The 50,028-nt window shown below is 48.2% G+C and carries 33 protein-coding genes; 11 read left to right on the forward strand and 22 right to left on the reverse strand.

Annotation, left to right across the window (positions count from 1 at the left end; genetic code table 11):
- The 3 genes from B4B27_RS04310 to B4B27_RS04320 form a co-directional block, all read right to left on the reverse strand.
- A partial coding sequence (locus tag B4B27_RS04310) for a metal-dependent transcriptional regulator (protein ID WP_290724026.1) occupies positions 1–257 on the reverse strand: 257 nt, incomplete at its 3' end.
- Positions 258–419: 162 nt separating this feature from the next.
- Positions 420–1,691 carry a hypothetical protein gene (locus B4B27_RS04315; RefSeq protein ID WP_290724028.1) on the reverse strand — a complete coding sequence of 424 codons (1,272 nt, stop codon included), beginning with the start codon at positions 1,689–1,691 and terminating at the stop codon, positions 420–422.
- 16 nt (positions 1,692–1,707) lie between these two features.
- Positions 1,708–3,951, reverse strand: a complete 2,244-nt coding sequence (locus B4B27_RS04320) for a TonB-dependent receptor plug domain-containing protein (RefSeq protein WP_290724030.1) — start codon at positions 3,949–3,951, stop codon at positions 1,708–1,710.
- A 126-nt stretch (positions 3,952–4,077) separates the two neighbouring features.
- On the opposite strand from B4B27_RS04320, the gene B4B27_RS04325 reads away from it, so the two are divergent.
- The 3 genes from B4B27_RS04325 (at position 4,078) to B4B27_RS04335 (ending at position 8,728) form a co-directional block, all read left to right on the forward strand.
- Entirely contained in the window at positions 4,078–5,844 is a 1,767-nt protein-coding gene (locus B4B27_RS04325; RefSeq protein ID WP_290724032.1) for an ABC transporter ATP-binding protein, read from the forward strand.
- Complete coding sequence (locus tag B4B27_RS04330; protein ID WP_290724034.1) at positions 5,845–7,593, forward strand: ABC transporter ATP-binding protein; 1,749 nt, start codon at positions 5,845–5,847, stop codon at positions 7,591–7,593. It begins immediately after the preceding gene.
- Between the two features lie 103 nt (positions 7,594–7,696).
- Complete coding sequence (locus B4B27_RS04335) at positions 7,697–8,728, forward strand: DMT family transporter (protein ID WP_290724036.1); 1,032 nt, start codon at positions 7,697–7,699, stop codon at positions 8,726–8,728.
- Between the two features lie 8 nt (positions 8,729–8,736).
- Here B4B27_RS04335 and B4B27_RS04340 read toward each other — a convergent pair whose 3' ends face one another.
- Genes B4B27_RS04340 through B4B27_RS04350 form a run of 3 tightly spaced genes read right to left on the reverse strand, consistent with a single transcriptional unit; the run spans position 8,737 to position 12,738 of the window.
- On the reverse strand, positions 8,737–10,143 hold the full coding sequence (locus B4B27_RS04340; protein ID WP_290724039.1) for an LlaJI family restriction endonuclease: 1,407 nt from the start codon (positions 10,141–10,143) through the stop codon (positions 8,737–8,739).
- 6 nt (positions 10,144–10,149) lie between these two features.
- Positions 10,150–11,616, reverse strand: coding sequence for an AAA family ATPase (locus tag B4B27_RS04345; protein ID WP_290724042.1), 1,467 nt, complete (start codon positions 11,614–11,616; stop codon positions 10,150–10,152).
- A gap of 12 nt (positions 11,617–11,628) precedes the next feature.
- Entirely contained in the window at positions 11,629–12,738 is a 1,110-nt protein-coding gene (locus B4B27_RS04350; RefSeq protein ID WP_349678225.1) for a DNA cytosine methyltransferase, read from the reverse strand.
- Positions 12,739–13,541: 803 nt separating this feature from the next.
- On the opposite strand from B4B27_RS04350, the gene B4B27_RS04355 reads away from it, so the two are divergent.
- Positions 13,542–14,498 carry an ORF6N domain-containing protein gene (locus B4B27_RS04355; RefSeq protein ID WP_290724046.1) on the forward strand — a complete coding sequence of 319 codons (957 nt, stop codon included), beginning with the start codon at positions 13,542–13,544 and terminating at the stop codon, positions 14,496–14,498.
- Positions 14,499–14,587: 89 nt separating this feature from the next.
- On the forward strand, positions 14,588–15,016 hold the full coding sequence (locus B4B27_RS14630; protein ID WP_414654298.1) for an ORF6N domain-containing protein: 429 nt from the start codon (positions 14,588–14,590) through the stop codon (positions 15,014–15,016).
- Here the strand turns inward: B4B27_RS14630 and B4B27_RS04360 are convergent.
- From B4B27_RS04360 to B4B27_RS04435, 16 genes are all read right to left on the reverse strand, one after another.
- Positions 14,926–15,585 carry a class I SAM-dependent methyltransferase gene (locus tag B4B27_RS04360; protein ID WP_290724049.1) on the reverse strand — a complete coding sequence of 220 codons (660 nt, stop codon included), beginning with the start codon at positions 15,583–15,585 and terminating at the stop codon, positions 14,926–14,928. The two genes, B4B27_RS14630 and B4B27_RS04360, sit on opposite strands and share 91 nt — an antisense overlap.
- Before the next feature lie 8 nt (positions 15,586–15,593).
- Positions 15,594–16,787: an alpha/beta hydrolase gene (locus B4B27_RS04365; protein WP_290724051.1), complete on the reverse strand. Its 1,194-nt coding sequence runs from the start codon at positions 16,785–16,787 to the stop codon at positions 15,594–15,596.
- 60 nt (positions 16,788–16,847) lie between these two features.
- The gene (locus B4B27_RS04370; protein ID WP_290724054.1) at positions 16,848–18,320 is read right to left on the reverse strand and encodes an ABC transporter ATP-binding protein; all 1,473 of its coding nucleotides are present in this window, start codon (positions 18,318–18,320) and stop codon (positions 16,848–16,850) included.
- Positions 18,321–18,362: 42 nt separating this feature from the next.
- Positions 18,363–19,049 carry an energy-coupling factor transporter transmembrane component T gene (locus B4B27_RS04375; protein WP_290724057.1) on the reverse strand — a complete coding sequence of 229 codons (687 nt, stop codon included), beginning with the start codon at positions 19,047–19,049 and terminating at the stop codon, positions 18,363–18,365.
- Entirely contained in the window at positions 19,046–19,660 is a 615-nt protein-coding gene (locus B4B27_RS04380) for an MptD family putative ECF transporter S component (protein WP_073113606.1), read from the reverse strand. The genes B4B27_RS04375 and B4B27_RS04380 overlap by 4 nt, the downstream gene beginning before the upstream one ends.
- 130 nt (positions 19,661–19,790) lie before the next feature.
- Positions 19,791–21,200 carry a hypothetical protein gene (locus tag B4B27_RS04385; RefSeq protein ID WP_290724062.1) on the reverse strand — a complete coding sequence of 470 codons (1,410 nt, stop codon included), beginning with the start codon at positions 21,198–21,200 and terminating at the stop codon, positions 19,791–19,793.
- A gap of 128 nt (positions 21,201–21,328) precedes the next feature.
- Complete coding sequence (gene feoB / locus B4B27_RS04390; RefSeq protein ID WP_290724063.1) at positions 21,329–24,295, reverse strand: ferrous iron transport protein B; 2,967 nt, start codon at positions 24,293–24,295, stop codon at positions 21,329–21,331.
- Positions 24,295–24,579: a FeoA family protein gene (locus tag B4B27_RS04395; protein WP_088637399.1), complete on the reverse strand. Its 285-nt coding sequence runs from the start codon at positions 24,577–24,579 to the stop codon at positions 24,295–24,297. The genes feoB and B4B27_RS04395 overlap by 1 nt, the downstream gene beginning before the upstream one ends.
- 1 nt (position 24,580) lies before the next feature.
- Positions 24,581–25,021 carry a metal-dependent transcriptional regulator gene (locus tag B4B27_RS04400; RefSeq protein WP_173306332.1) on the reverse strand — a complete coding sequence of 147 codons (441 nt, stop codon included), beginning with the start codon at positions 25,019–25,021 and terminating at the stop codon, positions 24,581–24,583.
- A 387-nt stretch (positions 25,022–25,408) separates the two neighbouring features.
- Positions 25,409–32,848: a beta strand repeat-containing protein gene (locus B4B27_RS04405; protein ID WP_290724067.1), complete on the reverse strand. Its 7,440-nt coding sequence runs from the start codon at positions 32,846–32,848 to the stop codon at positions 25,409–25,411.
- 2 nt (positions 32,849–32,850) lie between these two features.
- On the reverse strand, positions 32,851–34,146 hold the full coding sequence (locus tag B4B27_RS04410; RefSeq protein WP_290724069.1) for a hypothetical protein: 1,296 nt from the start codon (positions 34,144–34,146) through the stop codon (positions 32,851–32,853).
- A 496-nt stretch (positions 34,147–34,642) separates the two neighbouring features.
- Positions 34,643–35,716 (reverse strand): Fic family protein, encoded by a 1,074-nt coding sequence (locus B4B27_RS04415; protein ID WP_290724071.1) that lies wholly within the window; start codon positions 35,714–35,716, stop codon positions 34,643–34,645.
- Between the two features lie 130 nt (positions 35,717–35,846).
- Positions 35,847–37,928: a heavy metal translocating P-type ATPase gene (locus B4B27_RS04420; protein WP_290724073.1), complete on the reverse strand. Its 2,082-nt coding sequence runs from the start codon at positions 37,926–37,928 to the stop codon at positions 35,847–35,849.
- Positions 37,929–37,931: 3 nt separating this feature from the next.
- Complete coding sequence (locus tag B4B27_RS04425; RefSeq protein WP_173343342.1) at positions 37,932–38,156, reverse strand: DUF1490 domain-containing protein; 225 nt, start codon at positions 38,154–38,156, stop codon at positions 37,932–37,934.
- Between the two features lie 267 nt (positions 38,157–38,423).
- Entirely contained in the window at positions 38,424–40,682 is a 2,259-nt protein-coding gene (locus tag B4B27_RS04430) for a TonB-dependent receptor (RefSeq protein ID WP_290724076.1), read from the reverse strand.
- A gap of 164 nt (positions 40,683–40,846) precedes the next feature.
- Positions 40,847–42,172 carry a hypothetical protein gene (locus B4B27_RS04435; RefSeq protein WP_290724078.1) on the reverse strand — a complete coding sequence of 442 codons (1,326 nt, stop codon included), beginning with the start codon at positions 42,170–42,172 and terminating at the stop codon, positions 40,847–40,849.
- 302 nt (positions 42,173–42,474) lie between these two features.
- On the opposite strand from B4B27_RS04435, the gene B4B27_RS04440 reads away from it, so the two are divergent.
- The 6 genes from B4B27_RS04440 to B4B27_RS04465 form a co-directional block, all read left to right on the forward strand.
- Entirely contained in the window at positions 42,475–43,311 is an 837-nt protein-coding gene (locus B4B27_RS04440) for a helix-turn-helix domain-containing protein (RefSeq protein WP_088637391.1), read from the forward strand.
- Positions 43,312–43,387: 76 nt separating this feature from the next.
- The gene (locus B4B27_RS04445; protein WP_290724081.1) at positions 43,388–45,172 is read left to right on the forward strand and encodes an ABC transporter ATP-binding protein; all 1,785 of its coding nucleotides are present in this window, start codon (positions 43,388–43,390) and stop codon (positions 45,170–45,172) included.
- Positions 45,165–46,898 carry an ABC transporter ATP-binding protein gene (locus tag B4B27_RS04450; RefSeq protein WP_290724083.1) on the forward strand — a complete coding sequence of 578 codons (1,734 nt, stop codon included), beginning with the start codon at positions 45,165–45,167 and terminating at the stop codon, positions 46,896–46,898. The genes B4B27_RS04445 and B4B27_RS04450 overlap by 8 nt, the downstream gene beginning before the upstream one ends.
- 50 nt (positions 46,899–46,948) lie before the next feature.
- Positions 46,949–47,521 (forward strand): DUF3793 family protein, encoded by a 573-nt coding sequence (locus B4B27_RS04455; RefSeq protein WP_290724085.1) that lies wholly within the window; start codon positions 46,949–46,951, stop codon positions 47,519–47,521.
- Between the two features lie 27 nt (positions 47,522–47,548).
- Positions 47,549–47,977, forward strand: coding sequence for a flavodoxin (locus tag B4B27_RS04460; RefSeq protein ID WP_290724087.1), 429 nt, complete (start codon positions 47,549–47,551; stop codon positions 47,975–47,977).
- 83 nt (positions 47,978–48,060) lie between these two features.
- Positions 48,061–50,028, forward strand: a 1,968-nt coding sequence (locus B4B27_RS04465; protein ID WP_290724089.1) for an efflux RND transporter permease subunit, incomplete at its 3' end; no start/stop codon positions are given.

Consider the following 50,028-nt stretch of genomic DNA (forward strand, 5'->3'; position numbering starts at 1 on the left):
CTCTTCAGCAGAATGTGACGGTTCAGAATCTGGGACGCCACCAGCGCACCTTCCGAGGTGAGTTCGATGCCGCTGTAAGGCTCCTGCGTCACAAGGCCCAGCTTCTTGAGTTCGATTACCGCCTTGGCAACCGACGGCATCTTGACCTTGAGCGCCGCCGCAATGTCGCGGACACGGGCAATCCCGTTCGCAAGGCGCAGCATGTGCACCATTTCCAAGTAGTCTTCAAGGCTCTGGCTTAACTTTACTTGTTCCATAGGACAGCTCCGATTAGACGAAAAACACACCTTATATATTAGTCAACGCTAAATTTAGAAAGCCTCGGCTAATTAGTAAAGGCTAATCTACGAAAAACAGCGCCCAAAAGCCACCCCGCGGTTAAGCAGGGTGGCCATGCTGTAGGGTGATTGGATTAAATATTACTTCTTAACCACTTCAGGTTTACCGCAGAGGTCACATGTATATTCTATAAGAGGAACGATGTAATAGGCGTTTCCGGTGGTCACATCCATTTCCTTGGAGACCTTGCCGCTCTCGATGTCATAGCGGTAGATGGCTCCGCCCTTCTTGTCAGCGTGGCCCACGAGAACGCTCTTGCCATCGGCATCGAGGTGGATCGAGGGGGCAAACCAGGAGATGGTCGGAGAGAGATCCTTGACTTTCTCGACGGTCTTGTTATAGATGTCGACAACCACGTATTGCCATTCGTAATCGTACCAGTTATTCGGATCGGCGAAATTTCCGAAGAATCCGAAGAACTTGCCGTCACCGATATAGGTGCCACCGACCATCAGGCTGTTATTGTTGCTCTTCTTGCCGTCATAGGCGGCGTCGTGCATACGGAATACCCAGTCCTTGTCGAATTCTTCCTTGCCCTTCTTGATGCGCACCCAGCCTTCCTGATAGCCTTCGATAAAGCTGTAGGACGCATTGGAGTAGAAGTAAATGTCGCCCTTTTCATCCACAAAGGAAGCAGTATTGTTCATGTCGTCCATGCCGCCGACTGCCGCGACCTTATCGCTGTAAATAACCTTGTCGACCTTGTCAGTCTTCACGTCGATAATGGCCACACTGGCACGGGGGCCGGCAATTGCTTGGTCAAAATCGACGAACTGGTTCAGGGACACAAACATCTTGTCATCGCGAATCACGGCAGAGCCAGGAACCGAGCTCATGGCGCCGCTTTCCTCGTCGATGTAGCCAGAAAGGTCGATGGTCGCCATCTTCTTGAGCGTCTTCGGGTCAAGAGCCGTAATGGCATCTCCTAGGGCTTCTTCGACATACATCTTGTCCCCATCGACGAACTTCATCATGATAGCGTTCGTTCCCGTGAACTTGACCGTTGCGGCAGCCTTCTCGGACATCTTGTCATCCTTGACTTCGTAGCGGGAAAGCGTGCTGTTTCCGCCATCGTCTGCAACGAGCGTATAGACGGAACCATCGAAGTAAGCGACCGCACCCGTATTCGCAGCTTCGTTAAAGTCCTCGACCATTTTAGACTGGTTGCCAGAAAGCGTTCCCAGGCCAAAAAACTGCGAAGTTTCCATCATGAAGGAAAGCAGATAGAGGTCGCCACTTTCCTTGGACGGTTCATCGCTAGAAGCATTAGAACTGGAATCGTCACCGCAAGCTGCGAGCATCATCGTGGATGCGAGCGCGGCAAAGGTTAATTTATTCTTAAAGAGGTTCATTTGGTTTCCTTTTTTGTTATAGTGTAAACTTGATTTTGGTCGCAAAGGCGCGACCGGGCTTGGATTCACCGTACTTGTCATACACCCGGACATCCATGAAGTTGCGCACCTCGAAATTCCAGGAGAGCGTGTTGGCGAGAATGGAGTATTCCACACCTAAATCTTGTGAGAAGGAGCTTGGAATGGTGCGGTCCTGTTTTTTGGAGACCTTCCACGAGTAGTAATATTCATCAGTGTAGTTTGCAAGCCAGTAAATCTTGAAGAAATCGTCGCGGAAGAGCAAGTCGCCAATATGGAATTCTGCACCGAAATTCATGTAAAACGTGGGAATATTCGGTACGGTCAGGCCCTTCGCGATTCCGAATGCCATGTCCGCCTCGCGGCTTTCGGCATCCTGCCTTGTCAAGTTGTAAGTGAGCAAGATGTATTCGTTAACATCGACTGCGGCATCGATTTCAAAGCCCGTCGTCTTGGTACCGACACTGTTGTAATACGGACGTGGAATCGAGACATAGTTGTTCCAATAAATGCGGTCATCCATGAGCATGTAGAACCAGTTGAATTCCAGGTGCAGTTTCAACAGCAACGGGATCTGTCGCAAGTCGAGTTCGGCACCTGCCGTAAAGTTGTCCGATTTTTCGGGTTTCAGGTTCGGGGCACACACCACATACAGACCGTCACCAAAGATTTCTTCGCGGGTCGGGAACCGCAGGCTGTGCTGGTAGCCGCCCTTGACAGCAAGCTGGTCAATGAAAGACAACTGATCTATCAGTTTTACCCGCAGATTTTCACTGTAGCCAAAATCCTTGTTATCGGCATAGTCATCGGTCAGCTGCTGGATTCTGTTTTCGCCATCATCTTCGGCTTCGATGACATAATAATACCCCTTGAGGCCCACCACATTCTGGATGCGTTCGTTCCAGAAGTTGTTTTCGAGCGAGAGGCCCGACACAACCGAATGGCTATGGCCCGGGAAACCAGCATTGTTAAGTTTATGTCCGTTAACTGCGCGTTTATCGGTCGGATCTTGCGATTCATAGCGGTACAGGCCGCTCCAGGTGAGGATATGGTTCTTTGTAAAGGCGTAATCGAAGTTCCAGGGAGCGACAGCAGTCTGGTTTTCGCGTTCTATGTGCGATGCTCCGCCGAGAGAAATTTCGCCAAAGGCAGCCTTGCTTTCGCGGGCATTATCTTTACCCCACCCGTAATAATACGTGTGGCTCGTATCGACAACAACCTCCTTGCCGTAAGCATAGCTGAACGAAAGGCCCATCGAAAGCCCCTTCACAAACAGATTCGCTTTTTCAAGAGAAAGGTTCACGCCATACGATTGCGCGTAGGCGTTCGCCTCTTCGATGCGGTGGGAATTCGACTGAATTTCTTTATCCATCGCGTTGTAAATCACGCCCAAAGTCGCCTTGTCAAAGAAGTATTTCTCGAAGGAGACAAAAGGCAACACGTTGTAACTGTAATAACGGTCGTGATCTCGCGTTACAACCGTGTCCATGTAGGGCGTGGTGAATTCGTAATCGTTGTCGGAGTAGTTGTAATAGGCCGAAATTCCGGTGGAGATAGCGCGATTTTTGGCTGAATCGGTAACCCACACATATTTTGCGTCAAGAGAGGCCTTGTGGGTATTGAAACTTCCGAAACTGTAAGAGCCCGTAATGGAACTCTTGGGCAAGTCATGCGTCACAATGTTAATCACGCCGCCCATGCCATCGGTCGCGAAACGTTCAGGCACGTAGCTCTTGTAGATTTCGATACGGTCAATTTTATCGATGGGAATATCGTTGACGGAGAAATTCCCGTTGCCGTTATCGACAGGAACGCCATCGACAAGCACCTTCACGTTCTTGCCTTCCATGCCGCGGATGTTGATTTTGCTTTCGCTGCCCATGCCGCCCGACTGACGGATTTTCACGCCCGAAGAACGGTTCGTAGCGTCTGCGATGGTGGCGCTGGAGCCCTGAAGTTCCGAGGCATCCATCACCTTGACCGATTCGGCCTTGGTTTTCCTGTCAACCGGTGCGGCGTCATTGATTCCTTCGCCTTCAACACCCATTTCGTCAAGAACCGTTATATTCGAGTTCTTTTCCGGCGCACTTGAAGGAGCACTTTCGTTTGCAAGGGTTTCTTCGGCAAAAACATCGTCAAAATTCGTAATTTCTTCATTTTCCTGGGCACGAGCCGCTACAGAGGCAATCGCAACCATCACCAGAACTAAAGTCGTCAGTTTGTATGTAAAAATACGTTTCATCGGCCCCAAATTGAGAAATTGGGCAAAAAAACATCTACTCCAAAAGGTTTGGCGAAAATCCGTTTGGAGTAGAACAGAAAACGTTTTTTTCCAAAATTTGATTCAGCCCTTTTGGGAGGAAACTCTATGAAAAAGAAATCTCTGCTCTCTTGGATTTTTCTGTTTGCCAGAAACAAGAAAAAATACTACATCGCAAGCATTTTCTTTGCGCTCTTGCGCGTCGCTTGCGGAATCGCTCCATACATCATTATCGCAAACATCGTGCGCGAACTGCTTTCGGGCGTGCGCGACTGGGATGTTTACCTTAAGGAATGCCTGATTATTGCGGCATTCTGGTTCGGGAATGTCCTGTTCCACAGCATTTCGACGACGCTTTCGCACGTAGCGACGTTTAACGTTCTCGGCAACATCCGCAAGGACCTTTGCGACAAGCTTTCGCGCGTGCCGCTCGGTTCTGTTCTCGACATGCCCTCGGGCGCGCTCAAGAACATCCTGGTAGAACGCATCGACAGCATGGAAACGACGCTTGCGCACGTGGTTCCTGAATTCACCTCGAACCTGATTCTCCCTGTGCTCATGTTCGTCTACCTTTTCCATATCGATTGGCGCATGGGACTAGCCTCGCTTGGAACGCTCCCGATCGGTATGGTCGCCATGGCCGTCATGTTTGCCGGAGCACAAAAGTGGTTCGACAATTCTATCCAGAAAACGAAGGCGTTGAACGACACCGCGGTTGAATACATCAACGGCATCGAAGTCATCAAGGCGTTTGGCAAGTCAAAGTCTTCTTACGACAAGTTTGTAGTAGCCGCAAAAGAAGGGAGCGACTGTTTTGTCGAATGGATGCGCCGTTGCATTTGGCCGCATTCCCTTGCCATTACGGTCGCTCCTGCCACGCTATTGACGGTGTTGCCGTTTGGCGGTTACTTCTATTACAACGGCTCCATTACGGCCGTCGATTTTATCACCGTCATCATCATCTCGGTAAGTATCATGATGCCGCTCCTTACCATCATGAGTTACAGCGACGACATCAGCAAGGCGGGCGTCATTTTCGGCGAAGTCGGCTCGGTGCTCGAAATGAACGAACTGCAACGCCCCATTGTCGACTTGCACAAGCCGGACGACAATTCAATCACGTTGAAAAATGTCCGGTTCAGCTACCACAAGGGTATCGAAGGCGAAGAAAAGAAGGAAATTCTTCACGGCATCGACATGACACTCCCCGAAGGGAGCTTTACCGCATTCGTGGGCCCGAGCGGTTCGGGTAAATCGACGATTGCTCGCCTTATCGCCTCGCTTTGGGACGTTGACAGCGGCGATATCGAAATCGGCGGCGTGAACATCAGGGATCTTTCGCTCGAAGAATACAACCGCCGCGTCGCCTACGTTTCGCAGGATAATTTCCTCTTTGATATGTCTGTTCGCGAAAACATTCGGCTCGGGCGGCCTTCGGCATCGGATGCCGAAGTCGAAGAGGTGGCGCGCCAAAGCGGCTGCTACGAATTTATCATGAGTCTCGAAAACGGGTTTGACACGATTGTCGGTGGCTCGGGCGCCCACCTCTCCGGTGGCGAGCGCCAGCGCATCGCCATCGCCCGCGCGATGATGAAAAACGCCCCCATCGTCATTCTGGACGAGGCGACCGCCTACACCGACCCCGAAAACGAAGCTATCATCCAGAAATCCGTGGCAAAACTCGTGCAAGGCAAAACACTCATCGTCATCGCCCACCGCCTTTCGACCGTCAAGGATGCCGACAAGCTCTACGTCATCAAGGACGGCAACATCGACAGCTGCGGCACGCACCAGGAACTGCTCGAAAAGGGCGGTCTGTACAAGTCCATGTGGCAGGCCCACATCAGTGCCAAGGATTCCGAGGAGGATGCATAAATGTTCGATACTCTCATTAAATTCTTCAATTTCTGCAATGCAGAAAACCGCCACAAGTTCTACGGCTCTATCGTTGTGGGGATTTTCAATTCCTTCTTCATGGCACTCCGCATCGGTGCCATGGCCGTCATGTTGCAGGGCGTCATTCGCCACGTACAAGGCGAAGCGCCGTTTACCATGGATACTGTTTGGCTCTCGCTTGGAATCATGGTGGCAAGCCTTATCGGCGCAACCGTCACCAAGCGCGTCATGAGCATGTGGCAGACCGAGGGCGGTTACCGCACTTGCGCCTCTAAGCGCATCGAAATCGCCGAACACCTGCGTTACCTGCCCATGGGCTACTTCAACAAGAACAGCCTTGGTTACATCACCTCCGTCACCACCAACACCATGGAACAGCTTGGCGACGTGGCCACACGCGTTGTCATGATGGTTACGCAGGGCATTCTCGACACCATTCTCATCATCGTGATGATTGCCTTTTTCGATTGGCGAATTGCGATTGTCGCGACCATCGGTTTTGCGATTTTCCAATTCATCAACACGCTCATGCGCATGAACGTCCGCGCCGTTTCTCACGAAAAAGTGGAATCCGACAGCAAGGTGGTCGAAAAGGTTCTCGAATACATCCAGGGAATCGCCGAAGTAAAGGCCTACAACATGACCGGCAAGCGTTCCAAGGAACTGAACGAAATCATTGATAGGAACACCAGCGCCAATATCGGCATGGAACTCAAATGCGTCCCGCTTTCGAACTTGCAGACTTTTGTCGCCAAGCTCACGGGCGTTGCCATCATGATGTTCTCGATTCATTTCTACTTGAACGGCAGCATGGAACTTGCCAACTGCGCCGTCATGCTGGTGTGCTCCTTTATGCTCTTTGCGGCCCTGGAACTGGGCGGCAGTTACGCAGCGCTCCTCCGTGCCGTCGACATCTCGGTCAACCGCGCAAACGATATCTTGAACAAGCCCACCATGGACATCGATGGCGAAGATATTGCCCCCGCCAATCACGATATCAAGGCCGAAAGCATCGATTTCGCTTACGATAAGCGCAAAATCATTGACAACGTGACGCTTTCCATTCCCGAAAAGACGACTACGGCCATCGTGGGCCCGAGCGGTTCGGGCAAGACGACGCTTTGTCATTTGCTTTCTCGCTTCTGGGACGTAAACGCAGGCTCGGTGACATTGGGCGGCCGCCGCGTGCAAGATTACAGCATGGATAGCCTCATGAAGAATTTCAGTTTCGTATTCCAGAACGTGTACCTGTTCCGCGATACGATTGAAAACAACATCAAGTTCGGGAATCCGAGCGCCACGCACGAGCAAGTCGTAGAAGCCGCCAAGAAAGCCTGCTGCCACGACTTCATCGAAAAACTCCCCGACGGTTACAATACGGTCATCGGCGAAGGCGGCGCAAGCCTCAGCGGCGGTGAACGCCAGCGCATCTCGATTGCACGCGCCATCATGAAGGATTCTCCGGTCATCATTTTGGACGAAGCGACCGCGAATGTGGACCCGGAAAATGAACGCGACTTGATGCTTGCCATTCAGGAACTGACCCGCGAAAAGACGGTCATCATGATCGCACACCGTCTAAAGACCGTGCGCCACGCCGACCAGATTATCGTCTTGGACAAGGGCAGCATCGCAGAACAGGGCAAGCACGAAGAACTCGTGAAGAACGGCGGAATCTATGCCCGGTTCATCGATTCCCGCCGCGAAGCCGTCAGCTGGAAGCTGTAATGAATATTGCCGCTCCCGGCGTGATGATGGGGGCCGGCGGCGAGTTCCTTTCGCAGGCGACTCGTTTGGACGCGCTCCCATCATAAAATTCTGCATTTAAATCATGGACAAGAATGTCATTGCGATTGGTTATGCTATAGCGGCGGCCGCATTTTATGCACTGAATGTTCCCTGCTCCAAAATGCTGCTGGCCCACATTTCGCCTGTATTCATGGCGGGGCTGCTCTATATTGGCGCGGGGTTCGGCATTGGCATCCTCTACCTGTTCCATGTTAGGCGCGAGCCTCAATCGGAACGGCTCTGCAAAAAAGATTTCCCCTACACGCTGGGCATGGTCCTGCTCGACATCGCCGCCCCCATTTTGCTCATGTTTGGCGTCAAGTACGGAACGTCCAGTAACGCATCGCTGCTTGGGAACTTCGAAATCGTCGCGACAACGCTGATTGCGCTGTTCATCTTTAGAGAAAAGGTGTCTACGCGTTTGTGGATTGCCATTTTATTTATAACGTTATCCAGTTTCATTCTCTCGTTCGAAAACACCGACAGCTTCAATTTTTCCGTCGGTTCCATTTTCGTTCTCGGAGCGACCATCTGCTGGGGGCTAGAAAACAACTGCACCCGCAAAATTTCGGACAAAAGCACATACCAGATTGTAACCATAAAAGGCCTCTGTTCCGGAATCGGTTCCATCGTCGTTTCGCTTACCACAAGCGAAATGAACTTTGCCGTAAAATACATCCCGCTCGCCCTGCTGCTCGGCTTTGTGGCTTACGGCCTGAGCATTTTCACCTACATCCGCGCGCAAAAATACCTGGGAGCTGCAAAGACCAGCGCCTTTTACGCCTTTGCGCCCTTTATCGGCGTCCTGTTTTCTGTCGTGCTCCTGAACGAAAAAATCACGCTGCAATACGTCGTGGCGTTCCTGGTCATGATTGCCGGTACCATTTTTGTGGTCTGCGATACGCTTGTCCGCTCACATTCGCACATGCATCAGCATATTTTCACGCACACGCATGGCGGCATAACCCATACGCACGTTGTTACGCATTCCCATTTGCACAACCATGTCTTTTCCGATGCAAAGCACAGCCACAGCCACAACATCAAGGACCTAGAGAAAATCTCGACACACTGATGAGGAATTTAACCGCCGATTACCCCTGCGAGTTCACTTTGTGCAGCGGGGTTGTTTGCGTAATTCCGCATGACGGATTTCATATCGAGGAGAATGCAGTGGATTTTGTGATAAGGTCGGTTTTCGTCCTTCACGTTTTTCCAGTCACCATAGATATAGCCGACGCGGCACATGCTAAACAAACCATTTTCAGAGAACACCGCGTTGGGAAATTTTTCCTTCACATTTTCCGCACAACACGGCATAATGAATGCGTTGTAGATAGGTTTTGGCAGAGCGTCATTCTGAGAATGCGTAGCATTCGAAGAATCCAGGCCCAATATTTCTTTCCAATGTGTTTCCACATATTCTGCATAAGCCATCTGCTTACAAACCGATTCGGCTCCCGGCAATTGCGAATTGAAACCAGTCAAGCCGTATTTGTAGTACTTTGAATCAAGGATATACACACTCTCCCCCATAACCATTATCGTATCTGGTCGGAGTGTGGAACGTTTCGGGTCATTCAGGACAATTTCTTCTTCAGATTCATCAAGTTTTTCATCGCGGCATCCGTCATTCCACCGTAAATGCGGATTGAATTTATCCTTGGCAACTCCCTGCGGCAACTTCCCGAAAATCTTATCCACCAACGCTTCCCAAACGGGGGCGAACTTGTTTACCCCGAAATAAAAATCGTCTGCCGTTTTTCCGTCTTCGGTTCTATGCCCGGCAAGATACTCCACAATTCGGGCCAAGTCGGCGAGCAAGCGTAAATCGCGGTCGTTAAACGTTTTCGCAAGTTTAGAATGAATTGCGTTACAGAACAAATCGTAATCAAAATCCAACAGCGGTTCTTCGGACGGATCTATGCCGAATAAAAATCCGAGTTTCACAAGAGCGTCATGAACGCAGAACTTGTGGACCTGCGTAATGAGCGTATCTTCGTTATAACTGACTTTACGGGCGATAAAATCCAGATACACAAGATTCTGTGCATCTTCGGTAATGACAGGTTGCACGGCCTTGATTGTCCGTCCCCAATTGATTTTCCCGTTTGCGCCCTTTTTGTACAGAATTTCCTTTTCGTCAAGGTAGCCGAAATCAAGAAAATTCCGGATAACATTCAAGTACGAAACCATCGGAAATTCAGATTCGCCATGTTCCTCCGCGAATGTGAAAATGGACGAATCCTGATGAATCTGTTCCTGCAGCGAAGGGTCAGAAAGTACCGTAAAAAGATTGACGACACATTCCCGCAATTCTTCTTCGGGGAGTTCGCGCAAGGCCGAGTCGTCTTTGAAATATCCCAAAGGAAAGATGATGCTTGTTTCTAGCGCTCCATCTTCCTTTGATTTTTCACAACGAATGCCGACGAACTCGGTCTCCGAATTCGCCTTGGATTCGCAGGAACATATTTCGTTCAGTTTTTGCATCAAGGATTACAGCGTTGGCGATGCTACAAATGCGACAAGATTCGCCTTGTCCTTGAAAACGTCAAAGCGTTCTTTCCCTTCAGACGGTTTTTCAAAGGAGTTAATCAACTTTTCCAAGGTATCGATACCATCTTCAAAAATCTGCGGACGCTTGAACTTGAAAACGTCATCCCACAGGAACTTCAGGACCTTTTCTGCAAAGACCTTGTCGTCAATAATACCGCCCACGTTGCTCACGAACCAGACTCCAAGCCGCTTGTCTTCGGTGCTGGAAAGTCCTTTCAGGGTTGCCGTAATTTTGGCATTGATCCATCCCCAGAATTGTCCCCATTTAATACCGGTATCGTCAATTTCTGCGTTGTACTGAGCATTGACGGCGGGCTGAGTGAGGTCGAATTCGTTGCGAACCAATTCCATGTCAAAACGGCGCTGGAAAGCGTTATCCAAGGTGAACACATTCTGGTCGCTGGTGTTCATTGTCGCCAAGATGGAAAGGTTAGGCGGCAAGCGGATAGCCGTATTCGAATCAAAGCGAATATTCCCGATCTGAATGCTATTTTCAGTTCCCCGAATATAGGCGTTGACATCATCGTTCTGGACAAAATACTGGCTCCAGCCTTCTGTAAACGTGTTTACCGCCGCATTTGCAGGGTCATTGCCGAGAGAGTCCGTTTCCCCCGCCTTAAGCCTATCTAACAACTGGAAGGTGTCGCCGAAAATGGCGGCCGCATTACCGCGGTTGATTTCTTCGATAACTAGGTAAAAATGTTCTTTAGGATTAAGGTACGCCCGCTTGATAATTTGCGTAAACGGCCCGGGCGTAAATTCGTAGGTGACGTGACCGTTGACTTTCGGTAAAATCTGACCGATGAATTCGGCGTTGGTGTATTCCGGGTGGAATACGACACGAACCTTGTTTTTCTCAGGAACGTCCTTCAGTTGCTCTCTGATTTTATTGCTCTTACCGCAGCCAGGAACACCGTAGTAGATGATTTGGGAGGGAGTGACGGGTGCTAAGGAATGTTTTTCAGGAAGACTCTTATTAGCACTATTGAAAACATCGTCATTCTTTGAGTAATCGAGAAGATAATGTAAAGAATCAATCTTATAAAAAGAGATGGTTGTTCGATATGCTTCTACTTTATCTAGCGTTATTTCTTCTGCGTCGGCAATATCAAGTCGTTTCCTTAAATATTTGCCCAAAATCGCATTGTCTTCAGGTGTTTGTAGCGCAGTTCCAATAGGCTTTTGTGCTCTAACAAAGATTATGGTTTCTTTATCGTCTGTTTCTACGATAAAGTATTTTCCTTTTGCTGGGAAGAAGTCTGTATTATAGATTTCTGGGGTTAATTGCAAATACGCTTCATTTTTATCCCTTTCTGTACCGTCTTTGCGATTGCCCCAATTTAATCCATGAAGATTGGGATTTCCATTCTTATCATAATCAACAAGATTTAGCAATATTTTTTTCATACTCTACCACCCCTATTCATCGATATTTAATCCTACGCTTTCATATTCTATTCCAGCAAAAGTTCTTAAGATAGCCTCAAATATGATTCTTGCGCCATCGCACGGAACAGCCATACCTATTTGTTTACGAACAGATTCTTTAGAGCCGACAAATACGAAGTCATCTGGAAACGTTTGCAATCTCGCTCTTTCGCGATTTGTCAAAGCACGATTCTCTTTCCAATGATAGATGTGAGTTCCGCCTCCACCAGAGCCAGTAACGGTATATGCAGGTTTTAATGGATCAAGTCGCTTGTATATTTGACTAATTTTGGCGCCACGCACATTTATTTTCAGTTCATCAGGAATCTTGGCTGTAAAGGCGTTTTCTCCTGGCTTTATGTATTTTAATCTTTCGACTACTTTTTGCGATTGTATCGTAGGTTCATTATTAGCCGATGTTTTTTTAATAGGTGGATTTTCTATCGCTTCCTTACAAGTTTTTGTTTTATAACCATTTGGTGAGGGGACTTTAAATTCATAAGGCAAATCTTCTCGAATACCGACAATGATTATCCTGTGCCTTGCTTGAGGAATTCCATAATCTTCAAATTTGTATAAATTGGGATATATACGATACCCAGCACTCCGCATAGCATTAAAAATCTTTTTTATCGCCATTCCTTCATTTGCGCTTCTTAAACCGCCAACATTTTCTGCGAGAAAAAATTTCGGCTTAAATCTTTTTAAGATTTGAATCCCGTAGGTGTATAAAGGTCCAAAATTTCCTTTCACGCCTCGTTGTTCTCCTACAACACTGAAATCGTTGCAAGGAAAACCAAATGCGAGACCATCAATATCTCCAAATTTTTTGAAGTTCTTAATATCGTAATCGCGTATATCGTGGCATATTACCGATTCAGGTCTATCTGCACAGATGTTATGCCTATAAGTTTCACAAGTGTCTTTGTCGTAGTCGGTCGCCCAAAGGTGAATAATTTTATAAGATTTGTCTTCTATACTCGCTAAGGTTGCCCCCTTAGCAATTCCTCCAGGACCACAGAAAAGCTCTGCTAGACGAAAGACGTGATTTTCTTGAGATGTAGAATTGCTGTTTTTATCTTTTTTTTGTGCCTTCGCCATCATTTCGCTCCGTGTTGAAAGTGAACGAGTTCACTCTCGCGGGAGCGGTTCTGGCCGATTCGCTTGGCCGGGGTGCGGACAAAAAGAAACGGCGGGGAGCCGACTCACTCCTCGCCTAAAAGCGCGACATTTTCAAAAGAATACAATACACCCGCAAAAACCCGAGCGGATACAGTACGCCCAGGGTACACTACGCCCATGCAATCCATGGGCGATGGCGAGTCATTGTCTTATTCTTCCGTTTTTGAATTGTCGAGATTCCAGGTGGGGAACAAGAGCAAAACTCAGCGAGTTCGCTCCCATTCTACATCAATCCAATCTTTTTAGAAAACAAAAAAGGCGTGGAGTTGAATGCACTTACCCACCTGAGGCTCTCGACAGCCTGTACGGAATAAATACAAACAACTCACGCCCCAAAAGGCCGCTTGCATACAGGCAAACTGCTATTAAACAATAGACCATGTAGCAAAACGATGCGGCGGGCATACGCCGGTCGCAGACGTGAGCGTTCGTCTTATTCTTCCGTTTTTGAATTGTCGAGATTCAGGTGGCGAATAAGAGAAAACCCTATTTGCAAGGAAATATAGATTATTCCGCTGTCAAAAGGTGACGCCATGCCCGGAAGGCGAGAAAAAAGCGTAAAAATGCAGATTTCAACCGCCTGCGGGGGTCGATTTTCGTCAAAATTCCCAAAATTTCCGAAAAAATCGCCGATTGTCATAATATGACATTTAAGGAATGTATATTTGCTTCGAGATCACTTTGCCCTGCCTTTTTTGCTTGTAGGCGGATTGGAGTAGAAGATGAATGAAAAAGAGATTGCTGTTCCGAACCTGCTGGAGGAATCGGGCGTAGAAAAGATGATTCTGGTCATTCGTGGCAGGCAGGTGTTGCTTGATCGCGATTTGGCGGCACTTTACGGGGTGGAAACTAGGGCCATAAATCAGGCCGTCAAACGAAATATGGAAAGGTTCCCGGAAAGGAACTGTTTTCAATTGACAGAACTGGAATTTTCAAATTGGAAATCACAAATTGTGATGTCCAATTCTGAGAAAATGGGCTTGCGTAAGATGCCGTTTGCCTTTACCGAGCAAGGAGTGGCAATGCTTTCAGCTGTTTTGCGTACCAAAACGGCAATTAAGGTGTCTCTCGCTATAATGGATGCTTTCGTGCAATTGCGGCACCTTATGATGGGTAACGGCGGTCTTATCAACCGTCTTTCAAATGTAGAAGCAAAGGATTTGGAACAGGACAGCCGCTTGACCGGTCATGACGAACATCTGCTTGATCATGACCGAAAATTTGACGAACTTTTCGAGGCGATGGACCGTGGCGAGCTCAAAACCAAGGGCTTATTTTACAACAACCAGGAGTTCGATGCCTATGTATTTGTCTGCGACTTGATTCGCCAGGCAAAGAAAAGAATCGTACTTGTCGACAGGTACGTGACCGAGAAGACTCTGGCCATGATGCTCAAGCGGGAAAAAGGCGTTTCCGTGACAATCTACACCTATGACAAAAGCAAAGTCCTTGAAATGGACCTAGCCACTTACAACGAACAATATCCTGACAGCCCGATGCAAGTCTTGCCAAGTTACGGAATGCACGACCGATTCCTATTCATAGACGATACGGCTTACCACTTTGGGGCTTCGCTCAAGGATTTGGGCAAGAACACGTTCTTCTTTACGCAGGAAGATTTCACGCTGCAAGAAGTGTTGAAGGAATCGCAGAAAATTCAGGCAGAAAAAGAAAGCTAGGCATTACAAGGTGACAACGTACCCCGCCTTTTTTGCTTGTAGGCGGATTGGAGTAGAAGATGAATAATGAAAACACGTTTTCGATTTTAATGCGCAATGTGGCAGACCGAATTGCATCCGTTCGAAATCATAAAATCATTTTGGATGCCGATGTCGCTTTGTTATATGGTGTAGAGACAAAGCGAATCAATGAGGCGGTCAGGAACAATCCTGACAAGTTTCCCTCGACATATATGTTCCAGTTGTCAAAGGACGAAGTTGAAATTTTGCGGACGAAAATTTCGTCCACAAATTATTCGGCCAAAAGCAGATCTTTACCCTACGCTTTCACAGAAAAAGGCCTCTATATGCTTGCGACAATCTTAAAAAGCAAGACGGCGATTAACACAACTTTTGAAATCCTTGCGGAACGGGTAAAAAATGTCCATCATGCGACAGTGTCGCACAAATTCGAAACGCCGCCGGAATTATTGGAATGTATCAAGGGGACCTGGATGCCAAGGATGCACTCTACATAAATCAAATCAATCCGGCCTTCAATAACGCGGGCCATTTTGATTTTCCAGCCGTTCGATTCCAAGAAGGCCTTGTATTCTTTTTCGGTCCATTCGTGTGCGAAGCGGATGCCGACAAGGCTCAGGAATTTTTGCCACAGGTTCTTCTTGCCGCCTTCGCGGAAAAAGAAATTCGGGGCAATCAGCATGCCGTCATCCTTCAAGACGCGGCGGATTTCTTCAAGTGCCTTTTCCGGATTCGGTATAATGTGGAGTGCGTTTGCAATCACGACAATGTCGAAGGAATTGTCCGCAAAGCGTAAAGAAGTCGCGTCTGCAACTTCGAAACTCAGGTTGTCTGGATTCTTCGCTTTGAGTGCGGTTTCAATCATTTTTGGCGCAAAATCCGTTGCCACCACGGACTTTGCGGCAGGCGCAATATGCCGCGCAATCATCCCGGGGCCCGTCGCCAGTTCAAGAACATCTTTGCCCTTGGCGACTTCGGCAATCCGCGCATACAGAAAATCATAGATATTCTTCTGCGTGCGCATCGAAAATTCATAAACCGGTGCAAAAACGTTCCAAATGTTCATACTTACCTCTACCGAGGCAAAATATAGTTATAAGCAACTACGGCATTTTTGCGCGCTACGGCGTCATCGAGGAATTCGAACATCGTGCGGTAAGCGAAATCGCGAACTTCCTTACGGGAAAGGAATACGTCGTGCATTCCGTCTTCAACAGTCACTGTCGTAACATCAGGCCCTAGCTTGGGGGCCCATTTTTCCAGGAGATCCACATCGAGTAAGCAGTCGCAGCGCATGTAGTCTTCGTCCCATTTAACGTTGTTGACCGTGCATCCGCTACGCATCATAAGTATGGGAGACTTGATTTGCATCCCGTTATGGATCCACTTGATTCCCCTTGTGGTCGCGCGAAGGAAACCGAAGTATTGCTGCGGCCATTCGGCGCTCTTTAATTCCGTGTTGAATTCCCATTCGCCTCTTTCAGTCTTCAAAAGAGACGTGTTGTACTTGGGAGATTCTTGTTTTGGAGCCGGCACGTCGGGCATGAGGAGCGCGACGTCCGAAAGAACGGGGAATGCCACATTACGGACAAACCAGCTGTTTTTGTAGTCGAGGAAGGGACTGTTCAAGACAAACGCCGCAAAATCTTCGCTATTGCGTTCGTTCAAGTAATTCGGCGTAATCAAGCCACCGTTGGAATGCGCGATAATGACAAACGGCAGATTGCTCGAAATGGAATTCCCTGCAATCTTTTTACTGAGCGCCACAGCGGCATCCAGTTCGGCATAGTATTCCTTGACGCTCCGCATGTCGGAACGCGGCTCCCCTGCGCGGTACGAACGGCCATTGTAATGCAGGTCTATCGCAAAGAATGCAAACCCGGCAGAATCAGACTTTTCGGCCAATTCTTCTTGGAAAAAGTAATCGTTGTATCCGTGTACATACAAAATAATTCCACGCGGGCTAGAAATCGGCGACACAGCGCGCGGCGAACTCCCGAAGGGATATTCAATTAACGTCGAATGGAAAACCTTGTCGTACGGATTCACCTCAATCGGATAAATCGTGTAAGGAGCGCCAAGTTCCGGATCTACCACTTTTTGAGGCAGGGCATTGTTGACAATAGTCTGCAATGTGGCTGTTGTGAGAGGTTTGCTGTAAGCTTCATCCCGCTTCTTTTCTTTGCTGGCGGCAAGGCAGGCGTTAGCGGATGTGGCAGAAAGAAGTGCGACCAAGGTCGCGGCAATGAGTGTTTTTGTCCTATTCATGCCAATACGATAAAAAATCGTACAAACTAACTCTACTCCAATTAGGCCAAACAAAATCCGCTATGCATTCAGCATAGCATCAATTAGCTTTTTCTGATTGCCTTGCAGCAGGTACTGTTCTGCGATTTTTCCGTGTTCCATGCGAATGACGGACTGGCAACAGTTTAGAATGAATTCAGGATCGTGCGTAATCACGAGCAACGTTTTTCCGCTTGCAGCAAGTTTCTGGAGGGTTGCCGAAACGGCAAGCATCTGTTTGTAATCCAGGCCGCTGGTGGGTTCGTCGAACACGACTATTTCGCGACCGCTAGAAACTCCACTACCGATTGCCACGCGTTGCTTTTGACCGCCCGAAAGCGCCATCGGATGTTCGTACGCATACTGTTCCAGGTTCAATCCAGCTAGAATTTCAAGAGCAACTTTTTCATTTGGCGAGTCCATACCCAGCAGGACTTCTTCAAGAACACTTTCGGTAAAAAGCTGGTGATTCACATCCTGCATAATTAAGTAAGCACCGTACTTGCGAACTTTGCGTTTTTGTCGCCAGGTTCCGCGGAGCCCACACAACACCTGGGCAAGCGTCGATTTCCCCGCTCCGTTATGCCCGATAACGGCAGTGATTTGATTGCGAGGGAGTGAAAGCACCGGGATGTCTAAAACCGGAAATTTGCGGTTGTAGGCAAAGTGGAGATTTTTGAAGACCAATGACTCTTTAAGAGTTCGCTTCGCAGGCTCCTTCGAACCTTCCGGCCCTTCGGCAAGCTCAGGGGCCTTATTCTTAAGTTGTTTCAAGTTCACGCAGCGTAATCCGAGGCTTGCCGCATATTCCGGGCCTTTCGCTTCAAGTTCTGCCGGAGTCCATTCGTGTGCAATGCGGCCGTCTTTTACATAGCAAATCCGGTCTGCAATGTCGCGCAGGTAATGGATGCGGTGTTCCACGATAAGAACGGTCTTGCCGCGAGATTTCCAGAACTTGATGATTCCGGCGAGGTCTGCGACTGTTTTCAAGTCAAGATTAGCCGAGGGCTCGTCGAGAACGAAAATTTCCGGATCGGTCGCAGAGACCGAAGCGCAGGCGATTTTCTGTTTTTCACCGCCAGAAAGATGAAAGATGTTTCGACCCGCCAAATGTTCTATGTGGAATTCCTTCACGACGCGATTCACGCGTTCCCGGATTTCTTCCGGATCCATTCCCAAGTTTTCGCAGCCAAAGGCGATTTCACTGTCGGTATCAATGTTGAAAAATTGCGAACGCGGATTCTGGAAAACGGAACCCACGTGCCTTGAAATTTCTGCAAGCGTCATGTCGGCGGTATTCTTGTCGCCAAGCAATACGTCGCCCGCCATCGTTCCCGATTGATAAAGCGGAATAAGCCCGTTGATTAGCTTAGAAATAGTCGTCTTTCCGCAACCCGACTCCCCCACAAGCACAACGCATTCGCCAGACTTGATTTCAAAATTCAAGTTCTTGATGACGGCATCATCAAGGGATTCTGTGTAGGAGAAGGAAACGTTTTTTAATGTGATAGTCATTTCTAACAAGCAAGGAGATTCCCGCCTTCACGGGAATGACAATTAAGGGACTGACCAAGAACAGAATAAAACTACAACGGCCAAACAATAAACAAACACGACAACATCTTGAACGTGGAACCCGATTTTGACAATGCAACTGCGTCTCGTTTCTGGAGAAAGTCCGCGCGTCGTCGCCGCCACCGAAAGTTCATCCCCGATTTTCGTGAGCGACACCAGCAACGGAATAAGTCTGTATTCCAAAATGGCAAGCGGGTTCTTTAATGTCCGCAGGCTGAACAGGCGAATACCCCGCATGCGCATTGCATTCCCGATATCGCGGGCTTCATCGAATACGGTCGGAAAAAAGCGAATCATCACCGCTAAGGGAATCGTCACTTTGTTAGGAATATGCATCTTCGACATTCCCGCCATGAACTCGTTCACCTTGGTGGTCGTCATGACATAGTAAAAAATAACGCTTATCGGCATCACATGCGAAACAAGCATCATCGTCGAGACAAACAGCGTGCCCGCCAGCCCGACATCCATCGTTTTTAAATAATCAAAACTGAATGCAGATATTGCGTACAAGAAAGAAAAGAGCAGGGAAAACCGCCATCTTTTTTCAAGCACCAATAAAACTGCCGGCAAAACAACAATCATGGCGCCGTAAATCACTGGTGCGGAAAGAATGATACTGTTCCCCGCAATCGTTAAGAACAGTTTTGTCCGAGGGTCCAATTTCACCGGGCAAGACCGATCCGTTCAAAATGCTTTTTCATGATGCGGCGGGCCACGAGTCCACCGATAACGGCACCCAAGATGCCGAAGGTGTAAATTCCGACCAGGGGCCAGATACTGTTAGAAAGTTCCGCTAGCTTCGCAACGTAACCTTCGTCGCACATGCCACGGGTATATTCCAGATATTTCTCGGTATAAAGCCAAAGCGGAAGCATCATCGAAGAACTCATTAGGCTCAAGACAATGTTTGCCATGTACAAGCCGGCAAAATTTTTCCCTATGATTTTCAGAATTGTTCCCGACAGTAGCCCAACTGCAAGGCTTATCGCAAACATGATAACGCTCTGGCCCATCACCAGCATTGCTCCCCCGAAAATGCCGCAAAAAAGCATACAGCACAGGATCGGCCTTTCTATTTTCGAATAGAACAGGAACATGGGAACACTCGTCACAAGCGCAATGCTCGCGGTCGAAAAAACAATAAGGGCGGGAATGTAGCCGATGCTCGACGACATAAAACCAAGCACGATATAAAGCGCCGCAAAAATGCCCACGTTCACCAGGTCGCGGACCAACGTATTCGATGTTTTTTTTCCGGTCGATCTTACATTACTCATAAAAGTCTCCAATAGCAAACAAATGCACACCAAATAGAGTTTTTTGATGCGCTTTTTTCTACTCCATTTAGACAGAAAAAGGACCGCGGCTTTTTGCCACAGTCCCTTTATTGGGCATTCTATGAAGTAATTAGAAGCTGAATACGGTTTCGAGACCGAAGCGCAGTGCGGTATCGTCCTCGTTATCCTGCACGGGAATGTCCACCATGCCGAAGGCCATGATTTCGAGGTTTTCCACCGGCGTAATGTAGACGCGGGCACCGACATCGAATGTAGCGGCGGAATCATCGTCATCATCCATGGTATTGGTGTGGTATTCTACAGGAATGCCGAGCTTGATGAATTCAGCAAGCTTGAAGGCGGGTTCGGCATACACGAAGAAGTATTCCGGAATTTCGCCGTTATCAAGGTCGCTCGCATCTTCGACGGCATCGCCCCTATCGACGATGGCATAGAAGGCGGTCGTCTTGATATCGAACATGCCCACTTCAAAAGTCGGCTCGACCAAGAAGGCGTGAGCGGTAGAAGTCCAGTCCTGACCATCAACCACATCGCCGTCGTCACCCAGGTAATCGGCATGGAAGCCGTACACGGCCCTAAAGCCAAAGCCACCGATATTCAGACCCGCCTCGACACCGGCATGGAATTCGTTGTGCTGAGCCGTCTGGAAGCTCTTGTAGTCAACGAACGGACGCAGGTGCTGACCGGCGATATCGAAATCGTAGGCAGCGTGAATGTCGTAGACCTTTGCGCCTTCGTCATCGGCAAAATCATTATCGCCACGACCAAAACCGAAACCGAGCACAAGGCCTGCCAAGTCAATTTCAAGACCGCGGATATCGTGTTCCTTCATGCCCGCAGCATTGTCGGCCGGATCATCGTAGCCGTAGTAGGCATTGAACGCGCCTTCCGAGAAGGTTAGGTCACCCAGCTTGACGGCGAAGAAATCGGCCGGCTGGTACTGAACGTAGGCACCGTTATAGACAGCAGCGGGGCTATCCGTCTCGCCATCGGCTTCGAGGCCCACGAACGCAGACCACTTTTCGTTGAACTTCACTTCCACATTCAGGTCGAACGTAGATGCGTATTCATGGTTCAGGTCGTCATCGTTCAAAACGTCGCCCGTGTAGGCATCGAATTCGACTTCGCCGGAGAACTTGACTTCCATGTTGGCGGCAGAAGTTTCTTCGCTCATGCTCGCCTTGAGCATGTCGAGAGCGTTACCTGCGGCATTGGCCACTTCGGCAGGATTCGTGTTTTCGGTTGCTGAGCTTGCCGAAGCATCGGCAGGAGCCTTTTCTTCAGCGGGAGCCGGTTCTTCGGCCTTTGCCTGTTCTGCGGCGGGAGCTGGAGCAGCCTGTTCTGCAGGTGCTGCGGCAGGGGCTTCCTGTGCAGGGGCCGGGGCAGCTTGGGCAGGAGCTTCAGCAACGGGGGCTGTAGCAGGGGCTTCGGCGGCAGGGGCGGCTTCCTGAGCGAATGCAGGCATCGCAAACACGGAGGCGGCTGCAAGGCCGAACAAGAGATTAGAACGAGATTTCATTGTAAGGTATTCTCCTATGAGATTGTTTTTTTGTTATAAATTTTATTTATTAGTCTAGTCTAACTTAAACTTCTTAATGAAGGGCTGGCAGGTTTTGGGCCCACCAGCCCTATTCTTGATTCCAAACGTTAGTCTTCGAAGCGCTTTTCCTTATTCGCCTTCATGCCGAAGAGCTTGAGGAAGATTCCAGTACCCACGAGCACCACGATGGCAGCGACAATCCATGTCATGTTTCCGCCAACAGGAACCTGGTAGAGGAGCACGGCAATCGCCCAGGCAATGAGCGTCTGCACGGTCGCCATGAGGACGGCGAGACCGAGGCCGATTTCACGGGTAACCACGCCCATGGCGGCAAGGCACGGCACGTAAAGCAAGATGAAGATGAGGAACGCAAACACCTGCCAGCTAAAGCCATCCACCGGGTTACCGTTCTTGTCCGGATTGTGGAAGTAAGAGCGGAGGTTGGCGTAGATGTCGGCGGTTTCAGAAAGGTCGCCTTCTTCGAGAGCGCCCATTTCGTCTTCGGAGAGTTCGAGACCTGCGGCAGCGAGCTTAGCAAACACGGCTTCGCGGGTCTTTTCGTCTTCCTCTTCTTCGCCGAAGGTTTCGATGGCTGCATATTCTTCGCAGGTCAGCACCTTGGCGTCGGTAATCTTGTCAAGAGTTTCCTTCTTGAGTTCGGCGGCTTCCTGGCCTTCCAATTCGCCGGAGGTTCCCAGCGGGTCGGTAAGCGAACCGAAGACTTCGGCGAGGTTAGTAGGAATTGAGCCGAGGGCTTCGAGCACGGCGCCCTTGATGTCGGGTGCGCCACCTTCTTCCTCTTCTTCGACGGGACATTCATCGATGCCGGCGATAAGCGGCTTTTCTTCGGCAGGAGCGGCTTCGGCAACAACTTCTGCGGATTCAGCAAGTGCTGCGGCACTATCGGCAACCACAGCGCTATCAGTTGCAGCGGAGTCAGCAACAGCGGCGACTGTCGAATCAGCCTTCACGCTATCTGTAGCAGCAGAGTCAGCAACGGCAACTTTTTCCGGTGCGGGTTCTTCAGCCTTTTCCTTTGCGACGGTCACTTCGGCAGGCTCAGTGACCTTATCGGTTGCGGAGCTTGTCGAACCATCTGCAGGAGCCTCGGCATTCTCCCCCACCATGGAATAGAGGGAGTTCATGGTACCGATAACAGCTTCCTTGGCCAACAGGCCAGTGAACAGCGACACGGATGCAGGCCAGTTTTCTTTTTCGACACCGAAGGGTTCGAATACCGGCGTAATGGCCTTACCGATTATAGAAAGCAAGCTGTTTTCGGAGTCGCCGTTACCGGCAGTGAACTCGTTGGACTTCACCACCTTGGATTCGTCAACAACGAAACCTTCGGGGAGAGCGACGTTTTCAGTCTCGCCTTCTTCATTTTCCTTGACCATCTGGTAGCCGTCTTCGGCCTGGACAATTTCGGTCGTCTTGCCGTCAACATCGACATACATCTTCTCGACAATACCGAAACTGTTGAGGAAGCCAAGCACGGCAACCGCAAGCGTAATCACCTTACCGGCGCGCCAGATGTAATCGCGTAGGCGCTGCCAGCAGTGAATCATCAAGGACTTGAACTTGGGCAAGTGATACGGCGGAAGTTCCATCACAAAGTTAGAAGCCTGGCCCTGGAAAAGCGACCTCTTCAGGAACAAACCGTAAGCGATGGCGAACAGCACACCGGCGAGGTAAAGCAGGAACACCACCGTGCCCGCCATCTTGCCGAAGAATGCCGCCGCAAACAGTGCATACACCGGGAGGCGTGCGCCGCAGCTCATGAACGGCACCAAGAAGATGGTGAGGAAGCGTTCACGCTTGGATTCCAGCACGCGGGTGCCCATAATGGCCGGCACGCCGCAACCGAAGCCCACCATCATCGGCACGAAGGCACGACCGGGGAGCCCGAGGAATCTCATGAAACGGTCTGCAACGAAAGCCGCGCGGGCCATGTAACCCGAGTCTTCGAGGAACGAAAGGCACAGGAACATGAAGAAGATGACCGGGATGAAGGTCGAAACCGTCTGGATACCGGCACCGATACCGTCGGCGAGAACTGCCGTGACAAAGGAGGGGCAGCCGAGTACATCGCCCAGCAGGTAGCCGAGGCCATCCACGAAAATCGCACCGAACAGCACGTCAAAGAAATCAATGAACGCAGAACCGATAGTCACCGCAATCCAGAACACCAGATACATGATGACCAAGAAAATCGGGAGTGCCGCCCAGCGGTTCAAAAGCACCGCGTCAAGCTTGTCCGAGAAAGTTTTCTTGGCACGCACAGAAACAGTTGCCTTCCCCGCTACCTCGTGCGAAATGGAGTAGCGGTTTTCAGCCATCGCAAATTCCGGCTCTTCGCCCAGGATCTTCACGACTTCGGCCTTGTCGAGCTTCACGCCCGCTTCGGCAAACTTATCCGCATAGCTCTTCTCGTTGCCCAAATACATAAGCGAAACCCAGCGAGCATCCGCATCCAAGAGCTTTGCAACTGGTGCCACCTTCGGTTCCAACACCTTTACGGCTTCTTCGACCTTGTCGCCATAAACCATCCGCTTCGGGAGCGGCATCGGGCTCGCAAGCACATGGCCCATTTGGCTAATGAAATTGGTGACGCTCTTTTCGCTCACGGCAGAAAGCGGAATGCACGGCACGCCGTAAAAATCAGAAAGTTCGTCGAGATCCAGCTGGATTCCGCGATTTTCGGCAATGTCCATCATGTTGACGGCAATCACCATCGGAATCTTCATGTCGGCAAGCTGGCTCGTAAGGAACAGGTTGCGTTCCAGGTTCGTCGCATCGACAATGTTGATAATCAGGCTCGCTTCGCGGCTGAGCAAGTAGTCGACAGCAGCGCGTTCGTCTTCGGCATTTGCGAACAAAGCGTAAGTACCCGGAAGGTCCACCAGGCGAATCTGGCGGTCGCCCAGTTCAAAGTAACCTTCCTTCTTTTCGACCGTCACGCCAGGCCAGTTACCCACATGCTGGCGTGCACCCGTAAGGGCGTTAAAGAGAGCCGTCTTACCGCAGTTCGGGTTACCGGCAATTGCAATCGTCAAAAGTTTTCTGGCAGCCATTATACCCTCCTCAGCTTGAGAACGTTGGCTTCTTCTTTGCGGAGCGAGAGTCTGTACGAAAGCACAGCAACTTCGATCGGGTCGCCGAGCGGGGCCGCCTGCAAGACTTCAATCTGCACGCCACGCACAAGGCCCATCGAAAGCAACTTGGACTTATAAGCAGAATCGCCCTCGTTATAACCGACAATCTCTACCTTGTCGCCCTTCTTGAGTTCCGAGAACTTGGGCTCGGTACTCCATTTTTTCGTATGCGACTTGCCGCCGCAACCACAATTACAGCTCATGTTACTTTTCACCTGTTTTTTTGCCGTTTTTCGCGGCGGGTTTTAATTTTTTAGCCGACGAAATCGCGTCCGTCGGCTTCACAAAATCTTCAATCTTACCGAGAGTTTCTGCCGAAAGGATATGTTCCATGCTGCAAGCATCCTTGTCGGCAATCGCTTCGGACACGCCCAACTTAATCAGGAAACCCTTCAGAAGAATATGACGGTTTAAAATCATGGCGGCAACGCGTTCGCCCTCTTCGGTGAGTTCCACGCCGCTGTAGGGTTCCTGCCTCACAAGGCCCATCTTCTTGAGTTCCACCATGGCCTTTGCGACCGACGGCATTTTCACGCCGAGAGCCGCCGCAATATCCTTGACGCGGGCAAGCCCGTTCGCCAGGCGCAGCATGTGCACCATTTCCAAGTAGTCTTCTAAGCTTTGAGTCAGTTTTGTATGGTCCATATCAACTAGCCTTATTTAGACGAGGCTAATATAGTTTAATAAAACTAATTAGGCAAGGCTAAAAATATTACAATAGCCATACTTTTTTAGACATATCTAACTTTGAAACAGAAAATTTACATTATTTTGGCTTTTTTGCCCTTGTTTTTGCAGTTAGATATATCTAACTTTTAGTTAGACAAGTCTAATTCTAATTGTTGCCATAGCTTTTAGACCCGGGCTTGTCTGGTTGAAGCAAAAATCCAATTCCCTCCTTGTGTCTCTTTGGGAACGATTGCGCCCCCGCTCAAGTAGCTCTGAGCAGGGGCGTTTTTGTTTAAAACCTAAGGGTTTCCCGTATTTTCGGCAGAATATGAACTTTTTATTCAGTAGTCATGCGCAGCACCACTACCTTACATTAACACGCCGTAACTGATATCCAATCTTCACCAAGTAATTACCCGCAATCGGCATTGTAATATTGAAGTCAGACGAATCAACACGTCCTTTTCGAAGTACCCGACCCTGCATATCAAAAATCACGTAGATTTCACCGATTGACGCCTCCGAAATATGAATATTTCGATTCACAGCATCCACAGACAAACCTTGATTGGCAAAGCTTGCGTCAACAATTCCAGTTATCAGGGTGCTATCAAAGACTGCTGTATATTTCACATCTTTTTCGATTGGACCAGGATTAGGCGACCATCCGATAAATTCATAAGAATAAGATTTAGTCGAAGGCTTTGTTGGATTTTCACCCAAATATTTGGGAGTATCTCCGTAAGCAACACTAGCCGTTTCCAAAACAGACCCGTCAGACACAAAAGAAACACTATATTTTCTAAGTGAGCTATCAAACACAGCCGTGTAAGTAGCATTATCTGTCACTGAGCTAATTGACGGAGTCCATCCCTTAAACGTGTAAGTATACTGAGCAGTTGACGGTTTAGATGGTTCTACATCATTATACGTAGGAATTTCTCCATATGCAACTGTTTCCGATAGAAGTTCATCATTGCCATCAACAAAGAGAATCTGATAACCTCGAATAGTGCTGTCATATTCAGCGATGTAAACGGCGTTTTCCATTACATCAGCAATAATCGGATTCCACCCCTTGAATGAGTAAGTGTATTTTACCGTTTCTTGCCTTGTCGGATTAGCTGGCTTAGCAATATTTATCGAAGATGTTCCATAATCATACTGAACAGCAGCCTTCAAAACAGAACCATCATAATCTTTAAAAACCACTTCGTACTTATTTATGACACTATCAAATACTGCCGCGTAGGTTGTTGGACCAACAACAGATGAAACTACAGGACTCCATCCATTGAATGTATATGTCCACTGAGCATTCACCTGTTTTTTCGGAGTCATTCCTTTGTAGGAGGGAACTTCTCCATACAAAACCATTTCCGATTGAAGTTCATCATTTCCATTGACAAAGACAATCTGATATTCTTGAATGGTGCTGTCATATTCGGCAACGTAAACAGCATTCTCAGTCACATCTGCAATAGTCGGGCTCCAACCCTTGAATGTGTAAGTGTATTTTGCAGTTTCCTGTCTTACCGAATTTGACGGTTTAACAATATTTATCGATGGGGTTCCATAATCATACTGAACGGCAGTTTTTAAAATAGAACCATCATAATCCTTGAAGGTTATCTCATACTTGTTTAAAGTCCTATTAATTACAGCATAGTATGTTTCTGCTCCCGTAACGGCTACAATTGGCTTGTCCCAACCATCAAAGCTATATGTATATTGAGCGGTATTCTTAGGCAAAGTCACCATTGGCTCCGTAGGCGTTTTCCCATATTCAACTTCATCGCTTTGCAGTTCATTTTCACCATGCATAAACGTAATCAGATATTTATTCACTACGCTATCAAATACTGCGGTATAGGTTTTCGCACCGCTCACATTTGCAATTGTCGGACTCCAGCCCTTGAACATATAGGTGTATTGGTCCGTCGCCGCCTTGGTCGGCGTTTCGCCTGTATATTCAGGCAACGAGCCATATACCAATTCTTCAGATTGCAATACGCTATCACCATTTACAAATTTCACAACAAATGTTTTTATCTCGTAAACCGCATCAAGGACTGTATTCTCATTCACAATAATTTGATCTCCTGAATCACCGACTTTTGAAGTCCCATTATAAAATCCTGCAAAATCGTAGCCAACACTATCAGAAGCAGCCGGTAATACGTAACCTCTTCCCTTTATTACAACAGCACTATCAAGAGTCATATCACCTAAATGAACAGCTACATAAGCAACATCCCAAACCTTTATAGGAATTATCATTTCAACGAAATAATAATTGTCTACATCCGTCGGGATAAACTTCACAGCATAGCCTTCATTTTCAATCGTCGGTTTAACTTCGGGAGTCTTCCACACAAACGCCCCCCCTACATTTGAAATTCCACCTGAAAGATTAGACAACGCAAGAGTTTCACCAATTAAGACATCACTCGCCTTTGGATTCTGGCTAATTACAGGCGTTGCCTTTTCAATTGTAAAGGTTGCAGTTGCAGACCCAACATAGTTGCCTTTCATAGTCACCGTAACAGAAGCAGTCCCTGCATTCAAATTATTTGTATATTCAACCATATAATTTGTGGCTTCAAGTATAGATTCCCCATTATAAACAGTTATGTTTGGAGTCAACGCCTCACCGGTATAAGTCATGTTTTCAATGGACGCAATTGTTAGACTTATAGAGATAGGAATTATTTCAAATTCAATATTTTTACAGCTGTTATATAGGTTTATACCGCAAACGCTTATTTTTGCAGTCCCTGCATTGATATTTCTTTCATATCTAACAGTGTAATCAACGTTTTCAACCAGAGTTTTTCCCAAAAAGGAAACCTTTGTCACTCGAGGTGTTTTCGGCATCCCATCATAAACAACATCTTCGAGAGATTCGGTTGAAACAACCGACATTGCAAGGGAATTCGCAATCACCCATAAATACGGATATGAACCATCTTCTATTTGCCATGTGTTTGTAAAATCCCAATCTTCAAAAGTAGGCTGATATTGCATTTCAGCAGTTGTCTTTCCAGGAGTTCCCGAAACATTTGCAACATTTTCTCCACCATCAACACCTAAATTGCATTTTGTTTTATCATAATACGATTTTGAAATAGACAAAGAACCATTTACATATCCAATGATACAACCCGTATAAACAGGATTTACTTCAAAACTCGGGATACCACTAGCGTAAACTTCGTCCATCGAACCAGTACCATAACCCACTAGACCACCAGTGTGGTATTTCCCTTTTACATTGCCGCCTGCGTATGATTGAGAAATATTTGATCCATCAAAACGACCAATTAATCCACCTATTTTGGTATCTCCTGAAACATTTCCCAAAGCCAATGATTTGCTCACAGATCCTTTAAATTGATAACCAACAAGTCCTCCCAAATTATCGCAGCTCAAAGGAGAATCAGCATCACCTATAACATTACCAGTTGCATAAGAATTAGAAACATTACCTCTCACACTTCCAATAAGCCCGCCGATATTATTGTTCCCTTTAACATGCGCTATGGAATAAGAGCTATCAACGCTGCCATTATTATAAACATAACCAACAAGACCGCCTATTTCGCTATTACCTATAACGGAATCTCCTATAAAATAAGACGCAACAATATTCTCTCTATTTTGCCCAACCAAGCCACCGACCATATCTACACCCTTTACATAAAAGGCCGTTGAATAGGAATTTGTGATAGAACGTCCAGAATATCCGGCCAGGCCTCCTACATAATTCGTCCCAATCACATTGCCTTCTGTATGATAGACTGAATCTATACCTTCCTCATTATATTTTGCATATCCAATAATTCCACCTACGTAACTAGAATCACCAACTACTGAACCCTTGACATAACTTTTTGTTATGGCACCACCGGAACCAACTAAGCCGCCGACATAAGTCGTTCCAATCACATCCCCTTCAGAATATGAACTTTTAACAGAAGATGACGCATAACCAACTAGTCCACCAACATAACCTGCACCGATTACATTACCTCCTATATGGTAACTAGAGTCTATTCCTCCATAAATATACCCCACAACGCCGCCTACGTAACTAGAATCACTTTTCACAGTTCCTTTGGAGTAGCTTTTCTGAATGTCATTACCGCTAACGTAACCAACCAATCCGCCGACGTACGTTTTTGTCCCCCCCACATTCCCTTCAGAGTAAGAGTTGGTTATTTTCGAAGATCTTCCAGCTAAGCCTCCGACATAACCGGCTCCACTTATATCACCGCCTATATGGTATGAAGAATCAACATTACCGGCACCTGTAACTCCACCTACATAGCTAGAATCACTTCTTACAGATCCCTTGGCGTGACTTTTTGATACTCCACCTGAACCAGTCAAACCTCCGACATACGATTTTGTTCCAATCACATCCCCTTCGGAATATGAATTTGCGACCTTCGAGTCTCCTGTTAAGCCTCCTACGTAACCAGCTCCACATACACTTCCACCTATATGGTATGAAGAATCTATACTGCCGTTACCAGCAACTCCCCCCACATGGCTGGAATCACTTCTGACAGCCCCTTTGACATAACTTTTTGATACATTACCAGAACCAACTAAGCCACCAACATACGATTTTGTTCCAAACACATCTCCTTCAGAATATGAGTTGGTAATTGTTGAAGATTTGCCAGCCAATCCACCGACATAGCCCGCTCCGTTTACATCACCAAAAGCATGATGGCAGGAATCAATAGACTCATAAACATCCCCCGCAATTCCACCAACATAGTCTTGTGTTCCGATGACATTTCCATCAGAATGATAACTAGAAACGATCTCTCCGCTAAACCTTTTGTTGCTTGCCGATCCGGCGACTTCATAGTTTGATTTACCGACAAGTCCACCGACATATTTTTTCCCTTCTATTGTTCCCTGCGAATAGGAATTTCGAATGTATCGATTTACATCAATAGATGGTGCATATCCTATATAAATAGAGTCTAACCCAACAAGCCCACCAACATAATCTTCGCCTTTCACATTTCCAGAAACATAAGAATTACTCAAAGCGCTTATATTTTCAGGAGAATTGCTGTTAAAGCGCCAAAAATAATACAAAGACAAGCCAACTAACCCACCTACATAATTTCCATCTCCTACCACATCACCACCAACATGGTAACATGAATCTATAAACCCATTAAAATAGCCAGCAACACCTCCTACATAATTTGACATCCCAGTAACATCTCCATCAGAATGACCACTTGAAATAATTTGTCCAATAAAGGTGTCGTTTGTATTAGAGGAACTCATGTTATAATTTAATTTACCTATAACACCCCCAACATACATGTTCCCTTCCACGCGTCCTTGCGAATGTGAATTATGAATATATCTAGTCATAAGATTTCGAACGGAATCTTGTCCAATAAGTCCGCCAATATAATCGAAGCCTTTTACGTTGCCAAAAGCACGCGAATTTTCCAAAATCGGCATTGATGCGTAAAATTTACCAAATGCAAAGCCAATCAAGCCACCTACATTGTTCCCTATTCCTATTACATCACCCTCGGAATAAGAATTAGCGACAAAAGAAGTAGTATATCCGACTAATCCACCCACATAACTAGTTCCATTTATATCACCGCCTATATGATACGAAGAATCAACCAGAGTTGTCATATAACCGCCGACACCGCCCACATAACTGGAATCGCTTTTTACATTTCCTTTTGTATAGCTTTTAAATATTCCAACCTTTTCCCCACTCTCACTCCCACTCTCACTATAACCAACCAAGCCTCCAACATACACACTTTTTCCCGTCACATTTCCTTCAGAATGAGAAGCAATAATAGCAACGCGAGTGTAACCAACCAAACCACCTACATAACTCAAGCCACTCACATCACCACCTATATGATAACTAGAATCTATTCCTCCTACTGTATAGTCCACATATCCAGCAACCCCACCCACATAATTAGAATCACCGCTTATTGATCCTTTTGCATAACAATTTGAAATTGCTTTTGAATTTGTCCGATTATATGAATAACCGACCAAGCCCCCAATATATGATACTGTTCCAACCACATCTCCTTCGGAAAAAGAATTTGTAACAGGTGAAAGAGTACGCCCTATCAATCCACCTACATAAGAGCCTCCCCTTACATCGCCTTCTGTATGATAAGAAGAATCTATTATCCCACTTCTTGAACGACCAGCAATGCCCCCCACATAGTCAGAAGTTCCCAGAACAGAACCATTGACATAACTTTTAGATATTTTATGAGCCGCATTACAATCATTGGAACTGCAAAAATCACCAACTAAGCCACCGACATAACTAACCCCGCTTACATTTCCTCTGGACGAACTATTTGTAATAGAGAAGTCCGTAAATCCTGCTATTCCTCCCACATAATTTGAAGATCCAATCACGCTACCATCGGAATGGTAACTTGAAACAATTTTTCCACTAAAATTGTGATTATATGTTGAGTCTTTGGCTCCGTGACAAGATTTGCCGATTAAGCCTCCAACATACATTTTTCCTTCTACATGCCCCTGCGAATGTGAATCTCGAACAATCTGTTCAATATGGTTCCTATTATTCTTTGCCCTGTAAATAGAATCTTGTCCGACTAATCCTCCAACATAGGAATTACCCTTTATGTTACCAATAGCATACGAATTGTCTAAAATCGTTATTGAGGTATCAATAGAAGCGCTATAATTGTAATACGCGCCCCCAATTAGACCTCCTACATAATCATTTAATCCAGTCACATCGCCTTTAGAATAGGAATTCAAAATAGATGATGTTGTATAACCAACCACCCCACCAATATAATTGAATCCGCTTACTTCTCCGCCAACATAATAAGAAGAATCAATAGTTCCTGTCATATAACCAGCTACACCACCAACATAACCAGAATCGCTTTTTACAGATCCTTTGGCATGACTATTATATACACTCTTGCCATAGCCGACCAATCCTCCTACATATGTTTTTTTACCAATTATATTTCCTTCTGAATAGGAATTTTCTATAGATGATGTTGAGTAACCAACCAATCCTCCAATACGACTTGTTCCACTTATTTTTCCACCAATATGATGCGAACGATCAACTAATCCCGATGCATATCCAACTACGCCACCAACATTGAGCCCTCCATAAACGGCGGCATTGACATGGCAAGACAAAATTGTTCCACTCGAATTACCGACAAGGCCTCCAACATCGCCCAATCCATTCACATTGACTTCCGTTCGGACATTTGTCACTGAACCACCATTAGCAGAGCCTGCAAGAGCACCAACATCGTATCTTCCCCAAATATCGCCTACAAGAATGTCAAGATTACTAATTCTCGCATTGCTAACCGAACCGAAGAGTCCAACATAATCTGAACTACTACTATTTACATACAAACCATAGATTTTGTGATTTTCTTCTCCAGCTGAGCCATCAAAGTTCCCCTTGAATCCCTTAATAGGGGTCCAATTGCGGTGGAATTTATTTTTCCATGAACCATCACCTGCTCCCGAAGTATCATTCAAAAAAATGTCTGCACCCAATGTTATTTTTATTGCTTCAAAATTATGTATTCCATCATTCACCATTTTAGCAAGGCCAGCCAACTGTTCCGGCGTAGTTATTTCATACGATCCCACACCACCCGTAAACCAAGTTGTATCAGCAGATCCATCCCAAATGTGGGGTGCAGCCAAGGTCGATGAGAAACAGCATAAAGTACCAAGCATGAAACTTCTAAGAAAAATCTTCATAATTATTCCTCCATCAGGTCTTCAAGAAGAATAAAGGTTATCGCATCATCTTCTACCGAATTTGGAAGTTTACCAGAATCCAAGCATAGTGTCGAGAAGGGAATTTTTTCTTTTGATTTTATCAAATTAATGTCATCATCACCAATTCTCTTTATTTCATAATAATCAGAGTCTAAACCGTCTAAAGGAATCGATGCATTCGTGTTATAACCAACTATCCAAACGTGATTAACCTTGGCAACTCGAGATTTCAGCTCTCGTTGTCTTCTGCGTTCCTCGGAATGATAAAAGAATTTTGGATTTCGATTCCATGTGACGGGATTCTTTTGATATTCGCTAAACGCATCCGCTATATATAATGAAGCATTGTCTTCATTCATTTCGTCTGTCATATCCCAGTTGATTACCGCTACGGCAATCTTATCTTTTTCAACATTTTCTTTTAATAGCAACGGATATTCAATGCTCTTCGGACCTTCTTTACATTTAGCAAATGAGGATTTTCTAATTTCTATTCCCTTAAAAATTTTATTCTCCATAAAATTTTTTTCTATTTCTCGAAACTTCTTTACATCTTTTTTTTCTAATAGATTCAATTGTATCGCAGTTTCTATCTTGGGTAAAACGGGATCCAACAATATCTTTTTGATTATTTGGCTCTCGTTCAAATCAATTCTTAGGATTTTCTTCTTTTTAAATTCATCAAAAACCTTATTTTTATCGTTCTTTTCCCATGTAATAAAAATTCGCAGTTCATCTTCATATTTGTAAGCAGCTCTCTTAAGACTCATTAACCGAATATAAGATTCTCGCAAGTCTGATTTCATAATACTAGAATCTTGATAAGCGTGATTAATTGTTTGAATGCTTACATAATTAGCTAAACTTACATAAATTTCTACACCATTGTTTTCTTCTGCAAACTCGTTCAAAACATTCCAAAGTTCACACAAGTCAAATGTTAACCGAATTACAGGCTCACCATCTTTTCGTTTGGATTCCCAAAAAGCTGCGGAATTATCATTCAATGATGTCTTAAAACATAAACAAGCGATATTAGGAAGAACGTTTTTTCCATTAACCCGAACATTTAAATATTTCTTCTCATAGGGATCAGTCCATTTTTCAGGAGATATGAATGTAATTTTATTATCTTTGAACATCTGTTTGACGCGACAAAAAGGCACGAAACGGTAAGCCAAAGGTCTAGGCCACTCTAGAGCAACCCTTCCTACAAAGTGGATGTGTTCCCACTTTTGACTCTTCACTGTAGACTTCGCCTTTTTCTTTCCAGCCATCGTAGCCTCCGCTTCAACTTCCGGAGTTCGCTCGGTTCTGCAAGGATTGCCTATTTCTGTGCAAAAACAAAAAAGGCGCAGGTCGATGCATCTATCCAATCGGGGCTCTCGACAGCCTTGAACGATAAACGCAAACGACCCACGCCCCAAACGGGCTGTTGTCATTGGCTTATGCGGCCATAAATCAGCCAAACAGCTGATACGACAAACCGAGGCACACCGCAAAATGGCATACCTGCGTGAGCGTTCGCCTTGTCCTCGTTCAAAGAAATGGTCGAGATTTCGATTGGAGAACAAGAGCAAAACTCTTTTTCCAATCTAAAAATAACTTAAAAAAGGGCGGCCGGAACGAAAATTTTACAAAGAACCAGGCTCACAAGCCCCAAATTTGCGTAAAATCACCATTTTCCAGGTGTTAGGCCTTATTCCAATCTAGACTATGGAGGGGGAAGCAGATTTTTCATAGAAAAAGGTGGTATAATACCACCTTTACGCACTAAACAGACGGCGTGATAAACACGTGCCAGGAGCCGTCCTCTTTCCCTCGCTCGACATAGTGTTTGTCAAGAAGATGCTGGACAAGTTTATCGACAGCTGATTTCTGTATGCCGAGTTTTCTCTGGATTTCAGCAATCGTCAGCACCGGTTCGCTCTGCATCATATCAAGTATTTTACCGTAGTTCGGTGTGCGAAACTCAATGCATTCTCCATCATACCACCAGATGTTTTCGCCACGCCTTGTGAGAAACTGAACATCGGCATCAATTTCTTGCGTAACCATGTTACGGAAATACTTGAGGAACGGGGCTATCGCTCGCAACGAAGCCCTCGCACCAGAACTAGGCGCAGATCCCACCTTCAAATCGGCGGCATGCAAAGCCTCCAGATATTCGTCCTTCTTTCGACTACGGACTACAACCATGGGAATATCGTGTTTCGCCAAAATGTAATTGACGAGCAACCGAGCAATTCTGCCATTGCCGTCCTCGAACGGATGAATCCTGATATAGCGGTAATGGAACAAAGCAGCCAACTCGACTGGTGACAACTTGCCCTCATTTTCGGCATCGTTGTACCAGTCGACAAGATCCGTCATCAACGCAGGCGTTTCTTCTGGGGATGCATAAACGAATCGGTCGCCATATCGTGTAATGACACTGTTCGGGCGAGTCTTGTACTGCCCTGCATGAACCACATACCCAACTTGCATTCCTCCAGGTAGTTCACGATGAACGGAATAATCTTCACGCAGCAATGTGCGGTGTAAGCCCCTTATGAAATGTTGGGTGAGTGGGGTTTCCTTGATACATGACTCTGCCATCATCATCTTGAGCGAGACCTCGCTCGCGACCATCTCCTGCACACTCCGCACATTCGCCTCACCAATGACCTTCCCAAAAAGCAGAAGAATCTCCGTCTGCCCGTAAGTGAGTGTGTTGCCCTCGATGTGGTTGCTGTTGTAGTTGAAATCGACCGAAAAACGGCGAGCGAGGCGGGCCTTGTCATCTTCCGAAATCGGCTGAAGGGCTCGCCAGGCATCAAGGGATTTTTCTAGGGTCAGGTATTTCATACCCTAAATATAATCAAAATTCTATTAAAAAGGTAGTCGATATACTACCTTTTTAGTAAAATTTTGTCAAATTTTAGTCAAAATATTGATGAAAAGGTGGTTGATATACCACCTTTTTGTCATTTTTTCGCTAATTCTGCTTCAGTGGCGTCATGCTCTTGGCGCAAATCGCCATGGTCGAGAGGTTGTGCAGCAGGGCCGAGGTCGAGGGGGCAAGTATTCCGAAGAATCCTGCGGCCAGGAGCGACGTGTTGAAGGCGACGATAAAGCGGTAATTCGCCTGGATGCGTTCCATGAGCTGCGTACTCAACGTACGGAGTTCGGCGAGGTCGCGCAGGTCTTCGCTGCGGAGGGTTACATCGGCGGTTTCGCGGGCAATGTCGCTGGCATCGCTCATGGCGACCGACACGTTCGCGGCGGCCAATGCGGGCGCATCGTTGATTCCATCACCCACCATAATCACACGGCGGCCTTCGGCCTTCATTTTTTCCACATAGCGGTGCTTGTCTTCGGGCAGCACCTGCGCAAAGAAAGTATCGATGCCCAAAAGTTGCGCCGTACGTTCGGCGGCCTTCTGGCTGTCGCCGGTAATCATCGCCACATGCTTGATTCCGCGTTCACGGAGCATGCGAATGGCCTCGGCCGCTTCGTCACGCGGAGGATCGCTAATGCAAAGCACGCCCGCAAGGTTCCCGCCAATGGCAAGGTAAATCACGGATGCGGCTCCGGCGAGTTCGTCGATTTTTTTCTGTTCCGCCTCGCCCACCGAAATTTTTTCGTCTTCGACGACGAAATGCTTGCTACCGATAACAGCGCGTTCACCGTCGAGAGTCGTCGCGATTCCATGCGCCACAATGTACTTCACGTCAGCATGTTCTTCTTCGTGGTCGATTCCCCGTTCGGCGGCACCGCGCACAATGGCGCGCGCCATGCTATGTGGGAAATGCTCCTCGATGCAGGCCGCAATGCGGAGGATTTCTTCTTCGCTGCGGTTACCGAACGGAATCACGCGTTCGAGTTTCGGTTCCGCCTTGGTGAGCGTTCCCGTCTTGTCGAAAACGATGGTGTCGGCAAGCGCGAATTCTTCCAGGTACTTGCCGCCCTTCACGGTCATGTTGCGGTCGGCCGCTTCGCGCAGCGCCGAAATCACCGAAATCGGAGTGGAAAGCTTGATGGCACAGGAATAGTCCACCATCAGAATCGAGACCGCCTTGGTAATGTTACGCGTAAACAGGAGCGTGAGCCCGAATCCGATAAAGCTGAACGGTACAATTCCGTCGGCAAGGCGTTCGGCGCGGCTCTGGATAGAGGCCTTCAGGTCTTCGGAGCGGTCAATGAGTTCAATGATTTTCTGAATCTTGGTGTTGCCGCTTACAGCCCGCACCGACACCACAATGGAACCTTCGTCTACGACGGTGCCCGCAAAAACGGACTTCCCGACCGTCTTATGCACCGCCTGCGATTCGCCCGTCATGGTCGCTTCGTTCACGAACGCATCGCCTTCGGCAACGGTTCCGTCCACCGGAATCATGCTGCCGGAACGCACGCGCACGAGGTCGCCCACCTGAACATCCTGCATACGCACCTGGACATCGACGCCGTCCTTGACAACCCACACGCGGTCGACCTTCACAGCAAGGCTTGCGGTAAGGGCGGTGCGGGTCCGCGCCTTGGTGTAATCTTCCAGAAGGCTGCTCACGTTCAGCAGGAACATGATGGTCCCAGCCGATTCGTAATTGCGCTGCAAGATGCTCGCCCCGATGGCCGCACCATCCAGCACTTCGACAGAAAGTTTCCCTTCACCTAGGCAATTCAGGCCCTTCGCCACAAACTTGAGACCCCTGTAAATCAGGTGTGCCGTGCGGATGGGGGCAGGAATAAACAACTTGGCCAGGTAACGTCGCGCAATCATGAACGCGAGTCGGTTCTTGAATTGCGTGTCGAGTTCCTGCAGTTGATATTCAGTATCGGGTTCGCTCTCAGGGAGGTTCGCGATGTCCAGATTCCGGACGAAATCAATCACCTGTTCACGATAGCCGTCTTCGTATTCCAGCAGAATACCGCCGTTTTCCGAATGGACTACCGCTTTCTGGACATAAGGTTCACTCACGCTTGCCATGTGGATGCGCGGTTCATGCATTTTTTCAAACGCGTAGGCCCCCGCCCGAAAGCGGATACGCCCCGGCTGATCGTAAACGATTCGGAAGTTCATGGATTACTTCGCTTCTGCTTCTTTCTTCGCGTCGTTGCAGATGTCGGCAGCTTCGTCCTTCATATCCTGGAAGGCGGCCTTGGCGTCGGCAGTAATCTTCATGCCTTCGGCAAGTCCCTTGACGGCATATTCGCGGGTCTTGGGAGCCTTGAGAATCTTCTTGATGATAGTCGGGCCAACGACACCGGCCACCACGCACCAGAATTTTTCATTTTTCCATACGGACATAGCTTACTCCTTTTGTTCCGCCCTAATGTCATCCCCGACTTGGTCGGAGATCTTCATTAAAGCTTTGTTGTTCTTTGCATAATAATCTACCTAAAATTCACTTAAAATGCAAACTACATACAAACTAACAAACAGACTTCAAGCCCAAGTCCTGTAAGGCTTCCGTGTGACTAACATTGTTGCAAATTTGCAAACTAGTTTACGCTACACAACTTAGTTTCCGTATAAAAAACTTAGTTAGCGTAAACTATCCGAAGTTAGATATATCTACCTGAAACTGTACCGGATCTTGGTTGCAAAAGTGCGTCCCAGTTTAGATTCTCCGTACTTGTCGTAAACGGTTTCGTCCAAAAAGTTGTCGACCTCGAAACTCCAGGCGAGCTTGTTATCCCACACGGAATATTCCACGCCCAAATCCTGCGTGAACGAGGCGTCTATTTTCCGGCTCTGGCGGGAACTGATTTTCCAACCGTAATAATATTCATCGGTGTAGTTAGCAGCCCACCAGAACTTGACAAAATCGTTCTTATTGAATATATCGCCCATGTGGAATTCAGCGAGGTAGTTCATGAAGAATCGCGGAATGTTCGGGATAATCGCATCTTCAAGAATACCCTGCTTCGCATTGTAATCTATATTGCGCAAATCCTGGAAAGTCCAGTTCGTCCCAAGCAACACCCATTCATTCACATCAAGTTTCACATCGCCCTCGTAGCCCCAGCCGCGAATCGGGTCCATGTTGAAATACGGCACCGACATCTGCGCCGAGCCCATGTAGTGAATGCGGTTCTTGTAGTAGGAATAGAACACGTCTCCGTCAAACCGGAATCGCGCCACCAGCGGGATTTCTTGCAAATCAAGAGACAAGCCGACATTAAAATTATCCGCTTCTTCGGGCTTGAGGCTTGTGGCGGCACTCACACGCACACCATCGCCAAACAGTTCGTCGGGCGTGGGCAAACGAACCGCATGCTGGTAAGAGCCCTTGATAGCGAGCGGTTTTACAATCCTGAACATCAAGCTTTCATCGTAGCTAAAGTCCGTATAATCATTCTTTTCCAATACCGCTTGCTGTATCATACTGGTGGAAGTATTTGAAATTTCAGCCTTCAGGTAATGGAATTTGAAACCCAACAGGTTCTGGAGTCTCGAATCAAAGAAATTGTCTTCAAGCGAAAGACCCGTCGTCACCGAAATTGTCTTGCCAGGATAGCCTGCCGTATTGAATCCGACCATTTCGGAACCCACGTCATCTTCGGGATCTTCCTTGTGGTACCGGAAAAGCGTATTCCAGTAAACAAACTGATTCTTAATGAACTGGTAATCCAAATTCAGCAAATCGTTGAAATCATACGCCTGAATAGTCCTCAGTTTCGGGAGCCCCATCATCGATAACTCACCCACATTCTTTTTTGCTGTATCGCAACTGTACCAATTGCGGCAATGCACGCGGCTCGTATCAATAACCTTATTTTCATTATAACCAAATGAAAAATGATTACCAAAATTCAGATCTTTTACAAACAAATTCTTCTTATCCAGTCCGAATGTAGCGCCAAAACTATAGCCTTCGGCAGTCGCTTCCACAATGCGGTTCGCATCGCCCTGAATTTCCTTGTCAAACGCGCCATAGCTTGCACCAAGCGAAATCTGATCAAACCAAGCGTTCATCAAGTTCGCAAAAGCCTGCACGTTGTAAGATGTATAACGGTCATGGTCGCGAACAACGCTCGTATCCTTGCCCGCAGAACTCTTCATGTAGGGAGACGTGAATTCGTAATCGTTATCGGAATGGTTAAAGTAGCCCGACACGCCTACTTCCAAGCCAGCCCCACCCACAATGCTGTCAATCACGTGGCTTGCCGTTACAGAAGCCTTGTGCGTATTGAAACTCGAAAGGCTATAGGACGCATCTACCGAATTGGCGGGGCGCTTTTTAGTAATGATATTGATAGCACCGCCTGCTCCATCTGTCGCAAAACGCGCGGGGACATAGCCCTTGTAAACTTCAATGTCCGCAATCTGGTCGATAGGAATATCGTCAAGGCCCAAGTTTCCCTGCGTCTCGACGGGGACACCGTTCACTAACACCTTGATGTTCTTGCCTTCCATGCCGCGAATGTTGATTTTGCCTTCGCTGCCCATGCCGCCGGACTTGCGCACTTTCACGCCCGAAGCGGAATTGACCGCTTTTGAAACGGTCTTGCTTGTATTTTGCATCTCGGCCGCGTCAATTGTCGCGACAGATTCTGCCTTTTTCGCCTGCTTCGCCTGTTCCGCTTCTATTTCAGATTCCACCGAAAGTTCGTCCAACTGCGTGACGCCCGAGGCATTTGCCGCAGATACTTCTGATTGCGCCGTCGCGCTGTTTGCGTCATCAGTTGTCGCATTACTTTCCAGAGCGGATTCTTCCAGAAAATCGTCTATCGAGGTAATTTCATCATCCTGCGCACGGGCTGCCATCGCGCCGAACGCAACCATAATAATCGCAAGCGTTGTCGCCTTGTAAAAAAACATCTTTTTCATCGCAGCGCAATTAAGCAATTTTCAGGCTAATTTTCTACTCCAAACGGGCCTTTGAAAATCCGAATGGATTTATCCAGTACCAATAACAAAATCCGCCCCCACCATTAGGCAGGAACGGACCATCGTGTTTATGAGGACTATATAGGTTAAGGGTTTATAAGAGCCTATTTAAGCGGCACAATCCACATCGGGATAGGCTCGACCGTAGCGATCTTTTCAGCCTTTTCGGACTTAGGATTGTAACGGAAATAGGCATTGCCGTCTTCTTCGGTCGAAACCGCGAAAATGACATTGCCATCTTCTTCGATGTAGGTGCCGTAGCTAGCCCAGCTAGAAGAATAACCAATCGGGAGCGCCTTCATGGTCTTCTTGGCAAGGTCAATTTCAACCGGCTTGCAGGTGTTATTGTGGTAGCTGTCCATGTCGGTCCAGACCTGTTGCAGGTCCACCATCACGTTCAAGAAAGAATAGACGATTTCGCCCTTGGGCACGCTGATTACGCCAAGGTACTTGTAATTTCCCTTCTCGGTAACGTCCTTGATAGCGAGTTCATCCGAAACGTTCCAAACGTAATCCTTGTCGAACTTGGTTTCGCCCACCTTGATGCGCAAGAAACCATCCTTCTGGCCCGGAGCGTAGCCCCAAGAGGCGTTGCTGTAGCAGTAGATGTAATCATCGACAACAATGAACGCATGGTTCTGGGAGTCATCAAGCGAACCCACGGCTGCAACGCGGTCATCTTCGGCCACGGCAATCACGGAATCCTTTTCGACATCGATGATGGCCACCTGGGCCGTATTGCCGGTAGCATAGTCGCTCACGTTCTGCAACAGGCCGACATAGAGACGACCGTCCACGATCACGCCTGTACCCGGGCTTACCACGAGCGCATCGTCGCCCTTGTATTCGGAAAGGTCAATCGCACCCGTGCGCTTCATGGTCTTCGGGTTGATGATGAGCAACGAGTCGAGCATGCCTCCCAGGTAAGCCTTTTCTTCGTTCACGAAGTAGATATGGTTTGCCCAGACACCGGCAAGCGAAAGTTCCGCGGTCTTGCCACCAATCTTGTTGTTCTTGTCAAGGCTGTAGCGGGCGATGGTGCCCACGTCAAGGTCAGCAATGAACAGGGAATTGTCGTAATAGACAACACCTGCACGGGTACCGACTTCAATGTAGTCCTTGCCCAGATCGCCGGTGTGGTCCAGGGACATCGTACCGATGAACATCGTCTCGCCCGAGGCGATCGAAGTCGCAAATTCGCGCTTGTATTCGCTCTTGTCTTCCTTCTTGGAACTGCTGGACTTGTCCTTGCTATCGCTAGATTTAGCCTTACTGCTGCTAGATTTGTCCTTGCTATTGCCAGACTTTTCGGACGAAGAAGAGGAAAGTTCCTTTTCATCATCACCGTTAGCAGAAGAAGAGTTGTCGTCGCCGCAAGCGACAAGCATGCTGAACGATACAGCAAGAGCCGCCAGAAAACGTGTTTTCATATATACTCCTTGATTGAGATGCGGGAAAACCGCGGTTGTTAATTTTGCGGAGCATTTTAGAAATGTCGTCCGGGGAGTTCTGCTCCAAACGGAGGCGGAAAAATCCGAAAAGACCGGGATTCTTTTCTCGAAATACAGACTCCATTTAGTCCATTTTCACTCCATTCAGACATTTTTGCAATAAAAATTTTCTATTGACGTCACAAAATTAGCCTTGACAAAGTTTCGTCCACTTGTTAGATTTGTCTTACTTTTTAAGATTAGACTAACAAACTCAGTCTGAATCGATTTATGAGGAAAGAATGCTAAACATCAAAGGAATTGAATGGTTGCACAAAGTCGGGTGCTACCATACAACACTTGAAAGGGACCCGTTTCTCATTCTTGAATTTTGCCGGAAGGGGCGCATCAGTTGGGCGGGCGGAGCGCTCCCCTGCAATCAGCTGAATGCAGGAGAAATGCTGGTTTACGACGCCTGGACTTCGGGTGCGCTGACGCGTTCTGCCGATTACTGCGGTGACCGTATTTTATTCTACGATGAATCGGAAAAGTACATCCAGGATCATTTTGCGGGCTTTTCGCTTGACCTCAGGACTCTCGCGCAAAAAATGTGCCGTCCGGGACGCCCGTTTATCGTGCACACCAAGGAAGAGGTGGCACGCGCCTTCGAAAAAATCGAAAACAAGCCCGAAAAAACACAGGCGGAATACGGCAGGCTCGCCATTTTGGAGCTTTTGCTCACCCTAAAGAATCTGGATACGCAGCGCGAGTTCGCCTGCCGCGAATGCAACCTCTCTTCGCTCCAGATTGAAAAAATCTACTGCATTCGTTCGTTTATCTGCGAAAACATCGACAATCACTGGACTATCGACGAACTTTCAGACAAATTCGATATGCCGGTGACCGCGATGAAGCTTTGCTTCAAGAACGTGTTCGGATTGCCGGTATTTACCTACGCCCGCCGCGAGCGCATGAAAATCGCCGCCAAGGAACTCCGCGAAAGTGACCGCGGGATTCTCGAGATTGCAGGCGAAGTCGGTTACAATAACGGGAGCAAGTTTGCCCACGCCTTCCAAGATGTGATGGGCATGACCCCCAAGGAATACAGGAAAAAGTACAGGATGACAAACGTCGCTTGATTAGACGAAAGAACGGCTCTTCGAGCCTACAGACGAAAGACGAAAGATTACAAATGACGCTTCGCGTAAAATAATTATGAAAAAGACATTCTCTAAACTCTACGCATACATGGGCTCGCGCAAACCGCTGTTTCCGCTAGCATTGATTCTCTCGGCATTGAGCGCCATCGCAGGGCTCGTGCCGTTTTTACTGATGTGGCTCATTGTCCGCGAGGTTATCTCTGGCGGTGACATGACGAACATCAAAATTTTCGACTACTCCATCGGAGCGGTTCTCGCCTCGGTCACAAGCGTATTGCTCTACTTTGCGGCCCTCGCCTGCTCGCACATGGTAGCATTCAGGCTCGAAGGCGACCTGCGTCGATTCGCCATGAAAAAACTGATGAGCGCGCCGCTTGGATTTTTCGACAAGAACCCGACGGGCAAACTCCGCAAGATTATCGACGACAACGCCGCAATTACGCACACCTTCGTCGCACACGAGATGCCCGATATTTCGGGCACCATCCTGATTCCCATCGTGGCGCTTGTGATGATGTTCGTTTTCGACTGGCGACTCGGCCTTGCCTCTTTGGTACCTATTGCATACGCTTTGTTCATTTTGGGCACCCTTGGCCGCAGGGGAACCAAATTCATGGAACGCTACATGCAGGCACTCGAAGAGATGAACTCCGAAGCGGTGGAATATGTGCGTGGGATTCCCGTAGTCAAGGTTTTCCAGCAGACGATTTTTTCGTTCAAGAGTTTCTACAACAGCATCGTGACTTACCACAAGATGGTCACAGCCTATTCCGACAACTGGAAGGTCCCTTACTGCATCTACACGATTCTCGTGAACGGATTCGTGCTGTTCCTGGTGCCGACAGCAGCGCTCATTATCGGTAACGACGGCGATGTAAAACTCACCATCGTGAACATGATGATTTACGTGTTGGTGACGCCACTGTTCTCGCAGTGCGTGATGCGCAGCATGTACCTGAGCAATGCCACGAACCAGGCGGGAATCGCGGTTGACCGTATCAACGATATCGCCCGCACCAAGGATTTGCAGGTTTGCGAAAATCCGGTGCCGATGCAAAAGTTCGATGTGGAATTCCAGAATGTGAATTTTACCTATCCTGATACCGACAAGCAGGTACTGAGCGATATTTCCCTCTCGGTGCCGGCGGGCCATACGGTAGCTCTTGTCGGGCCTTCGGGCGGCGGCAAGAGTACGATTGCAAAACTCCTGCCGAGATTCTTCGATGTCGATAGCGGCGAGATTACTATTGGCGGTGTTCCCGTAAAGCAGATTGACCCGAAGGAACTGATGAAGAACGTTTCGTTCGTGTTCCAGAATACGCGCCTTTTCAAGATGAGCATTTTGGACAACGTTCGCTACGGCATGCCCGACGCGACTCTCGAGCAAGTAAACAAGGCTCTCGATCTTGCGCAGTGCCGCGAAATCATCGACAAGTTGCCCGGCGGTATCGACACCGTTATCGGGAGCAAGGGAACTTATCTTTCGGGTGGCGAGCAGCAGCGAGTGGTACTTGCGCGCGCTATCTTGAAAAACGCCCCCATCGTGGTGCTAGACGAGGCGACCGCCTTTGCAGACCCCGAAAATGAACGCCTGATTCAAGAAGCCTTGCACAAGCTTGCCGCCGGCAAGACCGTGCTGATGATCGCCCACAGGCTCACCAGCGTAGTGAACGCCGACCAGATTATCGTTGTGGAAGATGGCGAAATCGCTGAACGCGGAACGCACAGCGAATTACTTGAAAAGAACGGCATTTATGCCAAGATGTGGGCCGAATACCAGCAGTCCGTCACGTGGACCCTCGACAATTCCAAGGATAATGAAGGAGGCGAAAATGTATAAGTGGGTTCAGAATACTTTTGCTCTTTCGGAAGAAGGCTCGCACACGTTTGTCCGTGGCGTCATCTGGACATTTCTGCACTTTATTTCGCTCATGTTCCCGATGATGATGCTCTTTTACTTTTTGATGGAGCAGATGGGCGTCGGTGAGTTTGCAGGCAAAACTCCGCACGGGACCTTGTTCTATGTGGGAATTGCGGTAGTCCTGTTTGTCGTGATGCTTGTCATTTACAGGTTCTCGTACAGCGCCACCTACGATAGCGTGTACGACGAAAGCATGCGCCGTCGCGTCTCGATTGCCGAAAAGCTCCGCAAGTTGCCGCTCTCGTTCTTTGGCAAGAAGAACCTTTCGGACTTGACTTCGACCATCATGGACGATTGCAACGCACTCGAAATGATTTTCTCGCATGCGGTGCCGGAACTTTTCGCCGCTATCGGAAGCGTCACCATAATTGGCATTATGCTGTTCTGCTACAACTGGAAAATGTCTATTGCACTTTTCTGGGTGGTACCCGCAGCGGCATTGCTCATTGCGCTTTCCAAGAAAATTCAGGACCGCTGGTTCGAAAATTCATATAACGCCCGCCGCGTGATTATGGAAGATATCCAGGAAGGTCTCGAAAACGTGCAGGAAATCCGCTCGTATTCGGGCGAAGCCGCCTACCTTAATCACTTCGATAAGGATTGCATCAAGTACGAAAAATCGCAGATGGATTCCGACGTGAAGGTGGGATCGTTCCTGAATTCGGCACAAGGCATTCTCAAGATGGGCCTTGCTACGGTACTGATTACGGGCGCACGCCTCTGGACCAAGGGCGAAATCGATGTGTTTACCTACTTGGTGTTCATCGTGTGCGCGGCGACTGTTTACAACCCGGTTTTCCTGGTGTTCAACAACCTCGCCGAACTGTTCTTTGTGAATGTGCGCTTGCGCCGTTTCCGCGAAATGGACCAGATGAAACCTCAGGATGGCGTAACTGTATTCACTCCGCAGAATTACGATATCGAATTCAAGGATGTCGACTTCAATTACAACGAGAAAAAGCAAGTCTTGAAGAAGGTCTCGTTCACGGCAAAGCAGGGCGAAATCACCGCACTTGTGGGCCCGAGCGGCAGCGGAAAGACGACTGCGGCAAAACTTGCGGCACGCTTCTGGGATATTCAAGGCGGCAAGGTGACGCTCGGCGGGCAGGACATCAGCAAGATTGACCCTGAAACGCTCCTCAAGAATTTCTCCATCGTCTTCCAGGACGTGGTGCTGTTCAACACAAGCATCAAGGACAATATCCGCATCGGCAAGCGCGATGCCAGCGACGAAGAAATCCTGAAGGTGGCAAAACTTGCGGGCTGCGACGAATTCGTGCAGAAGATGCCGCAGGGCTACGACACTGTCATCGGCGAAAACGGCGAAACGCTCTCGGGCGGAGAACGCCAGCGAATCTCGATTGCACGCGCCTTGTTGAAGGACGCGCCCATCATCTTGCTCGACGAAGCGACCGCAAGCCTCGATGTGGAAAACGAATCCAAGATCCAGCGCGGCATTTCGCAACTGGTGAAGGGCAAGACTGTCATCATCATTGCGCACCGCATGCGCACCATCGCGAACGCCGACAAGGTCGTAGTGCTGCAAGACGGTCACATCGCCGAAACGGGCACCCCTGCCGAGCTCAAGGCGAAAGGCGGCCTGTTCAGCAAGATGTTGGAACTTCAGGAAGTCTCGAACGCATAACTTCGTCTTGTCATTGCGAGCGAAGCGAAGCAATCTCTAGAGGAAAAACGATGACCGCACAGCGATTGATGGATTACAAACTGGTTCGCCAATGCGCACCGACCCTTGCCGCCCGCAAGGTCGGTAGCCTCTTCTGCATGGAGAAATCGCCTGCAGAACACGAACCGCTTTGTGCCATTCTTGCCCGCTGGAACCGCGAGCTGAATCCGTCGGGCATATTCGTGCGTGTCGTTGCCGAACGCTGCGGACGCAGTTTTGTGTACGTCTATCGCCGCAACGTGTTGAGTCAATTGTTCAACGAGACTGAAATCCGTCAATTTATGGGGTATTACGGCTATCAGCATTTCGACGAGGAAACGCTTATCGCCAACCTCACCCACCGCATTGCAAAATGCCATTGCTTTCCGCATGAAATCGGGCTTTTTCTGGGATACCCGCTCGAAGATGTCAAGGGTTTCATCGCCAATGGCGGGCAAAATTGCAAAAGTACGGGCTACTGGAAGGTGTATGGCGACGTCGCCGAATCGGAAAAGAAATTCGAATGCTTCCGGAAGTGCTTTTCGGTCATGAGTTCACTTTTCGAACGAGGCTACTCGCTGCCGATGCTTGCTGTAGCCTGCTAAAGTTTTAAATCAAAAATAGGAGATAACATGGAAAAAATCGCAGTAATCTACTGGAGCGGAACAGGCAACACCGAACTGATGGCGAAATACGTCGCCGAAGGAGCCAAGGCCGCCGGAGCCGAAGCCGACGTGTTCAGCGTCTCGGACTTTTCGCAGAATCAACTGAGCGAATACGCACGCTATGCGCTGGGTTGCCCCGCCATGGGTGCCGAGGAACTCGAAGACTCCGAATTCCAGCCGTTCTACGAAGCCGTCAAGCCTTCACTTAATGGCAAGAAAGTCGCCCTGTTCGGCTCTTACGGCTGGGGTGGCGGCGAATGGATGAACCCGTGGAAGGCTGACGCAGAAGCCGCCGGGCTCGTGCTTGTAGCCGAACCGCTCGCCATCGAGAACGCACCCGATGACGCCGGCAAGGCCGCCTGCCAAGAACTCGGCAAGGCACTCGCCACCGCCTAAAATGAAAGAATCTTTTTTATAGTGTTTTAAAAAGCAGCCCTGACGGAAACACACTCCGTCGGGGCTTTTAGAGGATTTTTACAATGCAAGTTTCTCGTGTCAACAAGGTTTTTGCCCGATTAGGGCGTTTTCAGGTTCGTTTTCGCTGGTTGATTCTGCTGGTAACGGCAATTGCGACTTTTTTGGCGTGCCTCGGGCTCCCGCAACTGCAAATGACGAGCAGCGAAGAGGAATGGTTTGACGACTGGGACAAGGTGAAGATAGACCAGGCGCATTTTAACGAAAAATTCGGCAGCGACGATGGCTATATGGTGATGGTGCGTGCCGATGACGTGTTTGCGCCGGAGGTTTTGCAGGCGATTGACAAGCTTTCGCGCAAGCTCGAAAACGAGGTGCCGTACGCTGACCGCGTTGTTTCGCTGACGCACAATTTGTCGATTCCGGTCGCGAACGAAGAAGGCTTCGAGGTCGTCGACCCGTTCGAAGGCGGCGTTCCAGATGACCCGCAGGAACTGGAAGCGAAAAAGAAACTAATTCTTTCGCGCGAATCGCTCGTGAACAACATCGTCTCAGACGATGCGAAGGAAACATGGATTATCCTCTCGCTGAAATCTTACGAAGGCGGCGTCGATTTCGGCAAAGACAGCATTGCACCTTATGCACGTGACATCATCTATTCCGACGAATTCAAGAGTGACAAGTTTGAGATGCTCCCGACGGGCATGAGTTACACCGAGATGGAAGAAAACGAGGTCATTTCGCGGGAATGCGCGATGCGCATCGGTTTCGGATTCCTGGTGATGCTCGTATGTCTTATCTTGTTTGTTCGTTCGCTGCGCGGTGTGGTGGTGCCCGCGATTGCAACGGTCGGCGGCATCGCCTCGGTGCTCGGCATCAATGCGTGGCTCGGCGTTATCGGCGACGAGAGTATGGTCGCGCTCCCGGTGCTTTTAGGCATGGCACTTTCGGTAGGCTATTCCATCCACTACATCAATTCGTTTCGCATGCATTTTAGGCGCACGGGCAACCGCTGCGAATCCGTGATTTGCGCCGTCGAAGAGACGGGCTGGCCCATCCTCTTTACCGTCATTACCACGGTCGCATCGCTGATTTCGTTCCTGTTCGCAGGCATTCGCCCTATCCGCTGGATTGGCGGGATTTCGGCAGGCATCGTCACGATGGTTTACCTGTACGTCATCATCTTGATTCCGATTCTCATGAGCTTCGGCAAGAACGCAGAACCCGACCCGACGCAGGTAAAGTCCGCAGGGGCCACCAAGGCGGACATTCTCTTTGAATTCTTCGGGCGCAAGGTGTGCAGGCACAGCGTTATTGTCGCAGTGATTTCGGCTGCAATTATGCTGTTGCAAGTTCCAGGCATGATGCACATCGATGTGAACATGGACTACACCGAGACCATGGGCGAAAAGATTCCCTTCGTGGTGCGGCTCAAGGACATGCTCAGCGGAAAACTCGGGAGCCTTTACGACTTTAACGTGATGGTGGAATTCGATGACGCGGATGCGCTCAAGGACCCCGCCAACATGAAGCGCATCGAGCAACTTGAACAGAAACTCGGCACGCTCCAGCTCACGAAAATTTCGGGCGACAAGCCGCGCGTGCAATCGGTAACGCGCCTCGTGAAAGAGATGAACCGCACGCTGAACGCTGACAGTATCGAGTATTACAAGATTCCCGACGCACAGGACATGCTCACGCAATTACTTTTCCTGTACGAGATTTCGGACCCAGACGCGCTCTTTGAACGCATGGACGAAGAATACAAAACCACGTTCATCCACATAGAACTTTCGGGCTACGATGCCAACAAAATCGTCGAGGACCTGGATTCCGCAAACGCTTATGCCGCCCGCATTTTCCCGGACGCCAAGACTTCTGTCGTGGGCGAAGTTGTGAACTACGCCGAAATGAACGGCAAACTGGTCGGCGGACTTCTGCGCTCGTTCGGCGGGTCGTTCGTGATTATCGCCATCATGATGATTCTTGCGTTCGGAAGCATCAAGGCGGGCCTTATCGGGATGATTCCAAAC

This window comes from Fibrobacter sp. UBA2449 (assembly GCF_002342555.1).
Taxonomy (GTDB): domain Bacteria; phylum Fibrobacterota; class Fibrobacteria; order Fibrobacterales; family Fibrobacteraceae; genus Fibrobacter.

What these genes read in the sequence shown, in the direction of transcription:
- B4B27_RS04450 (WP_290724083.1), top strand. Translation starts at nt 45,165, where the DNA reads ATGTATAAGTGGGTTCAGAATACTTTTGCTCTTTCGGAAGAAGGCTCG.
- B4B27_RS04320 (WP_290724030.1), bottom strand. Translation starts at nt 3,951, where the DNA reads ATGAAACGTATTTTTACATACAAACTGACGACTTTAGTTCTGGTGATG.
- B4B27_RS04445 (WP_290724081.1), top strand. Translation starts at nt 43,388, where the DNA reads ATGAAAAAGACATTCTCTAAACTCTACGCATACATGGGCTCGCGCAAA.
- B4B27_RS04395 (WP_088637399.1), bottom strand. Translation starts at nt 24,579, where the DNA reads ATGAGCTGTAATTGTGGTTGCGGCGGCAAGTCGCATACGAAAAAATGG.
- feoB (WP_290724063.1), bottom strand. Translation starts at nt 24,295, where the DNA reads ATGGCTGCCAGAAAACTTTTGACGATTGCAATTGCCGGTAACCCGAAC.
- B4B27_RS14630 (WP_414654298.1), top strand. Translation starts at nt 14,588, where the DNA reads ATGCGCAATGTGGCAGACCGAATTGCATCCGTTCGAAATCATAAAATC.
- B4B27_RS04355 (WP_290724046.1), top strand. Translation starts at nt 13,542, where the DNA reads ATGAATGAAAAAGAGATTGCTGTTCCGAACCTGCTGGAGGAATCGGGC.
- B4B27_RS04405 (WP_290724067.1), bottom strand. Translation starts at nt 32,848, where the DNA reads ATGAAGATTTTTCTTAGAAGTTTCATGCTTGGTACTTTATGCTGTTTC.
- B4B27_RS04430 (WP_290724076.1), bottom strand. Translation starts at nt 40,682, where the DNA reads ATGAAAAAGATGTTTTTTTACAAGGCGACAACGCTTGCGATTATTATG.
- B4B27_RS04385 (WP_290724062.1), bottom strand. Translation starts at nt 21,200, where the DNA reads ATGAAATCTCGTTCTAATCTCTTGTTCGGCCTTGCAGCCGCCTCCGTG.
- B4B27_RS04325 (WP_290724032.1), top strand. Translation starts at nt 4,078, where the DNA reads ATGAAAAAGAAATCTCTGCTCTCTTGGATTTTTCTGTTTGCCAGAAAC.
- B4B27_RS04350 (WP_349678225.1), bottom strand. Translation starts at nt 12,738, where the DNA reads ATGGCGAAGGCACAAAAAAAAGATAAAAACAGCAATTCTACATCTCAA.
- B4B27_RS04420 (WP_290724073.1), bottom strand. Translation starts at nt 37,928, where the DNA reads ATGAACTTCCGAATCGTTTACGATCAGCCGGGGCGTATCCGCTTTCGG.
- B4B27_RS04340 (WP_290724039.1), bottom strand. Translation starts at nt 10,143, where the DNA reads ATGCAAAAACTGAACGAAATATGTTCCTGCGAATCCAAGGCGAATTCG.
- B4B27_RS04440 (WP_088637391.1), top strand. Translation starts at nt 42,475, where the DNA reads ATGCTAAACATCAAAGGAATTGAATGGTTGCACAAAGTCGGGTGCTAC.
- B4B27_RS04360 (WP_290724049.1), bottom strand. Translation starts at nt 15,585, where the DNA reads ATGAACATTTGGAACGTTTTTGCACCGGTTTATGAATTTTCGATGCGC.
- B4B27_RS04370 (WP_290724054.1), bottom strand. Translation starts at nt 18,320, where the DNA reads ATGACTATCACATTAAAAAACGTTTCCTTCTCCTACACAGAATCCCTT.
- B4B27_RS04365 (WP_290724051.1), bottom strand. Translation starts at nt 16,787, where the DNA reads ATGAATAGGACAAAAACACTCATTGCCGCGACCTTGGTCGCACTTCTT.
- B4B27_RS04400 (WP_173306332.1), bottom strand. Translation starts at nt 25,021, where the DNA reads ATGGACCATACAAAACTGACTCAAAGCTTAGAAGACTACTTGGAAATG.
- B4B27_RS04435 (WP_290724078.1), bottom strand. Translation starts at nt 42,172, where the DNA reads ATGAAAACACGTTTTCTGGCGGCTCTTGCTGTATCGTTCAGCATGCTT.
- B4B27_RS04330 (WP_290724034.1), top strand. Translation starts at nt 5,845, where the DNA reads ATGTTCGATACTCTCATTAAATTCTTCAATTTCTGCAATGCAGAAAAC.
- B4B27_RS04415 (WP_290724071.1), bottom strand. Translation starts at nt 35,716, where the DNA reads ATGAAATACCTGACCCTAGAAAAATCCCTTGATGCCTGGCGAGCCCTT.
- B4B27_RS04315 (WP_290724028.1), bottom strand. Translation starts at nt 1,691, where the DNA reads ATGAACCTCTTTAAGAATAAATTAACCTTTGCCGCGCTCGCATCCACG.
- B4B27_RS04345 (WP_290724042.1), bottom strand. Translation starts at nt 11,616, where the DNA reads ATGAAAAAAATATTGCTAAATCTTGTTGATTATGATAAGAATGGAAAT.
- B4B27_RS04335 (WP_290724036.1), top strand. Translation starts at nt 7,697, where the DNA reads ATGGACAAGAATGTCATTGCGATTGGTTATGCTATAGCGGCGGCCGCA.
- B4B27_RS04410 (WP_290724069.1), bottom strand. Translation starts at nt 34,146, where the DNA reads ATGGCTGGAAAGAAAAAGGCGAAGTCTACAGTGAAGAGTCAAAAGTGG.
- B4B27_RS04425 (WP_173343342.1), bottom strand. Translation starts at nt 38,156, where the DNA reads ATGTCCGTATGGAAAAATGAAAAATTCTGGTGCGTGGTGGCCGGTGTC.
- B4B27_RS04460 (WP_290724087.1), top strand. Translation starts at nt 47,549, where the DNA reads ATGGAAAAAATCGCAGTAATCTACTGGAGCGGAACAGGCAACACCGAA.
- B4B27_RS04380 (WP_073113606.1), bottom strand. Translation starts at nt 19,660, where the DNA reads ATGAGTAATGTAAGATCGACCGGAAAAAAAACATCGAATACGTTGGTC.
- B4B27_RS04455 (WP_290724085.1), top strand. Translation starts at nt 46,949, where the DNA reads ATGACCGCACAGCGATTGATGGATTACAAACTGGTTCGCCAATGCGCA.